This is a genomic window from Yokenella regensburgei ATCC 49455 (assembly GCF_000735455.1).
GTDB lineage: Bacteria > Pseudomonadota > Gammaproteobacteria > Enterobacterales > Enterobacteriaceae > Yokenella > Yokenella regensburgei.
Genome location: NZ_JMPS01000069.1, coordinates 115,344 through 170,295 on the forward strand (window position 1 = coordinate 115,344; position 54,952 = coordinate 170,295).

At 51.2% G+C, this 54,952-nt stretch carries 64 protein-coding genes (2 of these 64 only partly in view); 55 read left to right on the top strand and 9 right to left on the bottom strand.

The features are described from left to right. The 26 genes from sscA to GYRE_RS17415 form a co-directional block, all read left to right on the top strand. Window positions 1–363, top strand: the 3' portion of a protein-coding gene (gene sscA, locus GYRE_RS17290; RefSeq protein ID WP_038256943.1) for a CesD/SycD/LcrH family type III secretion system chaperone SscA. The gene continues 147 nt to the left of window position 1, outside the view; the window shows 363 of its 510 coding nt (coding positions 148–510); the start codon falls outside the window, past its left edge; it ends in the stop codon at window positions 361–363. Further along, window positions 344–1,804 carry a type III secretion system translocon subunit SseC family protein gene (gene sctE, locus GYRE_RS17295; RefSeq protein ID WP_038256946.1) on the top strand — a complete coding sequence of 487 codons (1,461 nt, stop codon included), beginning with the start codon at window positions 344–346 and terminating at the stop codon, window positions 1,802–1,804. The genes sscA and sctE (GYRE_RS17295) overlap by 20 nt, the downstream gene beginning before the upstream one ends. A gap of 9 nt (window positions 1,805–1,813) precedes the next feature. Further along, window positions 1,814–2,452 (top strand): type III secretion system translocon protein SseD, encoded by a 639-nt coding sequence (gene sseD / locus GYRE_RS17300; RefSeq protein WP_245939515.1) that lies wholly within the window; start codon window positions 1,814–1,816, stop codon window positions 2,450–2,452. 17 nt (window positions 2,453–2,469) lie between these two features. Further along, entirely contained in the window at window positions 2,470–2,901 is a 432-nt protein-coding gene (gene sseE, locus GYRE_RS17305; RefSeq protein ID WP_038256948.1) for a type III secretion system effector protein SseE, read from the top strand. 17 nt (window positions 2,902–2,918) lie between these two features. Then, window positions 2,919–3,353 carry a SycD/LcrH family type III secretion system chaperone gene (locus tag GYRE_RS17310; protein ID WP_006820330.1) on the top strand — a complete coding sequence of 145 codons (435 nt, stop codon included), beginning with the start codon at window positions 2,919–2,921 and terminating at the stop codon, window positions 3,351–3,353. Window positions 3,354–3,382: 29 nt separating this feature from the next. Then, complete coding sequence (locus GYRE_RS17315) at window positions 3,383–4,192, top strand: hypothetical protein (RefSeq protein ID WP_244922340.1); 810 nt, start codon at window positions 3,383–3,385, stop codon at window positions 4,190–4,192. After that, window positions 4,186–4,932 (top strand): pathogenicity island 2 effector protein SseG, encoded by a 747-nt coding sequence (locus GYRE_RS17320; protein WP_038256952.1) that lies wholly within the window; start codon window positions 4,186–4,188, stop codon window positions 4,930–4,932. The genes GYRE_RS17315 and GYRE_RS17320 overlap by 7 nt, the downstream gene beginning before the upstream one ends. A gap of 56 nt (window positions 4,933–4,988) precedes the next feature. Then, window positions 4,989–5,204 carry a type III secretion system needle filament subunit SctF gene (sctF, locus tag GYRE_RS17325; RefSeq protein WP_006820327.1) on the top strand — a complete coding sequence of 72 codons (216 nt, stop codon included), beginning with the start codon at window positions 4,989–4,991 and terminating at the stop codon, window positions 5,202–5,204. Between the two features lie 26 nt (window positions 5,205–5,230). Then, the gene (locus GYRE_RS17330; RefSeq protein ID WP_112471391.1) at window positions 5,231–5,446 is read left to right on the top strand and encodes an EscG/YscG/SsaH family type III secretion system needle protein co-chaperone; all 216 of its coding nucleotides are present in this window, start codon (window positions 5,231–5,233) and stop codon (window positions 5,444–5,446) included. A gap of 18 nt (window positions 5,447–5,464) precedes the next feature. Then, complete coding sequence (gene sctI / locus GYRE_RS17335; RefSeq protein ID WP_038256954.1) at window positions 5,465–5,740, top strand: type III secretion system inner rod subunit SctI; 276 nt, start codon at window positions 5,465–5,467, stop codon at window positions 5,738–5,740. Beyond that, on the top strand, window positions 5,737–6,456 hold the full coding sequence (gene ssaJ / locus GYRE_RS17340; protein ID WP_006820324.1) for an EscJ/YscJ/HrcJ family type III secretion inner membrane ring protein SsaJ: 720 nt from the start codon (window positions 5,737–5,739) through the stop codon (window positions 6,454–6,456). Before sctI (GYRE_RS17335) ends, ssaJ begins: the two co-directional genes overlap by 4 nt. 32 nt (window positions 6,457–6,488) lie before the next feature. Continuing rightward, window positions 6,489–7,043 (top strand): type III secretion system domain-containing protein, encoded by a 555-nt coding sequence (locus GYRE_RS23270; protein WP_072009085.1) that lies wholly within the window; start codon window positions 6,489–6,491, stop codon window positions 7,041–7,043. After that, window positions 7,025–7,699 (top strand): type III secretion system stator protein SctL, encoded by a 675-nt coding sequence (sctL, locus tag GYRE_RS17350; protein ID WP_038256957.1) that lies wholly within the window; start codon window positions 7,025–7,027, stop codon window positions 7,697–7,699. Before GYRE_RS23270 ends, sctL begins: the two co-directional genes overlap by 19 nt. Then, on the top strand, window positions 7,686–8,669 hold the full coding sequence (locus GYRE_RS17355) for a TyeA family type III secretion system gatekeeper subunit (protein WP_038256960.1): 984 nt from the start codon (window positions 7,686–7,688) through the stop codon (window positions 8,667–8,669). Before sctL ends, GYRE_RS17355 begins: the two co-directional genes overlap by 14 nt. A 55-nt stretch (window positions 8,670–8,724) precedes the next feature. Beyond that, a complete protein-coding gene (locus GYRE_RS17360) occupies window positions 8,725–9,093 on the top strand; it encodes a hypothetical protein (RefSeq protein WP_006820320.1) in 369 nt (122 codons plus the stop codon). Continuing rightward, the gene (locus GYRE_RS17365; protein ID WP_038257129.1) at window positions 9,093–11,138 is read left to right on the top strand and encodes an EscV/YscV/HrcV family type III secretion system export apparatus protein; all 2,046 of its coding nucleotides are present in this window, start codon (window positions 9,093–9,095) and stop codon (window positions 11,136–11,138) included. Before GYRE_RS17360 ends, GYRE_RS17365 begins: the two co-directional genes overlap by 1 nt. Next, window positions 11,134–12,447, top strand: coding sequence for an EscN/YscN/HrcN family type III secretion system ATPase (locus GYRE_RS17370; RefSeq protein ID WP_373896537.1), 1,314 nt, complete (start codon window positions 11,134–11,136; stop codon window positions 12,445–12,447). Before GYRE_RS17365 ends, GYRE_RS17370 begins: the two co-directional genes overlap by 5 nt. Beyond that, the gene (locus tag GYRE_RS17375) at window positions 12,447–12,818 is read left to right on the top strand and encodes a hypothetical protein (protein WP_006820317.1); all 372 of its coding nucleotides are present in this window, start codon (window positions 12,447–12,449) and stop codon (window positions 12,816–12,818) included. The genes GYRE_RS17370 and GYRE_RS17375 overlap by 1 nt, the downstream gene beginning before the upstream one ends. Then, on the top strand, window positions 12,808–13,173 hold the full coding sequence (locus GYRE_RS17380) for a Secretion system apparatus protein ssaP (protein ID WP_038256963.1): 366 nt from the start codon (window positions 12,808–12,810) through the stop codon (window positions 13,171–13,173). The genes GYRE_RS17375 and GYRE_RS17380 overlap by 11 nt, the downstream gene beginning before the upstream one ends. Then, window positions 13,154–14,158, top strand: a complete 1,005-nt coding sequence (locus GYRE_RS17385) for a YscQ/HrcQ family type III secretion apparatus protein (RefSeq protein ID WP_038256968.1) — start codon at window positions 13,154–13,156, stop codon at window positions 14,156–14,158. Before GYRE_RS17380 ends, GYRE_RS17385 begins: the two co-directional genes overlap by 20 nt. Window positions 14,159–14,217: 59 nt before the next feature. Continuing rightward, window positions 14,218–14,865 (top strand): type III secretion system export apparatus subunit SctR, encoded by a 648-nt coding sequence (sctR, locus tag GYRE_RS17390; protein WP_038256970.1) that lies wholly within the window; start codon window positions 14,218–14,220, stop codon window positions 14,863–14,865. Continuing rightward, window positions 14,862–15,128, top strand: coding sequence for an EscS/YscS/HrcS family type III secretion system export apparatus protein (locus GYRE_RS17395; RefSeq protein ID WP_006820313.1), 267 nt, complete (start codon window positions 14,862–14,864; stop codon window positions 15,126–15,128). The genes sctR and GYRE_RS17395 overlap by 4 nt, the downstream gene beginning before the upstream one ends. Continuing rightward, complete coding sequence (locus GYRE_RS17400; RefSeq protein WP_006820312.1) at window positions 15,125–15,898, top strand: EscT/YscT/HrcT family type III secretion system export apparatus protein; 774 nt, start codon at window positions 15,125–15,127, stop codon at window positions 15,896–15,898. Before GYRE_RS17395 ends, GYRE_RS17400 begins: the two co-directional genes overlap by 4 nt. Further along, window positions 15,891–16,940 (top strand): EscU/YscU/HrcU family type III secretion system export apparatus switch protein, encoded by a 1,050-nt coding sequence (locus GYRE_RS17405; RefSeq protein WP_006820311.1) that lies wholly within the window; start codon window positions 15,891–15,893, stop codon window positions 16,938–16,940. Before GYRE_RS17400 ends, GYRE_RS17405 begins: the two co-directional genes overlap by 8 nt. A gap of 105 nt (window positions 16,941–17,045) precedes the next feature. Next, window positions 17,046–17,873: a DUF1460 domain-containing protein gene (locus GYRE_RS17410; RefSeq protein ID WP_051860985.1), complete on the top strand. Its 828-nt coding sequence runs from the start codon at window positions 17,046–17,048 to the stop codon at window positions 17,871–17,873. A 74-nt stretch (window positions 17,874–17,947) separates the two neighbouring features. Then, entirely contained in the window at window positions 17,948–19,369 is a 1,422-nt protein-coding gene (locus GYRE_RS17415) for a protein kinase family protein (protein WP_038256975.1), read from the top strand. An 81-nt stretch (window positions 19,370–19,450) separates the two neighbouring features. Here GYRE_RS17415 and GYRE_RS17420 read toward each other — a convergent pair whose 3' ends face one another. Next, window positions 19,451–20,659, bottom strand: coding sequence for a coiled-coil domain-containing protein (locus GYRE_RS17420; protein WP_006820308.1), 1,209 nt, complete (start codon window positions 20,657–20,659; stop codon window positions 19,451–19,453). Window positions 20,660–20,901: 242 nt separating this feature from the next. Here GYRE_RS17420 and GYRE_RS17425 point away from each other — a divergent pair, with 242 nt between their 5' ends. From GYRE_RS17425 to GYRE_RS24295, 10 genes are all read left to right on the top strand, one after another. After that, complete coding sequence (locus GYRE_RS17425) at window positions 20,902–21,438, top strand: fimbrial protein (RefSeq protein ID WP_006820307.1); 537 nt, start codon at window positions 20,902–20,904, stop codon at window positions 21,436–21,438. A gap of 54 nt (window positions 21,439–21,492) precedes the next feature. After that, complete coding sequence (locus GYRE_RS17430; RefSeq protein WP_006820306.1) at window positions 21,493–22,050, top strand: fimbrial protein; 558 nt, start codon at window positions 21,493–21,495, stop codon at window positions 22,048–22,050. Next, the gene (locus tag GYRE_RS17435) at window positions 22,050–24,566 is read left to right on the top strand and encodes an outer membrane usher protein (protein WP_038256982.1); all 2,517 of its coding nucleotides are present in this window, start codon (window positions 22,050–22,052) and stop codon (window positions 24,564–24,566) included. Before GYRE_RS17430 ends, GYRE_RS17435 begins: the two co-directional genes overlap by 1 nt. An 88-nt stretch (window positions 24,567–24,654) precedes the next feature. After that, window positions 24,655–25,407 (top strand): fimbria/pilus periplasmic chaperone, encoded by a 753-nt coding sequence (locus GYRE_RS17440; RefSeq protein WP_006820304.1) that lies wholly within the window; start codon window positions 24,655–24,657, stop codon window positions 25,405–25,407. Between the two features lie 5 nt (window positions 25,408–25,412). Continuing rightward, window positions 25,413–26,033 carry a fimbrial protein gene (locus tag GYRE_RS17445; protein ID WP_038256986.1) on the top strand — a complete coding sequence of 207 codons (621 nt, stop codon included), beginning with the start codon at window positions 25,413–25,415 and terminating at the stop codon, window positions 26,031–26,033. Window positions 26,034–26,043: 10 nt separating this feature from the next. After that, window positions 26,044–26,550, top strand: a complete 507-nt coding sequence (locus GYRE_RS17450; protein WP_051860986.1) for a fimbrial protein — start codon at window positions 26,044–26,046, stop codon at window positions 26,548–26,550. A 10-nt stretch (window positions 26,551–26,560) separates the two neighbouring features. Next, window positions 26,561–27,085, top strand: coding sequence for a fimbrial protein (locus GYRE_RS17455; protein ID WP_006820301.1), 525 nt, complete (start codon window positions 26,561–26,563; stop codon window positions 27,083–27,085). 9 nt (window positions 27,086–27,094) lie between these two features. Beyond that, window positions 27,095–27,655 (top strand): fimbrial protein, encoded by a 561-nt coding sequence (locus GYRE_RS17460; protein ID WP_038256989.1) that lies wholly within the window; start codon window positions 27,095–27,097, stop codon window positions 27,653–27,655. A gap of 17 nt (window positions 27,656–27,672) precedes the next feature. After that, on the top strand, window positions 27,673–28,590 hold the full coding sequence (locus GYRE_RS17465; RefSeq protein WP_006820299.1) for a fimbrial protein: 918 nt from the start codon (window positions 27,673–27,675) through the stop codon (window positions 28,588–28,590). A 551-nt stretch (window positions 28,591–29,141) separates the two neighbouring features. Continuing rightward, window positions 29,142–29,717, top strand: coding sequence for a transcriptional regulator (locus GYRE_RS24295; RefSeq protein WP_006820298.1), 576 nt, complete (start codon window positions 29,142–29,144; stop codon window positions 29,715–29,717). 373 nt (window positions 29,718–30,090) lie between these two features. On the opposite strand, the gene GYRE_RS17470 is transcribed toward GYRE_RS24295, so the two are convergent. From GYRE_RS17470 to GYRE_RS17505, 8 genes are read right to left on the bottom strand one after another with little or no spacing between them, the layout of a single operon-like run. After that, complete coding sequence (locus GYRE_RS17470; protein WP_006820297.1) at window positions 30,091–30,594, bottom strand: lytic transglycosylase domain-containing protein; 504 nt, start codon at window positions 30,592–30,594, stop codon at window positions 30,091–30,093. A gap of 44 nt (window positions 30,595–30,638) precedes the next feature. Further along, the gene (locus tag GYRE_RS17475) at window positions 30,639–30,995 is read right to left on the bottom strand and encodes a hypothetical protein (RefSeq protein ID WP_006820296.1); all 357 of its coding nucleotides are present in this window, start codon (window positions 30,993–30,995) and stop codon (window positions 30,639–30,641) included. Further along, on the bottom strand, window positions 30,988–31,668 hold the full coding sequence (locus tag GYRE_RS17480) for a hypothetical protein (RefSeq protein WP_006820295.1): 681 nt from the start codon (window positions 31,666–31,668) through the stop codon (window positions 30,988–30,990). The genes GYRE_RS17475 and GYRE_RS17480 overlap by 8 nt, the downstream gene beginning before the upstream one ends. Next, window positions 31,649–32,176, bottom strand: a complete 528-nt coding sequence (locus GYRE_RS17485; RefSeq protein ID WP_112471454.1) for a type III secretion protein — start codon at window positions 32,174–32,176, stop codon at window positions 31,649–31,651. The genes GYRE_RS17480 and GYRE_RS17485 overlap by 20 nt, the downstream gene beginning before the upstream one ends. Before the next feature lie 20 nt (window positions 32,177–32,196). Further along, window positions 32,197–32,967 carry a type III secretion system inner membrane ring lipoprotein SctJ gene (sctJ, locus tag GYRE_RS17490; protein WP_038256993.1) on the bottom strand — a complete coding sequence of 257 codons (771 nt, stop codon included), beginning with the start codon at window positions 32,965–32,967 and terminating at the stop codon, window positions 32,197–32,199. Then, on the bottom strand, window positions 32,967–33,290 hold the full coding sequence (sctI, locus tag GYRE_RS17495) for a type III secretion system inner rod subunit SctI (RefSeq protein ID WP_006820292.1): 324 nt from the start codon (window positions 33,288–33,290) through the stop codon (window positions 32,967–32,969). The genes sctJ and sctI (GYRE_RS17495) overlap by 1 nt, the downstream gene beginning before the upstream one ends. A gap of 50 nt (window positions 33,291–33,340) precedes the next feature. Further along, a complete protein-coding gene (locus tag GYRE_RS17500; protein WP_006820291.1) occupies window positions 33,341–33,604 on the bottom strand; it encodes a type III secretion system needle complex protein in 264 nt (87 codons plus the stop codon). Continuing rightward, window positions 33,597–34,871 carry a PrgH/EprH family type III secretion apparatus protein gene (locus GYRE_RS17505; protein WP_038256997.1) on the bottom strand — a complete coding sequence of 425 codons (1,275 nt, stop codon included), beginning with the start codon at window positions 34,869–34,871 and terminating at the stop codon, window positions 33,597–33,599. The genes GYRE_RS17500 and GYRE_RS17505 overlap by 8 nt, the downstream gene beginning before the upstream one ends. A gap of 429 nt (window positions 34,872–35,300) precedes the next feature. Between GYRE_RS17505 and GYRE_RS17510 the strand changes: the two genes are divergently transcribed. The 19 genes from GYRE_RS17510 to GYRE_RS17595 all read left to right on the top strand — a co-directional run. Next, the gene (locus tag GYRE_RS17510) at window positions 35,301–36,170 is read left to right on the top strand and encodes a helix-turn-helix domain-containing protein (protein ID WP_006820288.1); all 870 of its coding nucleotides are present in this window, start codon (window positions 35,301–35,303) and stop codon (window positions 36,168–36,170) included. Next, window positions 36,163–37,944: a type III secretion system outer membrane ring subunit SctC gene (sctC, locus tag GYRE_RS17515; protein ID WP_038257000.1), complete on the top strand. Its 1,782-nt coding sequence runs from the start codon at window positions 36,163–36,165 to the stop codon at window positions 37,942–37,944. The genes GYRE_RS17510 and sctC overlap by 8 nt, the downstream gene beginning before the upstream one ends. Before the next feature lie 14 nt (window positions 37,945–37,958). Then, the gene (sctW, locus tag GYRE_RS17520) at window positions 37,959–39,080 is read left to right on the top strand and encodes a type III secretion system gatekeeper subunit SctW (protein WP_006820286.1); all 1,122 of its coding nucleotides are present in this window, start codon (window positions 37,959–37,961) and stop codon (window positions 39,078–39,080) included. Between the two features lie 47 nt (window positions 39,081–39,127). After that, the gene (locus GYRE_RS17525; RefSeq protein ID WP_006820285.1) at window positions 39,128–41,179 is read left to right on the top strand and encodes an EscV/YscV/HrcV family type III secretion system export apparatus protein; all 2,052 of its coding nucleotides are present in this window, start codon (window positions 39,128–39,130) and stop codon (window positions 41,177–41,179) included. Between the two features lie 12 nt (window positions 41,180–41,191). Then, window positions 41,192–41,599, top strand: coding sequence for an InvB/SpaK family type III secretion system chaperone (locus tag GYRE_RS17530; RefSeq protein ID WP_006820284.1), 408 nt, complete (start codon window positions 41,192–41,194; stop codon window positions 41,597–41,599). Window positions 41,600–41,616: 17 nt separating this feature from the next. After that, on the top strand, window positions 41,617–42,912 hold the full coding sequence (sctN, locus tag GYRE_RS17535) for a type III secretion system ATPase SctN (protein WP_006820283.1): 1,296 nt from the start codon (window positions 41,617–41,619) through the stop codon (window positions 42,910–42,912). Beyond that, window positions 42,896–43,357, top strand: coding sequence for a hypothetical protein (locus GYRE_RS17540; protein WP_006820282.1), 462 nt, complete (start codon window positions 42,896–42,898; stop codon window positions 43,355–43,357). Before sctN ends, GYRE_RS17540 begins: the two co-directional genes overlap by 17 nt. After that, window positions 43,338–44,369 carry a SpaN/EivJ family type III secretion system needle length determinant gene (locus GYRE_RS17545; protein ID WP_038257003.1) on the top strand — a complete coding sequence of 344 codons (1,032 nt, stop codon included), beginning with the start codon at window positions 43,338–43,340 and terminating at the stop codon, window positions 44,367–44,369. The genes GYRE_RS17540 and GYRE_RS17545 overlap by 20 nt, the downstream gene beginning before the upstream one ends. After that, window positions 44,366–45,289: a FliM/FliN family flagellar motor switch protein gene (locus GYRE_RS17550; RefSeq protein WP_038257004.1), complete on the top strand. Its 924-nt coding sequence runs from the start codon at window positions 44,366–44,368 to the stop codon at window positions 45,287–45,289. Before GYRE_RS17545 ends, GYRE_RS17550 begins: the two co-directional genes overlap by 4 nt. Continuing rightward, window positions 45,279–45,950 (top strand): EscR/YscR/HrcR family type III secretion system export apparatus protein, encoded by a 672-nt coding sequence (locus tag GYRE_RS17555; protein ID WP_038257006.1) that lies wholly within the window; start codon window positions 45,279–45,281, stop codon window positions 45,948–45,950. Before GYRE_RS17550 ends, GYRE_RS17555 begins: the two co-directional genes overlap by 11 nt. Continuing rightward, the gene (gene sctS, locus GYRE_RS17560) at window positions 45,947–46,201 is read left to right on the top strand and encodes a type III secretion system export apparatus subunit SctS (protein ID WP_006820278.1); all 255 of its coding nucleotides are present in this window, start codon (window positions 45,947–45,949) and stop codon (window positions 46,199–46,201) included. Before GYRE_RS17555 ends, sctS begins: the two co-directional genes overlap by 4 nt. A 12-nt stretch (window positions 46,202–46,213) precedes the next feature. Continuing rightward, on the top strand, window positions 46,214–46,978 hold the full coding sequence (gene sctT, locus GYRE_RS17565; RefSeq protein WP_038257008.1) for a type III secretion system export apparatus subunit SctT: 765 nt from the start codon (window positions 46,214–46,216) through the stop codon (window positions 46,976–46,978). Window positions 46,979–46,990: 12 nt separating this feature from the next. Next, entirely contained in the window at window positions 46,991–48,103 is a 1,113-nt protein-coding gene (locus tag GYRE_RS17570; protein ID WP_006820275.1) for an EscU/YscU/HrcU family type III secretion system export apparatus switch protein, read from the top strand. Window positions 48,104–48,235: 132 nt separating this feature from the next. Beyond that, the gene (sicA, locus tag GYRE_RS17575) at window positions 48,236–48,787 is read left to right on the top strand and encodes a type III secretion system translocator chaperone SicA (protein ID WP_038257011.1); all 552 of its coding nucleotides are present in this window, start codon (window positions 48,236–48,238) and stop codon (window positions 48,785–48,787) included. 2 nt (window positions 48,788–48,789) lie between these two features. Further along, a complete protein-coding gene (sctE, locus tag GYRE_RS17580) occupies window positions 48,790–50,841 on the top strand; it encodes a type III secretion system translocon subunit SseC family protein (RefSeq protein ID WP_006820273.1) in 2,052 nt (683 codons plus the stop codon). A gap of 49 nt (window positions 50,842–50,890) precedes the next feature. Further along, window positions 50,891–52,135 (top strand): hypothetical protein, encoded by a 1,245-nt coding sequence (locus tag GYRE_RS17585; protein WP_051860987.1) that lies wholly within the window; start codon window positions 50,891–50,893, stop codon window positions 52,133–52,135. A gap of 63 nt (window positions 52,136–52,198) precedes the next feature. Continuing rightward, on the top strand, window positions 52,199–53,305 hold the full coding sequence (locus GYRE_RS23275; protein ID WP_051860988.1) for an IpaD/SipD/SspD family type III secretion system needle tip protein: 1,107 nt from the start codon (window positions 52,199–52,201) through the stop codon (window positions 53,303–53,305). A gap of 20 nt (window positions 53,306–53,325) precedes the next feature. After that, complete coding sequence (locus GYRE_RS24595; RefSeq protein WP_146748719.1) at window positions 53,326–53,793, top strand: hypothetical protein; 468 nt, start codon at window positions 53,326–53,328, stop codon at window positions 53,791–53,793. A gap of 21 nt (window positions 53,794–53,814) precedes the next feature. After that, a protein-coding gene (locus GYRE_RS17595) for a hypothetical protein (protein WP_038257014.1) crosses the window boundary here: on the top strand, window positions 53,815–54,952 show its 5' portion. The gene runs 953 nt beyond the window's last position; the window shows 1,138 of its 2,091 coding nt (coding positions 1–1,138); the start codon lies at window positions 53,815–53,817; its stop codon lies off the right edge, out of view.

Sequence of the window (54,952 nt, forward strand, 5' to 3'; positions counted from 1 at the left end):
TACGGTGCAGCGGCCCGGATCTTTAAGGTACTGACTATCTACGATGCGTGGTCTTTTGAGTACTGGTTTGAACTGGGCGCCTGTTGCCAGGCTGACGCAGCCTGGAGTGATGCCATCTACGCCTATGGGCGTGCCGCGAAAATAAGAGTATCGGAGGCGCAGGTGCCCTGCGCCGCCGGGGAGTGTTATCTCGCCTGCGGTAATCTGCCGCTGGCGGCCAAAGCCTTTCGGGCAGCGTTGCTGGTATGCGGCGTGGAGCATCAGGGAGATAACCATGAGAACAAGGATGTGGCGGATATACGCCGACGTGCGCGCGCGGGCCTGAGCAAAACAGGAGAAGATCATGAGTCGGATGCAAATTAACGGTGCTCCAGCCGCCAGCGATGAGGCTTTCCATCGACCTCTCACCGCTCGGGTACAGACCCCCCACATCACCTGCGGGGCATTAGGCGAACACCTCCACGCGCTGGCGCTGTTTACTGACGAGGATAAGGGCGTGAAACGCCGGGGAAGCGTGAGCCTGCAGGAGGCAGATAACGCGCTACGCAGGCTTATGGGCGCTCAGTCTGACGGTGCGAAACGCCCCACGGTGCGCGATGTACTAGAAATGGACCCCATGATGTTATCCATGATGATGACGCAGCTAGTGTTGAAAGTTTCTGGTAACAACGCCAACGCTCTGTGCCAGCAGCTGGAACGTGCAACTGAGGTTCAGGCAGCACTGCGTAATAAGCAGGTTGCGGAATATCAGGAGCAAATCAATAAAGCGATTGAGCAGGCCGACCAGGCGCGGAAAGCCGGGATCTTCAGCGCGGTCTTTGACTGGATAATCAGCGGCGTTGAGGCCGTGGTCGGCGTACTGAAGATGGTTGAAGGCGTTTTGACGGCCGATCCATTGGCGATTGCCGATGGTGCGGCATATTTCTCGGCAGGGGTGGCCGGGATGGTTAAAGCGGGCGCTGAGACCGCGCTGCTGCTGGGGGCCGATAAGTCGGTTTGCAACGACATCATCAATGCGGCAGGGACGGTGCAAACCGCCTGTGAAGGCGTGGCGCTGGCGCTGGATATTATGCAGATCGGCCGCGGTATTAGCGCCGCTCGCGCTATCACCAAAGCCACAGAAGAGGTGCTGGACTCGGGGGTGGGTAAAGCGCTCATCGATGCCGTTGCCAAAGGTGCCGAAAATGAATTGAAAACTCTGGCGGAGAAAGCGGGGCAGGAAGTCAGCCGGGTGATGGGCAAAGACTTTGGCATGGCGCTTGAGCGCGAGATGGTTGAGGTTGGCGATATGGCGATAGAAGCCGCAGCTCATGAACTGGAGGCCGAATCGAACATGGTACGCGGCATCAGTAAAAGTTTTACCCGCGAAGGCGTTGCGAAGCTTGTGGAAACGGCTATCGAAGGTGCCGGTAAGGATCTGCTGAAAAAAAGCGAAGAGGTGGTGGCGAAGAAACTTCGCGACGCCATTTTGCAAAAGCTCCGCCGCAGCATTGTGAAAACCGTTATTAGCGATTGTACCCACAAAGCCCTGCTTATCACACGGGCTACGGCCGGCGGGGCAAATCGTATTTCGGCATCCATCGTGGCCGCCACCAGCGCAAAACTGCAAAGAGAGATTGAACGGCTGATTGTGCAGCAGGGCTATATCGATTTTATGCAGAACTGGACGGAAGACCGCAAGAAAACGCAGCAAAAGCGGCTCAATGCAGCGTATCAGGATGGCGCCAACGCGCTGAGAATTGCCTCAGAAATTATCGATAACAGCGGCACGGTGTTGGCAAATATTGCCGGACAACGAGCCTGAGGAGGAGAGATGTCCAGAGCAGTTATTTCTGAAAATTCAATGGTATTTCTGGATGTTAGCCCGACCATTGAGGAGACCGGGATCCCCGCAAATCGGACGTTATCCGTTAACGACAGCGTTAACGTTCAGGGCGGTGGTAAAGGAGCGCTCGATGCGAACGATTTTTTCGCTATGTTCGATGAGATCTGGAGCAAGCTGCTGATGCTTGCGAAGCAGCTGCGCGACACGATGCAGTTCTATAACCAAAAGAAACAGGAGCTGAGCTGGGGGCTTGAGATCAACACCCTGCAGCAAAGTGTTAAAGCCATCGACGATAGCTATGGTGCCGCTAAGGCCGGGGCGATTGGCGGAATGTTTGCCGGGGTGCTGACGGTCGGCGGAGCCTTTTTTGGCGAGGCCGGGATGACGGTAGGCAACGCCATGGGGCAGGTGGCCAACGGCATTGGTAGCTGGGCTTCGGGAAGTGAAACCCGCAAAGCGGATGCGGAAAAAGCCATTGCCGAGCTGCAGAACAAAGGGTCGCAGTCTTATGCCAAAACGCTGGACGACACGTTGATGAAGGCCCGCGAAATCATGCAGCAAATGATGGAGATGGGCCGCAATCTCGTCGAGGTGTTTAGTCAGGTCCTGCGCGCGATTTCGCGCTAAATGCCGGAGGATATCGTATGGACGAAATAGCGCGACTGCTGCGTAAGGAGGGACTGGTTCCGCGTTCTGCCTGTTTGCCCGGCTGCGGGTTGCTGCTTGGGCAGCAGGTGGAGCGGTATCCTTACCGTCTCGTCTACCGTATCGATGAAGATAACCTGATCCTGTGCAGTTTTCATCGCGTACCGGACAGTCAGCCCCGGCCTTCATCGCTGGTGGCGCTATGGAGGATCCTCCGCCGCCTGTTTCAACAAGTCTCATGGCTGCGTGCCGTCAGAATGCTGGTGATAACCGATGTGTGGGATCGCCTGCTGGCGATGCAGCGCCATCAACTGGTGCGGCTGTTGTACAAGCTGGGGGCGGTCATGGTGTTTCACAACGGCGAGAGTTGGCTGGAAATAACCGCCGATACGCTATGTAACCATAGAAAGCGACGTTCATCCCACTACTGAATGAGCTGGAGAAGAATATGGAACCGACATCTCTTGAGCAGACGCTGTGGCACGACCCGGTTATCAAAAAGGCGCTGGAGCTCTCCCCGGATGAGGTTTATGCCAGAGGTTATGCCGCCTGGCAGCAGCGGGATTACGATCGTGCGCTCGTGGATTTTTCCTGGATGGTGATGACTCAGCCCTGGAGCTGGCGCGCGCATATTGCACTTGCTGGCGTACTGATGATGCAAAAGGAATACGTGCTGGCGATGAACTACTACGGCTACGCGCTGATGCTGGACGCCTGCCATCCCGAGCCGGTGTATCAGATAGCGGTCTGTCTGAAAGCGATGGGTGAACTTTCTGAAGCCAGAGTCGCGCTGCAGACCGCGTTGACGATGAGCTACGAAGATCCTTCTTATAGCACGGTGCGCGCCAATGCAGAGCAGATGCTGAGTCAGCTTCTGGCATAGCGTACCCGGGTGAATCGATGGGGAACAACATGCTAAGAGTAGATAACTATTCCCGCTTGCCTTCACTGACAAGTGCTTACAGTGACGATCCTGAGGGCCATGATGCCGACGTTACCCGCCCTGTATTGCTTCCGCCAGGTGCTACGCGACCGATTCTCGCGACGCCGCTGAGTGAGGAAAGCCAGCTTAAGCGACAGGCTTATACCGGGTATTTTATCCAGCACCTGGTGCGTTTTACCATGTCCAGCGTCTCATTCGGGCTGTCGTTAGCGGCGGCGGTACTGTCCGGCGGCGCCGGGATCCCTCTTGCCGTCGTGACCGGTACCGCCATGATTATTGCGGCAGGGGATGCCTGTTGCGCGTTGTATAACCTGATTCAGGTGCGTAACGACCGCGAACCGCTGAAAACGGGAAATGATTCTATCGTGCTGGCGACGAAGACGTTGATGACGACCTGCGGTATGAGCGACTCACATGCGGAAACCGTCGGTGACGTCGCTTCCTGCGCATTCCGCATTGGCATTGCGCTCTCCTCTATCTTTTTACCCTCCGCGCATCTGCCGGGAAGCACCGCCCATACGCTTTCCAGTATTTCGTCGGGTATCACGGCGGTGCTCACCATCGCAGGCGGTGGGATTGACATGTACACCGCACGGGTTGAGCGCATGCAGGGCAGTATTACCCCATCAGCCACTCCTGCGCCCGCCGTGGTCGAGGCCGACGAAAAGAGCGCTACTCTCAGTCAGGAAGAGCTCCAGAGAATGGTTGATTCAGTGGTTGCCTGCTATGAGCGCTATCGGGCACAGCGGCACGCACCCACGGTCAGCCCGGCATGGTAGATATTGGCCGCACTGGTCATGGAGTGGCGGTCAGTGCAGAAGTGCAGCAGATGGTGCGGGAGATGGTCGAGGGGTTGACGGTTCCGGTTTTACCCGCACCGCAGCATGATGCCGCGAATAAGGAAGCTGAAGACGCCTGCAGGCAGGGGCAGAAGAGTATGCTCGCCAGACTGACTGAACGGGCGGCAAACATGATCCCCGCAGGCCTTTTCAGCTGGCAGAGCGTGGTGCTGGGAGGGCAGATTTTGTGCTGTGGTGCGGGGATCGTGCTGGCGGTATTCAGCGGTGGCTCGGCACCGCTGCTGCTGCTCGCCGGGTTTGGCCTGGCCATCGCCATTGCCGATATTGCCTGCCTGATTTATCACCGCAAGCATGGCTTGCCGATGGGGCACGACAGCATCGGCAACGCGGTGTACCTCATTGCGCACCGTTTTTATGACGCGAGCAAGAGCCAGAGTATCGCCGGAATGGTGTCTCTGGGATCACGTGCGTTACTTACGGCAGCGGTCGTCGGTCAGCCGTTTATGATGACCTCCGTCGGCCTGAGCCTCCCGATCTTCCGCCCGGTGAGCAATGCCGCCTGGGGAACGCTGGCATTTTTGCGCTTCGGGGCAGCAGGCTGTCCGGTAACCGGACAGCAGGTGAGCGTACCCTTTTTCCGCCTGCTGGCTCGTTTGTTTCCGCCAACGGACAACCCGTCAGAACCGGCCGTCACTTTCAGGCCATCACCTGATAGGTAACCGCGCCACGGCGGTCATAATTGAAAGCGTAACGGCTCGCGTAACCGGAGGTAGCAATGAACGTTGAGCAGCTTGTTGACAGCTTATCGCGCCTGGCGCATCAGGCCGGGCAGGCGATTGAGGACAAAATGAACGGCCAGGACATCTCAAATCCGGAGGCCATGCTCAAAGCCCAGTTTGCCGTACAGCAGTACTCCACTTTTATTAACTACGAGAGTGCGATGATCAAAACTATCAAAGATATGCTCAGTGGCATTATCACCAAAATATGATGCTGACGGAGAAGGAGAGGCGGCTGGTGGTCGAGGCGGCCTTTGCCGGAATAAACCACGGTCTGCAACGACAAGTCCGTGCCATTCTGCCAGCGCTACCTTTGCTGGTTGAGAACACCAGCCTGCAGGCGTTATGCCGCGCGGTGCTGCTGGCCGGTTTGAACGAATCCGCCCTGGCGCGCCAGGCGCTTGCAGACGTTGCCCTTCCAGAAGCTGAAACAGTGAAAACCTGGCTTAAATAAGCTTAACAGGAGTGACTGATGAGTGCGATTAACAGCGTAACCGCGATGGATGTTGCCTCCATGGCCGCAGCGCCATCGGCAACCGCCGTACCAGCGCCGGATGGCGAGCAAATTTCCGCCTTCAATAAATTACTCTTTGCCGGTACGCCGCAGGGGGATGTGGGCAGTCTGACCCCCTCTCAGATGCTTGTGCAGCAGGCCACGACGCTTGGGGCGACCGTAGGCGTGGACCTGGGCGCTAAGGTGGCCGGTGCAGTTTCCCAGTCGGTGAATAAACTGGCCAATATGACATGAAGTCTCTGCGTCTGGCTCTGATCCTCGGGCTGGCGTTACTGCTGACAGGCTGCCGCGTTGAGCTCTACAGCGCGTTGCCCGAGGACGATGCCAATCAGATGCTGGCGATCCTGATGCAGCACCATATCGATGCCGATAAGCAGCCCGAGGCCGGGGGCGTTACGCTGCGGGTGGAACAATCGCAGTTTATCAACGCCGTTGAACTGCTGCGCCTGAACGGTTTTCCACGGCGCAGTTACGTTTCGGCGGAAACCATGTTCCCCCCGAATCAACTGGTGGTATCGCCCGCTGAGGAGCAGCAAAAAATTGTTTTTCTCAACGAGCAGAGAATTGAGCGGATGCTGAGTCAGATGGACGGGGTGATCCACGCCGATGTGACCATTGCTTATGGCAGTGCCAACGACGACGGGTCAGTTGGACCGGCTTCCGTGGCGGTATTTATCAAGTATTCACCGCAGGTCAATCTTGAAGCTTTCCGGGTGCAGATAAGCAACCTGGTTGAAAAGTCTATCCCAGGCGTGCAGAAAGAGCATATCGGCATTCTGATGCAGCCAGCCGAGTTTCGTATGCAGAGCATGGCTAACGCGCCAACGGCCACCCCGTGGAGGGCAATCGCGTGGATAAATCTACATCGCTGGGCATTGATACCCCCGTTGCTGCTGGCAATGCTGCTGCTGATTTCTCTGATGCTGATAGTCTGGCGCAAAAGAGGCTAGCCGCCCGGATCCCCGATGAAGCCCTGTTACGGATGCATCGTTATCTGTGGACACCCGCGCGCTACGCCCACCCTCGTTGGCTGACACGGCTTGGCTTTGCCCCTGCGGCGAAGTGGTGCTACGGGGCCAACCCACCGCTCGACCGGTGTCTGAATCAGGCACTGCAGGTACGCAGAGGAACGCCGCGTCTTCCTGTCACGCTTAGCCTCCGGCAGCAGCGCATGGTTCAGCTTGCTCCTCGTCTTCAGGCCTTTGCGCTGGCCACGGGGCTGCTGGTACTCGGCTGCAACGACTATTTTCTGCTGCCGGACTACCGGCGGGCGCTATTACACCTGCTTGATGACGGGCTTATCTGGCAACTGTTCGGACTTTGCCAGGGAAACCACCGTGCCCTGTTTTCGCCGACACAGACGGTTGAAATTGCATTGCAGTTGGGCACTGCCGTACTGACCCGCGCCGCACAAAACGATCCTGTGCTGCATGCGCTGCTGATTACGCTTGCGCCCTGTGAACGTGCGTTATGGTTGCCGATACCGGCGCTGGCGATGAATTTACTGGAGCGAACGCTATGTGCCGACTTCCGCTGATTGAACTTGCCGCGCCACTGCCGGGCGGGCGCATTATCCCGGCAGTACAGTTAACGGCGCTGCTGCAACAGGCCGCCTGCATACGTCGTGCGGACCTTGAGGCAAAAGGGATAGTCAATGCGGCCCGGCGCAAAGCCGAGGGCCTCATTCAGCAAGCGAAGAAAAACTGCCGCGAGATGGAGGCCTCCAGGCAGCGTGAGTCCCGCGCATGGCAACGCGATACGCTCAGGCGCCTGGAAGTCCGCTGGCTGCGAAAGCACGTCATTCGCCTGTTGGGTGATGAAGCCCAGGAGCGGGCGCTGGTCAGCGCGGTATCGGGTCGCATTCATCACTGTATTGAGCAGGTATTAAGCGCCTGGTTTGAACAGCAACCCCCGGACAAAACGCTGTGCGCCCGGCTCGCGTTGCAGGCAGAACAGATGGCGAATGAGGGGGTGTTGACCCTGCAGTGCCATCCTGACCTTCAGCAGAGCATGCGGGAGGCGTTCGGCTCGCGCTTTGTGCTGCTTGCGGCCCCTGAGCTACCCCGGGACAGCGTGGTTTTAGCGTCGTCACAGCTGTCGGTGGCGTTCTCGCTCGAAGGCCATTTTCAGCAATTGTTGCAATGGCTGCGCCCGGGTTGCCCGGAGACAGGAGAGCAGGATGAGAGTTTCTGAGACGGCCGCGCTACAGAATCATGACGCCAGCCTGCGGGAACCGCAGGTGCCGGTAGAAGATGCACCATCACCGATGGCGCAGGCGCTTATTGAGCTTGAAGAAACCTCCGGCAGCGCGCTCATAGAAACGCTCGAAGACATGGGGATGGCGCTGAGCGGACGGCTCAAAGATTTACAGCAAGCAGATCTCAAAGAGCGGCTGGAGCAACGGCAGCAGGCCTTGTTGCGGATGGTGCAGCGGATGCAGGAGCAGGCGGGCGGGATCCCCGCTCAACTGACGCAACCACATTCCGGTTCGCCCCTTGGTCAACAACTGTTGGGCGTTGCGGCGCTACTACTCGCTGAAAAACCAAACAGCAAAAGACGTAAAGCGCTGAGCGAGAAGCTTGCTGAACTGATGAGCGAGCAGGGTTGGGAGATATCGCTGTTTGGCATGCTGGAGCTGGGACAGGTGAGCAAAGGCGCGCTGGCGCAAATCAATCGTTTATTCCAGCAGGCAATGGACGAGGAGGTTGCCTCATTAGCCGAGTGGTTTCAGCGCATCATGGACTGGCCGGACCGTCGCCAGCGGCTGAGGGTGCTGCTGCGCATGATGGCCTTTGAGCTTTCCGCCTGCGTTGTCGGCTCCCAACAGCAGCGGCTGGCGGGGGTGCTGGTACGCCTGCGCCGCTTATTGCTGTTTTTGGGGCTTGAGCAGGAGTGCTTGCGAACCGAATCCGCGTGCGAGATGGCTTCAGGAACGCTGCTTCCGTTGCTTATCGAGATGACCAATGAAAGCTGGCTGTTTGATGAATGGCTCGCGCCACGGCTGGCGCAGCGGACCGCGTCTGTGCGTTTATACAACCGACTTTTACAGCATCTGGATGCGCTGTTCTCGCTGATGCCCGAAGCCTGTTTTAACGATGAAGATCAGCGTGAACAAATTCTCGCCGTACTGCGCAGTATGAAGGGAGATCGGGCTATCACCTGATTACCTGTGCGCGCCTTATCTGGAACTCTGTAGCCCTACGCAAGCGGGAGGTCGTATGGCGTTAGACCGAGTGACAGAGCTTAATATTCTGCTGTTTATACAGCTAGCCGAACTGCCCGCGCGCCCAGCCGCCGCCGGGATGTACTGGCAGGGCGAGCGGTTTCAAACCTGGCTTAGCTGGCAGGATGGCCGACTCCACATGAGCCAGTGTATGCCGCTGGCTCCCTATGATGACAACCTGCTGTTACTGGCGCTTCAGCGCTGGAAGCCCGCTGACTTTGCCGGTATTCCACAGCGTATTTTTCAGCTGCGTGGTTCCCTTGCGATGAGCTGTTGTCCGGCAGTCGATAGCGCGGCGGAACTGTGGCTGCGGGTGCATCGCCGGCAGCAAGCTTTTCTGGAGTCGCTATGCAAATCTCAATGATGAAAAGCATGAGTATGCAAGGTCTGCAGAAGGGGCTCGCCGCCTGCGCCGGGCGTCAGGATATTATTCTGGCGGTGGTGCTGCTGATTGCTATCGTGATGATGATCCTGCCTTTACCGACGTTCATGGTGGATATCCTGATCGCTGTTAACATCGCGTTTTCGGTCATTTTGCTGCTGATTGCCATCTACATCAATGACCCGCTGGATCTGTCGGTTTTCCCTTCTTTGCTGCTGATTACCACACTGTACCGGCTGTCATTGACCATCAGCACCTCGCGGTTGGTTTTGCTGCAGCACGATGCGGGCAACATCGTGGATGCCTTCGGCCATTTTGTGGTGGGGGGAAACCTGACGGTGGGGCTGGTTATTTTTACGATAATCACCATCATCCAGTTTATCGTCATCACGAAAGGGACCGAGCGCGTAGCCGAAGTCAGCGCCCGCTTTTCGCTCGACGGTATGCCTGGAAAACAGATGAGCATTGATGGCGATCTGCGGGCTGGGGTGATTGACGCGGTTCAGGCGCGGCACCTTCGCCAGCAGGTTCAGCAGGAGAGCCGCTTTCTTGGCGCCATGGATGGGGCCATGAAGTTTGTAAAAGGCGATGCGATCGCCGGAATTATTGTGGTTCTGGTCAATATTATCGGTGGCATCATCATCGCCGTGGTGCAGTACGACATGCCGCTGGGTGATGCGGTACAAACTTACAGCGTGTTATCGATTGGCGATGGGCTGTGCGGGCAGATCCCTTCGCTGCTTATCTCACTGAGCGCCGGAATTATCGTCACCCGCGTGCCAGGGGAGAAGAAACAGAATCTTGCCAGCGAATTAACCACCCAGCTTGGTCGACAGCCGCAGGCGCTGATGCTGACGGCCGCGGTCCTGATTTTATTCGCCCTGATCCCCGGTTTTCCCTTCCTGGACTTTTTTGTCCTGGCGGCGTTCACCGCGCTGCCGTTCTTTTTATTCTGGCGTCGCTCCAGGCACACACAACACGATATACCGCAAACGGGAGAGATGATTGAAGACCGGATGCAGCCTGGAGCCAGGCCGTTAACGCTGCACGTGATGCCATCGCTCAATACCGGCACGCTGGCCCGGGATATTGATGCCTTACGTTGGATGCTTTTCGAAGAGTACGGTGTGCCGCTGCCGGAAATCACTATCAGGCCAGATAGCCGGGACTACGTGCAGGGGATGTCGGTGCTGATCTACCAGGAGCCGGTCTTTTCATTCGCCATCCCCGAGAGCGCATACCTGCTGCTGGAGCCTGATAAACAGCCGGGGTGCGAAGTACAACCGCTGCCGGACGGGATGGGAAGTATCGGCTGGTTGACAGCAGAGGCCGGAAAAAAAGCGCAGAGCATGGGGCTCGCGATTGCCGAGGGAAACCAACGCATCACGGCATTGCTCCGCCAGGTCCTGTTGCGTCACATGGCGGAGTTTATCGGCGTGCAGGAGGCACGATACCTGATGGATGCTATGGAGAAGCGCTATTCGGAGCTGGTTAAAGAGCTGCAGCGGCAGCTGCCGATAAGCAAGATTACGGAAACCCTTCAGAGGCTGGTGGCAGAAAGTATTTCGATCCGCGATTTACGCACGGTCTTTGGCACCCTGATTGAATGGGCGCCGCGTGAGAAAGATGTGCTGATGCTGACCGAATATGTGCGCATGGCGCTGCGTCGGCATATTTTGCACCGGCTGCAGCCGAACGGTGAGGCGCTGCGCGTCCTGCGCGTGGGGGAAGGAATCGAAAACCTGATCCGCGAGTCTATCCGTCAGACTTCGATGGGGACCTATGCGGCCCTGAGCCTTGGGCAAAGTTCGCGCATTCTGAGCTTAATTCAGGAGGCACTGGCAGAGCACGGTGAGTTGAACATTGTAACCTCGGTCGATGCTCGCCGCTTTCTGCGCAAAATAACGGAAACGGGGCTGTTTAATGTTCCCGTACTCTCCTGGCAGGAGCTGGGAGAAAACTGTGCGGTACAGGTTGTGCACAGTATCGATCTTACACCACAGGAGCTTGCCGGTGACGATGATTAAAGCCGAGGTGCTGGCCGCCATTGAAGAATCGCTGACGCCGCTGCGGGACGTACCACAAGGTTATCTGAAAACCGGGCGCTTATTGCACGTTGGTGCGACGCTGCTCAACGCGTATCTGCCAGGTGTTTTTATGGGTGAGGTGTGTTGCCTGTTGCCAGAAGGTGCGCTGGCGGAGGTCGTTGGTATCGACGGCGCGACGGCGCAGCTTTCACCTTTTGCCAGTACCGCAGGCCTGTATTGTGGACAGCAGGTGCGATCCCTGGGGCGGCGACATCGTGTTCCGGTGGGGGAAGATCTTTTAGGGCGAGTGCTGGACGGTATGGGATTACCTCTTGATGACGGCCCCGCCCCGCAGGGGCCCTGGCGAGATTACGATGCACCGCCACCTTCGCCGCTGCTGCGCCAGCTGATTGAGAAGCCGATGCTTACCGGGATCCGCGCCATCGACGGGCTTTTGACCTGTGGTGAAGGACAGCGCATGGGGATTTTTGCGGCGGCGGGGGTGGGGAAAAGCACCCTGATGTCGATGCTGTGCCGCAGCCCGGATAGCGACATCAACGTGCTGGTGCTTATCGGTGAGCGTGGTCGCGAAGTGCGTGAATTCATTGAGCAAACGCTGGGTGAAGAGACCCGACGGCGCTGCGTGATGGTGGTTTCAACGTCCGACCGGCCCGCGCTTGAACGCATGAGGGTGCTATGGGTGGCGACCACCATCGCCGAAGCGTTTCGCGATCGCGGCAAGCGAGTTCTGCTGTTTGCCGATTCCTTAACCCGCTACGCCCGCGCCGCCCGCGAGATAGCGCTCGCCGGTGGCGAAGTTGCAGTTTCCGGCAGCTATCCTCCCAGCGTTTTTGCGGCATTACCACGGCTGCTCGAACGGGCGGGTAAGGGCACCCTCGGCAGCATTACCGCGTTTTACACCGTACTGGTGGAAAGCGACGACATGAATGAACCGTTGGCCGATGAAGTGAGGTCGTTACTCGACGGCCACATCGTACTTTCGCGCCGCCTGGCAGAAGCGGCCCACTTTCCAGCCATTGACGTGTTAGCTAGCCTGAGCCGCCTGATGCCGATGGTGGCCAGCGGTGAACACCGGGCGTTGGCGAACGCGATCCGGCAGTTGCTGTCGGTGTATCGCGACGTGGAGCTTCTGGTGCGGATAGGTGAGTTTGTGCGCGGAGAAGATCCTCAGGCCGACCGGGCGGTAGACCGCTATTCCGATATTTGTCACTTCCTGCAACAACAGAGTAATGAACCATGCAATCTCGACGAACTGCTGGCGCAAATGCGTTATTTGACGGACATCTGATGCTGAATTGTTTACTCAGGATCAAGGACCGTCGCGAGGATCGCCTGCGACGGCAAATGACGGAGTTAACGCTGCAGCGTCAGCAAACGGAGCAGTTGGGTTTTCAGTGCCAGAGCCGTCGTAAAGACCTGGCGCAGGCGCTTAATCAGCTCCTTCTCTGGTCCGGTACGTTGTCCTCAGGCGAACTGATGGCGCAGAAACAGGCTATGAATAATTTATTTCATGAGGAATACGGCCTGGCGCAGCAGCAGCGCCTGCTTGCGGATGCACAAAAACGGCTACAGGGGCAGCTTAGTGAGCTGCAGCGGGAGCTGGTGAGCGTTCTGAAGAAAAAAGAAAAACTAAGGAGTCTGCTGAGCGATGAACGTTAACCGAACGGAAGGTTGCCTCTGGCACGCCAGACAGCCTGAACAGGACAAACGGCAGCCAACGGAAACTACCCGGTTTATTCAACTCATGGCGCAGGTGGCGCCCGTGCCCGACCGTAGAGCGGGAAAGTCTGCGCTGAGACAGCAAAAACAACGCTACCGGCTGGTGGGCGGCTCCGTGGCGGGGCTTATTTGCGAGATTGAAACGCGGGAAGGTAAAACCTTTCTGACGGTGCTGGTGCCTCAGCGCGATTTATGCCGCCAGCTGAAGCACTTTTCCACCTGGCTGAACGCTGGACTGCTGGCCGCCGGGCACAACGTTGCGCTGGAGGTGGTGTATGACGCGGATCTCTTCTGAAGAGAGCATTCTTGCCGGGATGTTGCAAACGGAAGGGAGGGATCTTGGAGCCCTTTATGTTACGGCACAGCGCTGGACCGACAGCCCGCAGGGGAGACTGTTTTCAGTCACTGCCGAAGATACGCCGTGCGGCGTCTGGTTAGCCGAAAGCGACTGGCAGCGGTGGTGTGAAGGGACCCTGGGGACCGCTTCAGAGCAAGACGTTGACGCCCAACTGCTGGCGGGCGTTGCGCTATGGGGTCTATCGCCGCTGTTGCAGGCAAGCGGCGCGACATTACACAACGGGCCGGGAGAACCGCGCCGTTGTAGCATGCTCAACCAGTACGTTGCGCTGGTATTTGCCTGGCAGATTGACGGCTACACGTTCCGCTGTGTGCTGTTTGGCTGGCCCACCACCTGGTTTCGCGCCATTGCCCGGCAGGTAGGCCCCGGCATCCGGCCAGTGCGTTTATTGCCGCCGGTGGCGTTCGCCTGTTACGCCGGCTGGTGTCAGGCCTCGGTGCACGAGATGGCAAGCATTGGCCCGGGAACAGGGTTGCGGATGAGTCCTTTCGGCCGTCCGCGCGAGGGTGAATTGGTTGTACTACTGGCGACGGGAAGTACAGCGCGTATCCGAATCGAAGAGGGGGGAGACGTGAAAATTGAAGCGTTGGTCAATGATATGGAAAGCCTGTTGGCCGAGGACAGCGATCGTGCAGGTCCTGCCTCGCCCTTGTCATATCATCTTGACGCCCTGCCGCAAAAGCTGCTGGTAGAGGTAGGACAAATTGATATCGCCCTTGGCACGTTGCGGACGCTACGCGAAGGGGACCTAATTGCGACCGAAGCCAGGCTCTCACCCGACGTGAAGCTCAGACTCAATGGCCGCGTGATAGGCGAGGGTGAACTGATCGCCTGCGGGGAGAGTTTTCTGGTGCGAGTCACCCAATGGTTTGTGCATCCGTCTGACGCTCAGAGCATTGGGGAGGATACGGTTAATACCTGATAGAGGGCGCGGCATGGCGCGGCTATAACTGATTTATCGCCGTATAAACAGGACAGATCATGCCTTTACCTGACTCTCCCTGGCAGCTGATAGCGCTGCTGTTTTTACTCTCTCTGCTACCGCTTGCCATCGTGATGGGGACCTCGTTCCTGAAGCTGGCGGTGGTGTTTTCGATTTTACGTAATGCGCTGGGTATTCAGCAGGTGCCGCCCAATATGGCGCTCTATGGCCTGGCGCTGGTACTCTCGCTCTTTATCATGGCGCCGACGGTGATGGCGGTAAAAGCCGAGTGGCATCCGGCGAAAGAAGAGGCGACTTTACCCTGGTTACAGGGCTGGGACAGCCACGCACTTAGCCCTTACCGTCAGTTTCTGCAAAAAAATTCCGATGAAAAAGAGGCGCATTATTTTCGTCATCTGATAGCCAGCACATGGCCGGAAGAAGCCCGGCGTCGCGTTAAGCCGGATTCACTGTTGATCCTGTTGCCCGCCTTTACCGTCAGCCAGCTGTCGCAGGCGTTTCGTATTGGTCTGCTTATCTATCTGCCGTTTCTGGCCATCGATCTGCTGGTATCCAACGTCCTGTTGGCGATGGGGATGATGATGGTGTCACCGATGACCATCTCTTTGCCGTTCAAATTATTGATTTTCCTGTTAGCTGGCGGCTGGGACCTGATCCTTTCTCAACTGGTGCAGAGCTTTAGATGACGGATGCCAACCTAACCCATTTCGTTACAGAGCTGCTGTGGCTGGTGCTCATGACCTCATTGCCGGTGGTGCTGGTCGCATCGGTCGTCGGGATTGCGGTGAGTCTCCTTCAGGCGCTGACCCAGATTCAGGATCAGACGCTGCAGTTTATGATCAAGCTGCTTGCCGTGGCCTTAGTTATTATGGCGACCTATCACTGGCTGGGGGGGCTACTTCTGGCCTATACCCGTCAGGTGTTTTTGCAGACGGGTATGCACGGGTGACGCTCTCACTCAGTGACGGGCTGGTCACCGTGGCGCTGGCGATGATGAGACCGCTTGGGCTAACGCTACTTTTCCCGTTGTTGCAGACCGGTAATCTCGGCTCGACGCTGATTCGCAACGGAGTGCTGCTGGCGATAGTGCTGCCGGTACTACCGGTTTTTTATACTCAACCGGTGATTCACCAGGGATGGTCATGGCTGAGGGTGATCCCAGGCGAACTGGTTATTGGTTTGATGCTGGGATTTTGCGCCGCGATCCCCTTCTGGGCTGTGGACATGGCGGGATTCCTGATTGACACCCTACGCGGTGCCACAATGGGAACCGTGTTCAACCCGGCGATGTCGGTACAGACGTCGATTTTCGGCCTGTTGTTTAGCCAGTTTCTGTGTGCGCTTTTCTTTATTACCGGGGGATTCAGTCAACTCCTGACGGCGTTGTACGGTTCTTACCACTATTTACCTCCCGGCAAGGCGCTGGCTTTCAACGTACCCTTTTTACACTTTTTGCTGGCGCAGTGGCGCGTGTTGTACCAGCTGTGTCTGAGCTTTTCTCTGCCTGCGGTGCTCTGCATGATGCTCGCGGACCTGGCGCTCGGATTGCTTAACCGGTCCGCTCAGCAGCTCAACGTGTTCTTCTTATCCATGCCGGTGAAAAGTGCGCTGGCGCTCTTGCTATTGCTGCTCTCCTTGCCGTACGCCTTCCACCACTATCAGCTTGAGAGTGAAACGCTTTACCGGCATGTGAGCCAGTGGTTAGCCAGCCATGAGTGAAAAAACCGAGCAGCCTACCGAGAAAAAGAAGCGTGATAGCCGCCAGGAGGGGCAGGTAATCAAAAGCCTGGAGATAACCTCCGGTGTCCAGCTGCTAACAATACTGGCTTTTTTTCATTTTTTTGCCGATGAAGTTGTGCACCAGATTGCTGAGCTGATGTTGCTGGCTTCACGACTCATCAATCAACCCTTTGACTATGCCTTCAGCCTGTTGACGCAGGCATTGCTGCGTGCAGGAGGCGAATTTTTTGCCCTGTTCGGCGGTATGCTGGCGGCGGCAACCATCGTAAGTCTGGTTGCGCAGGTCGGTTTTATGCTTGCCACGAAGGCGGTTGGCGTCAAAGGCGACAAAATTAACCCAGTCAATAATCTTAAACAGATTTTTTCCGTGCACAGTCTGGTGGAGCTGTTTAAATCCTGTCTGAAAGTCATTTTATTGTGTCTGATTTTCATCTCTCTTTTCCGCTATTTTTCGACAACGTTTCAGGCACTGCCGTACTGTGACGCGAGCTGCGCGATCCCACTTTTCACGATTATGATCCGCTGGATATGGTATGCATTGCTGACGTTTTACGTGGTTCTGGGCGTTGTTGATTATGCCTTCCAGACGCACAACACGATGAAACAACAGCGAATGAGTAAGGAGGATGTCAAACAGGAAACTAAAGATATTGAAGGTGACCCGCAGGTTAAAAAACGGCGGCGTGAAGTACAACGCGAAATGCAAAGCGGCAGTTTAGCGCAAAACGTGAAGCAGTCTGCGGTGGTTATTCGCAACCCTACGCATATCGCCATTTGCCTGGGCTACGATCCTGTCGACACGCCGATCCCTACGGTGCTCGAAAAAGGCGTAGAGGCGAGGGCAGCACATATTGTCGCTCTCGCCATCAGGGAGTCTGTTCCTGTGGTGGAGAATATTGCGTTGGCGCGCCAGCTATTTTTTAGCGTCAAAGCGGGTGAGGCGATCCCTGAATCCCTGTTTGAACCCGTTGCTGCTTTGCTGCGTATGGTACTGGAGCTTGATTACGACGCTCATGTGTAACGGAATATCACTGTGGCCTTCAGTCATCTTTATCAGGTTATACCCTGATATCTGCGGCTCAATGACCGGTTTACTATCGGCACGTGTTGAATAGATGAATCGGTAATGATGATGCGCAGTTTTTATCAGGAGAAAGTTATGTTGCGATACGGATTTTTATTGGCATCACTCTGTTTTACGTCATACGCAATGGCCGATGTGGCTAAATACAAAACCGTCATCGACGGGTATAGCGCGCGAAAAGTGGATGAAGTTATCCAGGGCGAAGTGTTGCCGAACGCCAAAGCAAAGCAGGGGGATTTAATAAGCCATGTTTCATCGACGTTCCTGCAGACTCCCTACCAGGGTGAAACGTTGATCGGTTCTCAAAGTACGCCGGAACAGTTGGTTGTCAATCTCAGGGGCGTCGACTGTTTTACCCTGGTGGACTATGTTCAGGCCCTGACGAAAAGCGATACGCGTAAAGCGTTTCTTCGGCAACTGGTAAAAACGCGCTATGTTGATGGCAAAGTGAGCTACCTGACCCGCCGTCATTTTCTGTCTGACTGGTTCGCCACGTCGCCACATAATGCGCGGGATGTTACACCGGAGATAAGTCCCCATTATCTTACGGCTGAAAAGCACCTCAATCTTAAACCGGGGGGAGGGGAATACATCCCGGGACTGGGTATTATTACCAGAAAGATAAACTATATACCGGGATACGCTATCGACCGCTCGGTACTTGAACGTCTGCACAATGGCGATTATGTCGGTGTTTATTCGCCCATGCAGGGGCTGGATGTCTCTCATACGGGGATTGTGATTCGTGCGGGCGATGCCGTCTGGTTCCGCAATGCTTCCTCGCTGTCTGCAAACCGCAAGGTTGTTGATACCCCCTTCCTTAATTATATGCGTTCAAAACCCGGCATCGTTGTGCTGCGGGCGAATTAGATATAGCTCAGAGATACCTCACCCGTTAATAACTTTATTACAGGCTAATTTGCAATCATGTACTGGAGGGAACTATGTCGGTTGCTATTCCATTTGTTAACGATGTTTGCCATATTTCCAGAGAGCGGATGTCAGACCTTTTACAGGGTAAAGACGTTTATCAGTTCAGTCGTTTTGAAAAATTTATCGATTACTTCAGGCATATATTTACGAGAAAGAGCGCTATTTCGGAATATTATCAGATACACCATTTATTATATCAACATCGGAACCACCCCGAAATATCGCGACCCATGTCATTAGAGATAATGCCACAGGGTAGTGACGTTACCCAGTGGAGGCCGATCATTGGTTTTGTCAAATTAATCGATAACTCAAAACCTGAAGCTGTCAGTCGATATTCAATCGAGGTGCAACAACGAGATGATGGGGTAGCCGTCATTGACATGAAATTTGATGGAATTGTACTGGCGCAGGCTGATTGCTCTGCAGATAATCTGGAGTTCTTAAAAACCTGTCTCTTCAACGATAACAATGGCGAAATCCGTAGCCGCACCGTAGACACTGGGTTCGAGGGGAGCGGCGAAGCGCATTTTTATTCAGCCTTTCAGCACCGGTTAGAAAAACATCTGTCAACGTATGTGGAAGATCTGACGCATTTCAATACGCGGGTTAGTGAGCTGGTCGCTATGCGAGATGAAGCGGATAGCTCAGCCCCGGCAGATATCGATCGGTTTATTGAGAAAATGGCTGCCGAAGGCAATATCACGAAAGAGAGCCTGGCAAAACTCAAGTTTATCGGCAGCGGTAGCTACGGGAGCGTCTATTTGTTTGAAGGAAAATACGCCGTAAAAATCCCGGTCAACAGTACAGGAAACATGATAGATACTCATTCTGCCGAGCACAGAAATGCGCATCCAGAACGCGTGAGCCATTATTTAAATCGTGCTAACCGCGACCCTGACTTTTCCCGGTATATGCAGATTTCTTTTGATAATAAAAAAATGGAGGTCCTGGTTTCAAAGTACATCAATGGCAAAGTATTTGATACTGGAACTGATGCCAATTATGAGCGCGCCGACAACCTGTTGTATGAGCGAGGGGTGTATATGCATGATTTGAATGTGCATGGCAACATCCTGATTAAAAATGATGAGCTTTTTTTTGTCGATGGAGACCAAATCGTCCTGTCGCAGGAAAAACGCCGGGAACGTCGGGTTTCAGTAGTTACTGACGCGCTTGAACAGCAGATTCGCATCAGCTATGAAGTGAAGCTTCATGCTGCGCAGAGGAGTAACAACCTCGAAGATATTGAATATTACTCCAACCTTCTCGACGAACATAATGATTTAATGAATACCACCGTTGAATCACCACGCCATGATAACAGCGAAGTTGCGATGGAATTTGTTTCCAGAGATAGCTTCAGGATGCCCGCGCGTGAGGATAGTTTTTTGGTCAAGAAGACAATAGAGTGGAGTGAAGCGAAAAGGTAGTTGAACTGGTATCAGCGGCTTACGTTGCAAACTAAAATCCACGCCATGGCGTGGATTTTAGCTTCTGAGAAATAGAATGATTTAGCTGTTTTGTTTTATATGGGACTTAAGTTCGTCCATTTTCGCTATGAGCGGGCTCTTCCTGGCTTCTAGCGCAGATATATAGTCATGGCATGATTTAATTTTGCGTGATGTAATTTCATTATTGTTTTCTAATGAGCGAATTGATTTTTGTTTAAAATCAATTCGCTGCTCAATCTCCTGTTTGGCAGAAAGATTGTTTTCAAGTTTAACCTGACTGATATCACTTTTATATTCATTCTTAAGTTGTGATATTTCCCTTTGCAGAGCCTTAATGTTTTTTGGAGCATCACCGAAGTTCTGCATCAGTTTCTGCCACTGCTTGCCCTCATGGTTAGGCACTTTAATGAGATCAGAATATTCACGGCGGCCTTCTTTTAAATCGTAGCCGAAGTTCTTGATGGCATATTTATCGCTGCCCAAATGATCACTCCAGCTGGTGGTGCCAAAACCAGTGTCACGCTTATCATAAATATAGCCAGCCTCAGCTTTTTTAAGATCCTGCTCGGCATTGCTTACACCGTGCCTCCTTGCAAAATCAAGTAGCACCGCGCGACTATTTTCATGCGCGGCAATTTTCTTATTTAATGTACTGATTTCAGCATTTTGTTCGGCCTCGAGCTTACTGATTTTTACTTCAGTATTTTTTAAACGTTCGGCATCTTTGGCCGCAAAGTCTTTCGGTGAGGTATCCTTTAGCGCATCGGCCAGAGGTTTAATCTCATTATGCAGTTTCTTAATTTGTGCATCAGTTTTATCGATACTTCCCTGAAGTTTGGCGATCTCGTTTTTTTCGTGAGAAATATTTTTAGAAATAAGCTGGAGACCATCGGAAAGGCCTTCGATTTCGGCGGCTATTTTTGCATTGTGAGCATTTATTTCATTTTTATGAATGTCCAGCACGACCGGGGCAAGCTTCTGTTGAATATTTTTAAGCTTCTCTTCTTTCTTATCATGCATTTTGGAGTTCTGCGCTTCAAGCTTGTCAAATAACTTACTAAAAGTATCTTTCAACCCGGCAGGATCTTTTGGGTATGATTCCATTTTTGTCATTAGCAGCTGGCCGACCTCAACTTTATCGCATTTATTGAGGATTCTGTTTAGCGTGTTGACATCACCTTTATGAATGCGTTTGTCACTGTCGTTAAGTAAGTTTTTATAGGCTGAAATGAAGCTGTTTTGGTCGCGTACGCTTAATGAGTTAGACATGATTTAGTTCCGGGTGTCGATTTAGTAGATAATTTAGCAATGTGCTAAATTGTATGACTCTCTCCAGAAAGTTTCTTCTAAAAAACGCTTTTTATATATTTCGCTCGTGGGCGAAATTGAGGCGATTTTTGATATAAGTGATTAGAGCACTAACGTAAATTAGAATATTCCCGTTGCGCAGTTGTGGTAACGAGACTTCTTGTGACGAACGCTAGTTAAGAAACTTATAAAGGAATGAGTAAATGCAATTAACCAAATTGGTTTGGGTCTTTGGTATGGGGGCTGCCGTACTGGCAGGCCAGGCACAGGCAAGCGATCAGGGCCACGGCACGGTTAAGTTTACCGGCAGTATTATTGATGCTCCATGTTCAATTACCCCTGAAACCATTGAGCAGACCGTCGATTTGGGCGAAATCTCCAATAAATCGCTGCTCAACGGCGGAAAGTCCAACCCACGTCCGTTTGATATCAAACTGGAAAGCTGCGATCTCTCGGGGCTTACGGATAAAACCGTCACCATTACCTTTACCGGACCGGAATCCAGCGCTCAGCCCGGCTATTTGGCTATTGTCGGCAGCAGCGCCAGCGGGGCTGCTATCGGTATTACCAACGATGAGGGCACCAACATTCCGCTTGGGACCGCCAGCTCCGCGACAAAAACACAGCAGGGTGATAACACGCTAACTTACTCCGCCTACCTCAAAGGAAATGGCGGGAGCACAACGGTCGTGCCGGGATCCTTCACCTCGGTTGCCAATTTTACTTTGGCCTATCAGTAAGCACGCAGCAGGCCTTCTGCGTTTTTCTATACGGTTTTCGTTTGTGAGATACCTATGAATAGCAGTGCTTCGTTTGTAGTGCCCTCTCTGCTGGTGTGGTTTGTGCTATCCCTGATCTCTTCAGGTGTGCTGGCGAAGAATGCGGCGGATCAGGGACATGGAAAGGTAAGCATGCAGGGTTCGATCATCGACACGCCCTGCGCGATCGCCGTGGCCAGTCGGGAACAGGTGATCGATCTGATGACTATCCCACTAGAACAAGTGATTCGTGACGGTGCTGGCCCTTCTAAGCCATTCAGTATTCATCTGGAAAATTGTGCCTTTGAGCAATTGATCCCTAACCAGCAGGACTGGTCGCATTTCATGGTGACCTTTGATGGCCCCGTTACTGACGGCGAGCTGTTTGCGCTCCACGGTGGCGCTCGAGGTATCGGGTTAGAGATTTCTGATGCAACAGGAAACCGTATGCATCCCGGCATTGCTTCGCAGGCGGGCCTGCTGCAGCCCGGCGCCATGCGCCTTGATTACTCACTACGTTTGGTGGGCAACCATCAAAAACTACGGGCCGGGGCTTACTCCACTACCGTGCGTTTTAAACTGGATTATTTTTGATGAGGCAGGTTTTATATCACGCCGGTGCAGGGCTGCGCCGTTGTCCTGTAGCGCTGATGGTAGCGCTGGCTTTTCAGGGGGCAAAGGGATACGCGGCAGAGGCAATAGAATTCAACACGGATGTCCTGGATATTAGTGACCGTTCACACATCGACCTTAGCCAGTTTTCTCAGGCAGGGTACATCATGCCGGGTAAGTATCAGATGGTTATCCGTCTGAACAAAGCCGAGCTGCCGGAGCAAACGTTAGCGTTTATTAAACCGGACAACGATCCTCAGGGCAGCCAGGTGTGCCTTACGCCACAGGTCATTGCCCAACTGGGATTAAAAGCTTCTGCTTTGCGCGATCTCATGTGGTGGCACAACGGGCAGTGTCTGGATACCGTGAGCCTGCCGGGGGTAACCGCGAGGGCCGATCTAGGCGAAAGCGCGCTCTACTTGAACGTTCCCCAGGCGTATCTGGAATATACCGCCGACAACTGGGATCCGCCCGCTCGCTGGGATGACGGTATTGCCGGGGGAATTTTTGATTACAACCTTAACGGACAGTCGTCGCGTTTTACCGGCGCGAGCCGAAGAGATGTCCAGTCGCTTAGCGGCAACGGAACCACGGGGTTTAACCTGGGGGCCTGGCGTTTTCGCGCCGACTGGCAAGGGCAGTACAACCATACCCGTGGCTCCATGAACAACACGCAGCGTGACTGGCAGTGGAGCCGGTACTACGCCTGGCGGGCAATCCCCTCGTTAAAATCGAAGCTGATGCTCGGTGAGAACTACCTCAACTCCGGCATGTTCGACAGTTTCCGCTACACCGGAACCAGTATGGAGTCTGATGACAATATGCTGCCACCAAATCTGCGCGGCTACGCGCCGGAGGTCGTCGGCGTGGCAAAAACCAACGCTAAAGTGACCGTTAGCCAGCAGGGCAGGGTTATCTATGAAACCACGGTCGCCGCCGGGCCGTTTCGGATTCAGGATTTGAACACCGCCGTTTCGGGTACGCTGGACGTGAAGGTTCAGGAACAGGATGGCACTTCGCATAGTTTCCAGGTGGATACGGCAAGCATTCCCTATCTTACGCGCCCGGGCAGCGTGCGTTACAAGCTCGCCTTCGGTAAACCTTCGGATTACCGGCACGATAGCCAGGGGCCGGGGTTTGCCACCGGCGAATTCTCCTGGGGCGTGAATAACGGTTGGTCATTGTACGGCGGGAGTTTGCTGGCCGACGACTATCACGCGCTGGCGGCAGGAATTGGCCGAGATTTGCTGGCGTTAGGGGCGCTCTCATTTGACGTTACCCAGTCCCATGCGGAACTGCCAAGGGACAACACCAAAACGGGCGGCTCGTGGCGTCTTAGCTATTCCAAACGTTTTGACGAATATGATAGCCAGGTCACCTTTGCAGGCTACCGCTTTTCTCAGCGCGATTTTATGAGCATGAGCGAATATCTGAACGTGCGCTATCACGGCATCGTTGGTAACAACAATAAAGAGTTGTACACCATCGCTTTCAATAAGCAATTCCGCAGTCTGGGCCTAAGCGCTTATGCAAACTATAGCCACCAAACCTACTGGAATCGCCCGGATAACGATAGTTACAACCTCTCCCTATCGCGCTATTTCGATGCCTGGCGTTTTAAAAACGTCAGCCTCAACCTGTCGGCCTATCGAACGCTTTATAACAACACCAGCGATGACGGCATGTATCTCAGTCTGTCATTGCCGTGGGGGAACAGTAGCACGTTGAGTTTCGACAGCCAGGCGGGCAGCACGGGTAATAGCACCGCGGTGGGGTATTTCGACCGCCTCGATAGCAATAACAGCTATCGTGTTAAGGCCGGTGCGGGCAGCAGAGGTAATGCCGTTGGCAGCGGTTACTTCACCCATCAGGGGAATAGCGCGGAAATGAGCGTCAACGCCAGCTACGAAGGTAGCCGCTATCACTCCGTCGGCCTTTCAGCTCAGGGCGGCATAACCGGCACCACGGAAGGCGTTGCGTTACACCGTGTTAGCACAATGGGGGGGACGCGGATGATGCTCGATACCTCAGGCGTCAGCGGCGTTCCGGTGCGGGGATACGGCGGTGTTACTGAGACAAACCGATTTGGCAAAGCCGTCGTCTCGGACATCAGCAGCTATTACCGAAGCAGCGTTAGCGTGGACGTTAACAAGCTGGCGGATGATGTTGAGGCTACGCGCTCGGTGGTGCAGGGCACCCTAACCGAAGGCGCGATCGGTCTGCGTCGCTTCGGCGTTATTGCCGGGGAAAAAGCGATGGTCACCGTCCGTCTTGCGGACGGTACTACGCCGCCGTTTGGTGCGGTAGTGATGGGGCTCGGCGGTCATCAGGCTGGGATCGTTAACGATGGCGGCCAGGTTTGGCTAACCGGGATGAACGCCGGAGAAGCGATGCGCGTGGTATGGGACGGGAAAACCCAGTGCGAGCTGAGTCTGCCGAAACCGTTGCCCACGGCTACCGATAATCTAATGCTGCTGTGCCAAAGCGTACGGGCTTAAGCCACCTGCAATCAGACAAAAGCCTGAATGACAATTCGGTTGCCGTGCATGACGGCACGGCGACATCTTGCAAAGCGAGTTTCAATAGATGAAAAACTATTCTTATTTGACGATGACCTCCACCGCCCTGATTGCCGTCCTGGTCAGCCAAAGCACGTCGGCGGCCATTGCTCTTGATCGCACCCGTGCCGTGTTTAACGGTGCAAATAAATCGATCAGTTTAAATATTACCAACCAGAATAAAATGTTGCCCTATCTGGCCCAGGCATGGGTAGAAGATGAGCAAGGTAACAAAATCACCCAGCCTCTGACCGCGCTTCCGCCGCTACAGCGAGTAGAGCCGTTGGCAAAAGGCCAGGTGAAACTGCAGCTGATGGGGGATCCCAGCACGCTGCCTCAGGATCGAGAGTCGCTGTTTTACTTTAATCTGCGTGAAATCCCGCCCAAAAGCACGAAAGCCAATACGTTGCAGATTGCCCTGCAGACGCGAATCAAGCTGTTCTATCGGCCTGAATCCATTGAAATCAATAGATCCGAAGGCGAAAGCGTGTGGCAGGAAAAAATCACGCTTAAGCGAGAAGGCGATAAATACCGCGTTATTAATCCTGGCCCCTATTACGTGACCCTGGCCGGGGCATACGAACGCTCGGATAGCCCCCCGATTGCCGGCTTCGATCCGGTGATGATTGCCCCTCGTTCAGATGCTTTGTTGAACATCAAGGCATCGACGCTGGGACAGAAACCGATGCTGGCATGGATTAACGACTACGGCGGGCGGCCGAAGCTTATCTTCAACTGCGCGGACAATGTTTGCCGGGTCATCGGGAGTAAAGCCGGGTGAGGCTGATGGAGAAGCAAAACAAGTGGAATTACCACGCTCTGGCAGGGTGCAACCGCGTTGCCAGCGCCCTGGCATTGGCGCTGGTGCTACCGACGACGGCTTGGGCTCTGCCCGACAACTGGAACGTTGAAGGCGTAAATGGGGCACTGCATATTACGGGTGATTTTGTTGAGGGGGCATGTCGCCTCGACATGACTTCTCAAGCTCAGGAAGTCAGTCTCGGCAACGCATCGACCCAGGCGCTTCGAAATCCGGGCGATCGCGGTGAGCCGGTAGCCTTTACGCTGAGGTTACGTGACTGCGTGCGCAGCGGGTCAGAGATGCTCAATACGCGGAGCGGGAACAGCAGCTGGGATCCGCTTCAGCCGGCTGTCAGCGTGACTTTTTTGGCCCCGGCGGATGCCGACAGCCCCGAGCTGGTGCAGGTGAACGGCCTCACCGGGCTGGGGTTGAGGATCGCCGACAGCGCCTGGCATGACGTGCGATTAGGCGAGCGTACGCTGCCGCAGTTTGTCACCCCGACCAATGATGCGCTGGTCTACTACGTGCAGCCCGAACGCACTTCTGCTCCGTTAACGGCGGGGACATGGCAGGCTACGGTCGGCTTCAGACTGAATTATGACTAAGGATCCAAAGATGATATTTGCCCGATGGGGAGCCATAGCCCTGTTCGCAATGACGGAAATGCTGCTGGCGGGTGATACGGCAGCCGCGGGCTCCAGTAATTTAGATGTTCGTATTACCGGCACGGTGGTGGCGACCGCATCATGTACTTTTAGCGGAACTGACCCGATTAAGGTGGAATTCGGGGACGTCTATATCAATGAGATTATCGGTGAGGCCTATAAACAGCCCGTTCCCTATCAGGTGTCCTGCAAAGGCGATCCGGACGGCAAAACGCTGCAAATGCAGATTGCCGGTAGTGCTGCCAGCTTTGATGGAAAACAGCTAAAAACCGATGCCAGCGGGCTTGGCATCAAATTGCTTAAAGGAAGCGAAACGCTGTCGGTAAACCAATGGTTCAACTTCGATAACGCTAGCCAGCCTTTGCTGTACGCCGTACTGGAAAAACAGACCGGCGCACGTTTTCAGGACGGACAGGCATTCAACGCCAGCGCCACGTTAAAAGTGGCTTATAACTGAGGCAATCAGGGTGAAGAACAAAGTTTATGGCGGCTGTGGAAGGAGCCTGGCGCTAGCGCTGCTGTTGTCCGGGCCAGGCGTTCAGCTCACTTCGGCGCATGCCGCAGCAACCGGAGACAGTAACGATATTTCCTTTCACGGCACGCTGAGGATCCATCCGTGCCACATCAATAACGATCGTGATGTAAACATCCACTTTGACAATGTTGGCATCCATAAGGTTGACGGGGTGCGTTACCAGCAGGCTATCGCCTGGCAGCTGATTTGCGACGACGTTGACCCCACGTGGCGTCTGACCCTTGCGGTAAACGGCAGCGCAACGTCCTTTGACCGCAGCGCGCTGGCAACCAATATTCGTGGGCTGGGGATCCAGATTAAACAGAACGGTCAGTTGATGGAGATTAACAAACCCCTCGACATTCTTTATCAGCATCCGCCCACGCTTGAGGCTGTGCCGGTAAAAGATCCCAGCATCGATGAGCTGGGCGATGGGGCATTTTCTGCTACGGCAACGCTGCTGGCCGAGTATTTATAAGGAGCAGGAATGGGGAGTAGAACGATAGCCGGACGCAGCGCGGGCATACTGTTGTTAATGATGGTTTTAGCCGGTCACGCAGCGGCAGGAAACGGTGGTGTGAAAGTCACCAGCGACAACCTGAAATTTGACGGGACGCTGGTGGCCGATCCCTGCGAGCTGGACCCGAATACGACAGATATTACTTTGGATTTCGGCACGGTAATCGATACCTATTTATACCTTAACACCCGTACCCACGCGCAGCCCTTCACCCTCAGGCTTCTGGAGTGCGATCTGAGCCTGGGTAATCAGGTAGAGGTCACGTTTAAAGGGACGCAGAGCAAGGAATTACCGGGTTTTCTGGCGCTTAGCAACTCGACCGCCAGCGGCATTGCGCTTGGCCTGGAGCAAAAGGACGGCACACCCTTGCCGCTCAATAAGACCGTGCCCGCTTTTACGCTCGCCGGTGGAACTAATGATCTTGTGCTGTACGGTTACGTTATTGGAGAACCTTCCGCGCTGGCCGCACATACCTTGCGCCGTGGAGCATTTGAGGCGCTGGCGACATTCGAGCTTAATTATCCCTAGGAGATTCACATTCAGATATGAAATTACCCCTATTTATTATGCTGCTGGCGGTGCATCAGGGCGCATGGGCCTACTCGTGTAACTCCATTGGCTGGAATGGCGGAGATGCTAATGTTAACGTAACCGTCAGTCCGGACGTCAATACCGGTAGAAACAAGATTGTCGATCTCCGTTCGCAGATCAGCTGTAAGAACGACTCTGTAGACGGCGGTTGGGTCGATTCGATGTGGCTTGCCAGTAACGGAATGAGCCTCAATTCCGCCATTTTCAAGGATCTTAAGGGCGGCGTTATCATTTCTGGAAAGGTTTATCCTGAACCTGTACCTGAAGTTGAGATTTTTAGTCTCAATGCCCAGGAAACTAAAAGCTTACCCGTAGAGCTTTATTTCGAGCTAACCAGCATGGGTAAGTCGTTGCAGATCAGGCGTGGAGACAGGCTTGCGCAAATTAAGTTTATCCAGAGAAATAACCACGGTGCGCAAAACTATTACATCTGGTATTTCATTGCGGCGAACGATGTTGATATAAACACGTCAACTTGCAAAATCCTCTCTGGAGAGACGTTGTTAGTTGAACTGGGAGAGCTTGAAAGAAGTGAGATTCAAAGCTCAGGAACTTCTACACAGACGGTGGAAAAAAGCCTCAACATAACCTGTGATGTCACCCATGAAGTTGATTTTGAAGTAAAGATGAACACAACTCCTACCTCTTGGAATAATAATGCCATCACTACCAGTAACAATAATCTCGGGGTCGTCATGCGTTGGAACGGGAATATTGTTACAAACGGTAACACGCAGCAGCTTAGTGTGGTAAATGGCAGTATTTCGGTACCACTGAGTTTTACGCCAGTCAAACCTACCTCGGTCAGTTATGAAGATATAAAAACAGGTGCTTTTAACGCCTCGGCGACATTGATCATCACCCAGCAGTAGGATTGCTTGAGGCGTTTTTTGATAGAGCGTCTTACCAGCGCGTGTTATGTTTCTGCCTACAAAAAAGAGGGTGTATTAAGTATTTCCTTCTCATAATACGTATTCATATTGTTAGTTATCATTCAGGAAAAGTAAATATTCATGTAGCGTGAAGACATTACTTTCAGTGGCGACAGGGACGTCCTTTTTCAATACTTCTTATAAGGGTGAACAGACTAAAAATGTGTTCCTAAAAATAAACTGAGTGATTTGTTTTGGCTATTGACTAATATGGATTGATCGCTGAAAGCAATTTCACACATTATGATTTGAATGGTAAAATATTATTTCATAAAACAGTAAATTCGCATCGAGATCAATTCTGTTGTCTATATCGTGATAAAGAAGGCATTACTCCCCGCTAATTTGTTAAATTAAAGTTACCAGTGAGTTGGGTTTTTGTTGTCTGAAGATTTGGCAGGATATATTTAAGATCATGGATTGATATATTCACTCATGCGTTTTCCTGAAGGTACCTTCACTCATAAAGCTAAACGCCAGAGGGATTTAAAATGAAAAAATGCGTAGTAAATACAGGAAAAATTTACTTTCTTAATTTCACATTTAATCCAAAATCCAGAACGCTGCAACAAGACGATACCGTTTTACAATTAAGGAAAAAACAGTCAGATGTGCTTGCATTACTTTGCGCACAATACCCTGAACCGGTTTCCCAGGCTGAATTTCTTGCTGAAGTATGGGGAGGCGGTTATGTGACTTCGCAAAGCATCGCACAGATGATCCGTTCTTTAAGAGTAAGCCTGGGAGATGATACGAAGAGTATTATTGTCACTATCCCAAAGTTGGGGTATCAACTCACAGCCGAGCCCTGCTGGGAAGAGCCTGAAGCGGAACCCGATAAACCTGGCTATGAGTCATCTTTTCCTGGAAACATCGAAGTAGATAACGTTTCCTTTTCAACCCAGTCGATGATTAACGTCATTCCCGTGAGTGCTAATTCGATGTCGGTTATCCCTTATTCTGCTCCCAGAACGGTGCCAGACAGAAAGAGGTTTTCGCCGCAGACGTTTTTTTTAAGTACAGTAGCTGCAATTTTTTTTTGTCTCTTTTCATTTTTTTTGCCATGACGGCAAGAAGTAACACCTTGGATTTTATTAAAAATCATAATGATATTGGCCAGATGCCATTAGCTAACCTCGTCCCGCCGGTTGGCAATAATTTTTTGTACTGTTGCAACGCGGCTGAAGGAGTAATCTGCCACCCTAAAGCGAATTTGTTGAGCGCTCAATGCGTCACGCTGCAAGATATACCTTAAAAAAATTAATAACGTTAGATATTATTGCTTTAGAATTTATTAGCAGACAACAATTAAACAGCGCAATGAACTTTTTTTGCCAATGATTTTTTAGTCGCTCACCTGTTGAAGCTTATCGACTTTGCGGCCTCGTCATTCTGATGCCAAAACGCAAGCAAGATGCTTGCGTTATTTCTTACTCCTCGTTATCGACAGACGAAACGCTCGCGGATGCCTTCTTGTCTGGCCACTTCTATTTTATCGATGACTGCTGTTTGATGTGCAATCAGGGAAATTATTTTTTTGACATACCTGTCATGATGCACCGGCGTCTTTGAATGATAGTTACCGATTCCATCCCACGTATAGCCATAGCGTTCAATACTTTGCTTGAGCACCCAGGCACCTGAAAAAACATTAGCGCAGCTATTCTCTCGTAACAAAGTTTCATCAATGCCCAGGGATTTCAAAGCCTTAAAATGCACCGTGTTAATTTGCATTATGCCAACATCTACGGTGCTATTCGTATTGTGATTCATTGCCTGCTGACGGTTTCTGGACTCTTGCCAGATAATAGCCTTGATTAGCAGAGGGTTAATCTGGAAGCACTGCGCGGCTTCGACAATGCAATCAACCTTTTGTGCTGTAACCAAAGGGGGGAACAAAAGGGATAAGGTTAAAGCAACGGGCGTAAATGATTTTATTTTCATGATTTGTATACCCGGCACTATGCCGGGATTAATAGCAGAGAAGGTTATAACGACGGATCGCTGTCGGTCTCGGTGAAACTTTTATACATCATATTATTAAAAAACATATTCACGCCGAGCAGTTGGAAGGTGCGTTTGTCCAGCACGTTGTTCGCATAATCTTTGTACTCATCGGTATTGCGCAAATAGGTATCTGAGTAGAGCAGCGCTTCGTTAAGTTGGTGCATCGATACGTTCTTATCGGGGGAAAGTGCCCGCATTTCATCCATCATATCGCTCAGCTTGTGTTCGGGCTTATTCTGCTGAAAATAGTGGAGCACTTTATCGTTAAAGCTCTCATCCGACGATTCACCGTCTTTAACGTACGGCGAGGAAGAGGCAATACTGTTGATGCTATTCATTGTTTTCATCCTTATCTGAGTTAACGGCTTCTGAAGGCATCCGGTGGCTCATAGCGATGAGTTTCCCTGCCAGATTGCGAAGCATGTCGGGCGTCAGGTTGTTGATGGTTTCATTAAAACAGGCGGTCTTTTCATCCGCCTGCTGTAGCCACGTGCAGCAAAGCGTTTCACTAGGAAAGCGCACCGCATCCATGTCATTTTGCACAGTGATGTGATTATCTTCGGTATACAGGTAGTTCGAAATGTCCGCGCCGTCCGGCAGCTTTACCGCTCGGGGAATAACGATGCGTAGCGCTTTCTGATGCCCACACTGTTCCTGAAGGTGATGGATAATGCGCTCAACGATCATTGGGTCGTGTAAGGACTGGTTGAGCGCTGTGGCGATCTGCTGGCGAAATACTTCCTGCCGCTTATGTTGCTGGCGCTGATACTCGTCAAGCAGCGTCACCAGCTGCGAGAAAAACAGCTCAAAGCCGGTCTGGAACGCTTGCCTCTCACAGTTTTCACGCAGCCTGACCGTCTGTAACTCATACTCGGCATGAATTTCACTGCAGCGATTTAGGGTACGTTCCAGCGCCACAGCCATCCGCTGATGGCGGGTTCGCTCAGAAGATTTAATCAACGTCAGGCGATGCAGATCTTCGGGTAACTCATCAATAGTAATGGTGCGCATAGGTGAAGGCCATTCGTAGCAAATTAATGTGGTTTAGCGTTTTGGGGGCCGTGAATTGCGCAAGCGCCATGCCGGAAGGAAAGTGCAGCATCAAACGCTGTCGCAGCGCGGCAGGTAACCCCGGGAACTGCCCCAGAAGGAACGTTGCGCCGCAAGAAGCGGTATCAAACGGGATATCGCCTTCAAGCGTTACCTCGTGAAGCAGCGGCAAAGAGATAAAGGCCTGCAGACGCGGGTCAGACATCAGCACAGCGCCCATTTCAGGCAGCCTGTTCCGCTGCAGATAGCCACCAATCAAATGTGCAGCAAGGGGAATCAGATGCCAGTGCGAAAGCAATAGCGAACACGTGGCTTCGTCGGGCTGCCAGCGAGCAGGTAGGTCAGAGAGTTTGCCGCACCTTAGCAGCCAGAAATTAAGTAGCCTGTCCTCTCGGATTTCACTCGCCCGGAATATCTCCGGCAGGTGGCTGCGATGCGTGTAGCTTGCCGGGGCGTATAAAATGGACATTATGCGCGAATCTCCGACTGTCATGGTTTCGCGGCCTCGTCCTCAATCAGTTCTGCAGCGTTATCCTGGGTTGAAGGCGGGCGGCGGCTAAGCTTATAGAGCATGAAGCCCGCCGTGCCGGTAGCGCACAAAGCCATAGCGGAAAAGAGGATAATCCACAAGGCAGGGATGCTGGCGGGTACTCTGATCGGCGCAACGTACTGGATAACCGGGGCGGGGAACAGAACCACCGAAATATTCTCGTAGCGCACGTCATCGAAACTATTTTTGATCAACGTTTTTATCTGCGAGATAAACAAATTATCGTCAATCTCGCCTTTATAGGAAATAAGCACGCCGACGTGGCCGGTGGCTTTTTTTCCGCTCGTATCGTTATTAAAGGGGGGATAGCTGACGTGAACGCGCGCGTTGACGACCTGAGCTATCATGCGTAGCGATTGCTCAAGCCGCTGCTCCTGTAATGAGAGGACGCGGGCCTGCTCGGCGTTAGGGGAAGCAACCAAAGAGCTTTCCGGAAAAGCCTGCCCGATCTGAACGTCAGCGGCCCACGGCAACTGGTACTGATTAATGATAGACAGTGCGGCGGTACTTTCAGACTCCCCGACCGAGACGGTATAGCCAGCCTTAAGATTGCCGTCCTTTTTCGCTGAAATATTATGCTGCTGCAGAATAGCGAGAACCTGGTTGGCCTGCTCCTGGGTAAGGTTGAAGAGTAGGTTCTCGTCATTACAGGCGCTAAGCATAAAAGTTAACAGCACGGCAGCGAGGACGCGTGAATATTTGTTCATCATTATTGCGATTTTTCCAGAGTTTCTATGGTGCTCACCGCCTTGCGTGCAAGAGTACTCACCAGAGAAACGTAGTTACTGTATTCACCGATATAGTTTTGCAGCATCTGTAGCTTCTCCGGATTGCTGGTGTAATGCGGAGACTGACTAAGGGTATTAATCACATTTTTAAACTGCGCATCGGTCTCGCTGACTTTAGTAAACGTGCTGGACACTAAATTATTAAAATTTCGATCGTGAACGCTTACGGATAGGTTATCTTCAGGGTTGATGGTTTTTGGCGAGAGCTTGGTTAATGCCGACAAGGCTTCATTAAATTGACTCATAATTACTCCAGAATAGAAAAGGGTACGAGAGCGACACGTACCCGTGTTAATTAACGGAAGTTTTGAATAATGGCTGCGCCAATATCCTTATAGGCTTTCACGGTACTGGTCTGCGCGTTACGAAACAGCGTGTATTGCTGTAGCTTCGACTGATAGTTGGCCAACACGGCTGGATCAGACGGGTCGGCTTTCAGCGCCTCCTCAGCTGTCTTTAATTCTTCCATCATTTTTTCAGCACCCGCTTCGAAGCCAGCGGATACTTCATCCAGATAATAGCCATTGTTATCTACAGTACGCGCGTTTGTATCAGCCATTTAAGTCTCCTTGTTTTAGGGGAAAGTACCAATGACGAGGGTTCAAAAACAGATAGCCATTAGAAGAGTCAACATATGACTTATCCTGTAACCAGTTTTCGTCGAGATTAATTGAAAAATTAATCACGCGGCTTCCCCATTGGTGATTGAACTGTTTAATGAAATGCTGCAAAGAACGTAGAGCGCTGTCGCTCAGGGCATCACGTACCACCAAAGCATAACCGCTAGTCGAATTAATTTGGCGGTAGTAAATGTGCAAACGATCCAGGCCCTGCCGAGCATCCTGTAATAACTGATCTTTTGTTTTTACCAGGATTTTGATATCGAGAGCAAACGGGATTTTTTGCAAAACAATAGCTTTGAAATTTTGCTCTTCCTGCAGGGTTAATCCTCTGTAAAGTGCAATTGCCGGCTGCTGAGGTTTAGAATAGTCAATTTGTAAAACGGGGTAGCCCGCATTCGCCAGCTGCGAAATGACTTCATTTCTTTGCTGTGTTAACCAAACAGGAACCACGCTGTCCCTGTCCTGCAATTTGAAGAGCGCTTCCCGCGTCCATTCCATTGCCTGAAAGTTCTGAGTAAGAACGTAGATAAGATTATTATCGCGGCCACGAATAATATCTACAGGCATCGGTGCGCCTGCTAACACCTCATTTAAGGTTAAAACCTGCCGATCGCTTTCCCGGTTTTTATACCAAATAACGCCCGTGGTAATCACAAGAAGTAAGAAAATGACTGAACCGAAAATCAGGGCATGATTTTTTTTTGCATTAAACTCTTGCAGCTTATCCTGTTCGCTAAATTCAGCATCGAGGGCCGGAGGAAGATTGAAGTTTTTAATCTCTGCTGGCCAGTCATCTTCGTTACGCTTGATGGCAAAGCGGATGTGCTCATGAACGAAAACTTCATTTTCTTTCAGCAGCGCCGGGTAGCTTCTATCTACCCCCTGTACTTCAAGACGATATCCTTCGTCTGACTCTTCATCCCGGAAAAGAGCCGACAAACGAAGGATAATGTTGGGTGACGGCATGTCACAGGGGAGATAAAGCGTATTCTGCGTATAGGCTGCGGCATGATCTCCAGGCGACATCGTTGCAGTAGCGTTATCCTGTAGTGCAAGCCCCGGGTTGATGATGAGAAAGTAATCGTCTGCTGGAAGGTGGAGTTCACAGCCAAACATGGGTCCAAACAGCACCTTCAGGGTGAATTTTTTCTGTGCCTCTGGTACAGGCATATCATCATGTAATTCGTTCATGTCGCTGTTCATAGAAAAGGCCATTAATAATGGAAAACAAGCAATCGTACGAGCATGGCTCTTGCGATTCTATTTTAATCTGCACTACAACTTCCTAATGCTAAGCCGTTCCATTTAATAGTAACGGTCTCAAAAGCAATGAAGTGCCTCGCGCATGAAAAACATTATTCCATTCGCGATGAATTTATTTGACGGTATGCGGGTAGTGCATCTTTAAGACGGCACACTGTAGCGCTACTGATTATTAAACTCAATGTTGTTTGTTGATTTTTTGTTGAATATTTTTTTATGATATTTATTCTTTTTTTATCTCTTTCAACTTGCATTGACGAGCAAGAATTTTCTGATAAATTCACCGGCACTTCGAGGTGTTGTATTAGATAGTTCTTAATCGAGTGCTTGAATATTACTTCTAAACACAAACTGAGGTAAGAGGAAATTATGCTGGTTAGTAATGCTCAATGCCATCAGAAAAACATAATTCGGCAACGCGCAAATGATAGCGCGCATGCGGGAATGCTGCTTTTCGTGAGTGATGAATGTATCGAATTAAATAACGGCATGTTGTTTGCTCGTCCGCTAAACAGTGAATCTGTTATGGCTGTGTCTGCCTCAGGTGAACTGCGGGAGAACTATGACGATCGCCTGAATAATATTCTTCACCCCATTGTGTTATCGACTCTGGATAACATGGAGATTGCTTTTGGGGGGGATTGGATGGTTGAAATACTGTCGATGTCACAGGCCACCACGCTGTTTTCATTCCTGGATTACCAGGCTAAATCTCGTAGCGTTATCGCCGAGCCGCGCGAGGGGGAGACAAATACTTCCTTACTGATGCATACCGAGCGGAATCTGGTAATTTTAGTAGACGATGAATGCAAATCGCTGATGGGGATGTTGATTTTTACATTATTAAAGCCCAAGGACCACCGTCTGGGAAATCTATTTTCGTTTGTCAGGAATGTCGAAAGCTATTGGATTGCCCATTTTCTTTTATCTCAGGTAATGAATGAAGATAAGGAGAGTGACAGTCATAAGATTGGTAATGCCAGTAAGATCTACGGCGTATCTGAATCCTATTTTAGGAAGCTTTGCCACCATGCTTTTACCAGGGGACCAAAAAAACAGTTACGCCTTTGGCGAGCGGCTCACAGTGCCCTGCAGTTGATTGAAAAAGATAATTCAATTTCGGCTATCGCAGGAAATAACGGCTATGCGTCGTCGTCTCATTTTTCTAGTGAAATCAAATCACTGTTCGGCATTACACCGAGGGAGTTTAAAAAATTGGAAGGCTTGCTTCATGAATAAGATGGTTGCGAAACTGCCGGTTCGCTACCTGCCGTATTTATTGCTGGGAGTATTGAGCTGTAATTCGGCGGTCGGCGCATTGTTGGATACTCAGGATTACTCGGGCGGCCCAGTCGATGTCCGTAACGGTTCGCGGGATGACGAAAATACTTATGTCGCCAGTAATAACAGCGTCCAACAGCTTTTCTTTGTGATCGGTGGCGCGCTGAATAAACCCTTTGTTGTCAGTACGGAGGCGGCCAAAAAACGGGTCTCAGGAAATTTCGATCTTAGTAAGCCGAAGGAGCTGTTAAATACCTTAGCTTCACGTACAGGGCTTATCTGGTATGACGATGGCAGCTCCGTGTATGTTTACGATGCCAGCGAAATCAAAAGCAGCATTGTGCGCTTGTCCTACGCGCCGTTTGACCGGCTGGTGGCCTTCATCAAGTCGTCAGGGCTGTACGACGCTCGTTTCCCGCTGCGTTCAGACGGGCGCTCTGGCTCTTTTTATGTCTCCGGGCCGCCGGTCTATGTCGAACTTATCGCGGCGGCTGCAAAGTATATTGATGCAACCTATGCCCGTCCCGGAACGGGTGAAAACACGATCCGCGTGATCAAGCTTAAAAACACTTTTGTGAACGATCGCACCTTTACCCAGCGTGACAGCCCTGTCACCGTGTCGGGCGTTGCGACGGTGCTGAACCAGTTGCTGAATAACTCTGTCGATAACCGTGGTGGACGTTCAGCACCGGCCGGGGCGAATATCACCGTAGATAATGATACGCGAGGCGCGCTTGAGGCCGCTTCGGCCACTCAGAAGGGAAATTTTCCGCCGTTGCCTTCATTTAATTCGGGGTCATCGGCGAAGCGGGAGTATGTGTCAGATTCCCTCGGCCAATCGTCCATCAATATTGTCGGCTACTCGGATACCAACAGCTTGCTCATTCAGGGTTCCGAAAGGCAGGTGAGTTTTGTTGAGGATTTAGTCAGCGCTATTGATGTCCCTAAACAGCAGATTCAGCTGTCGCTGTGGATCATTGATATTTCGAAGGATGATATTAACGAACTGGGGATTCGCTGGCAGGGTGCGGCAAAAATAGGCAATACCGGCGTTACTTTTAATACCAGTTCGCTGACTCCGGAAAACAGCATTCATTTTCTGGCGGACGTATCCGCGCTTGCGAAAAAAGGCAATGCGCAGGTGGTTTCACGTCCGGAGATCCTGACTCAGGAAAATGTTCCGGCACTATTTGATAATAACAGTAGCTTTTACGCCAAACTGATTGGAGAGCGTAACTCCTCACTCGAAAAGATTACCTACGGCACCATGATTAGCGTATTGCCGCGTCTGGCGCAGCGCCAGCAGGAGATTGAGATGATCCTGAATATTCAGGATGGAGGTCTGCCCCTCAACTCTGATGGTAAAACCGAAAATGTCGACAGCCTACCAATGGTGAATAACACCCAGATAAGTACGGAAGCGCGCGTGCCTGTGGGCTATAGCCTGCTGGTCGGTGGCTACAGCCGTGACCAGGATGAACATCACAGCGTGGGTATCCCGCTCCTGCGCGACATTCCTGTATTGGGCAAGCTGTTCGATTACAGCTATACCAGCCACAAGAAAATGGTTCGCTTATTCCTTATTCAGCCAAGTTTACTTGCAAGCGGCGAAACCTGGCAGGGTCGGGGAACGGGGGAAAATAATCCCGTGCTGGGCCGAACTTGGGTGGGGAACGAGGTAACGTTGAAATCGACGGTCTCCATGTTACGTGAAACGATGAAAAACAATTAAGAACCAGGTGAGTTATGGACATTCGTTCTGTTGCTAGCGTTGACTTTAATCGCATTGAATCGCAAATCCCGGAAAATCGTAATACTGCAGGCCAGCCCGTATTTGATGCGGGCGAAGACGCGCTGCCGATTAATTTGCAGGAAGAGATGAGTAATGCCGCTGAGGAAATGGCCGATCTCCTCAGCGCATTTGGTCGCTTTAGCAAAGCCGGGCGTAAAAACGACAGCGCAGATAACGATTTTGTCTCCTCTATGCTTGAGGATCTGGCTGATGAGAAACTGGACACATTAATTAAGCATGTGGCCAAACTGCGTGACCTCAATAACCTATTGAACTTTGCCCGCCAGCTTTTCCCGGATGACAGCGATTTAATGCTCGCGCTGCGTGAAATGCTGTTGAGCCGCCAGCTCTCTGAACTTCAAAAGAAGAAAATTAAAGAAGCGATCGCCGATTTAGAGAAATTTGGCGACACCAAAAAAATGCAGTCAGGAATGAATGTAGGTCGCCTGGCAAAACGGTTTAGCGACGGTAGCAGTGACAGGCCGCTGTCGGCAAAGGATCTGCGCAATAGCTATCTTAATTTTCTTGAACTCGAGATGCCCGCAGGATTTATCTACAAAGACTGGATTGATGTTTATGGTTATCAGAACAGAACGCGTTTATTGGCCTTCACGCTGTCGGCACTGATTGCTGATATGAAGGCCAATGAACCCGGTATTCACTCTTCTGAATTTGGCCCGCTCAGTGCAAAACTGTCAGATGCACGCTTGCTCCACACGCTGGACCAGCTGCTAAATGAAAGTTTTGCTAAATTCCCATTTCGGGGGCAGATGAGAAATAATCAGCAGTTGCTGGGCGAGGCGGATGTTGTAGGGCTTTATATGGCGGGTTTAGTGGATGCTGACGAATTCAAATTAACGTTAAAAGAGTTCAGTAAAAATTTTATGTCATTGCTGTTGCTCAAGCAGCGGTCGATGGTCATTCAAGAACTGCGCAATGTTTATAATATGACGCCTGAGTTTCTCTTCGTCGATACGCTTTATCGGGAAGTCATTGTTAATCATCTGGCTGCGTTGCTGCGTAAAATGCTCGAAAAAGAGAAAAATACCGGAATCTGGAATGAATATTACAAATAGTCGCAGACAAACTAGTTTGTCTGCCATGGATTGATGTGCAACTACTCATGCTTAGAAGATTTATTCTTGAAATTCGTAACAGGCCAGAGCTTATTATCTTAACGATAATGGTTATGGTCGTGGTGATGTTGATTATCCCGTTGCCAACATACCTGGTTGATTTCCTTATTGGACTCAACCTGACGATGGCACTGCTGATTTTTTTGGGTTCTTTTTATATTACAAGGATTTTGGATTTTTCGACTTTTCCATCAATTCTGCTCATTAGTACGATATTCCGTCTGGCAATCTCAATCAGTACCAGTCGTCTGGTGCTGGCAGATGCCGACGCCGGGGAAATTATTGCCAGCTTCGGGGAGTTTGTCATTGCGGATAACCTGGTGGTGGGTTTTGTAATCTTCTTTATCGTTACTATCGTACAGTTTATCGTCATCACCAAAGGGTCGGAGCGCATCGCGGAAGTGGCCGCACGATTCTCGTTAGATGCCATGCCGGGTAAGCAGATGAGCATCGATGCTGACCTCAAGGCAGGGGTTATCGATGAAAAAGAAGTCAAGCGTCGCCGCAGCGATCTTGAAGCTGAAAGCCAGTTATACGGCGCGCTTGATGGTGCGATGAAGTTTATTAAGGGCGACGCCATCGCGGGGATCATTATTATCTTCGTGAACTTACTGGGTGGGATTGCTGTGGGCACATTACAGCACGGCATGGATTTATCCCATGCGATGTCTGTGTTTACTTTATTGACCATTGGCGACGCTCTGGTTGCACAAATCCCGGCGCTGTTAATCTCCATCAGCGGCGGCCTGATTGTCACCCGCGTAAATAACAGTGAGAATACGAACCTCGGTTCGAAAATCTTGCAGGATATGTTTCATAATAAATTCATCCTGCTTGTTACGGCCGTATTGGCTATTGCTCTGGGGCTATTGCCGGGCTTTCCTCTGCCGGTCTTCGCTCTGCTGGCCGCTTTACTATTAGGTATATTCATCAAGGATAAGCTTGATGCTAAAAAGGGTAAAAAGCCGACAGTTAATTCTGTAGAAGAAGATGAAGAACCGGTACTGAAAAGCAAACCGGTGATGATCGACGGTGAATATATCCCAGAAACGATTCCGCTCATCATTACCGCCTGGAAAGGCTACGAGAACTATTTCCAGGAGCATAATTTGTGCTCGCTGCTCAAGCGTAACTTCTTTGTTGAGTACGGCGTTCGTCTGCCGGAAGTAGTGATGAACTACGACCAGCAAATGGTGCGCGGCAAGCTGTCGGTTGCAATCAATGAAATTCAGGTTGCGACGTATGATATTTTACCGGGCATGTGCAAAGTGCTGATGCGTGGCGACGAGCTGCAGGTTATTGACTCGACCGTGCAGGCGGTAGAAACGGCTCAGGGTATCGCCTATTGGATCCCGGAAGAACGGAGTGAAACAGCCTTACAGCTTGGCTTTTATTCAAGAACGGCGATCGATGAATTCTATGCCTGCGTCTCCACTTTGCTGGTGCACAATATTTCCGAGTTCTTCGGCATTCAGGAGGCCAAAACGCTGCTTGATGATTTGGAGAAAAAATATCCCGAGCTACTCAAAGAGTGTTATCGAAATAATACCGTGCAGCGTATTACCGAGGTTTTCCAACGGCTATTACAGGAGCGTATTTCTATCCGCAATATGCGACTGATTCTTGAGGCCTTAGTCCAATGGGCGCCTAAGGAAAAGGACCCCATTATGCTGGTGGAGCACGTTCGCAGTGTGTTATCACGTTATATCTCAAACCGCTTTGCGGCCAACGGGCAGATACGTACTCTGGTTATGTCGCACGAGATGGAGAGCCTGGTTCGTGGTGGAATTCGCCAAACTTCTGGCGGGACATTTATCAATCTGCCGCCACCGGAAACTGAAAGTATTATCAGAAGCCTCGAGCAATGCATTAGCAGCAACGGTGCTAACGCTCGCGATATTATTTTGATGGTATCACTGGATATTCGTCGCTTTGTGAAAAAGATCATTGAAGGAAGCTACCCGGAAATGGAAGTGCTTTCTTATGGCGATGTTGCATCCGGTGTGGATGTTGATGTCATTGGTTCGTTAGAAAATTAATTGAGGTAATAAATGAAATACGACGTTGTTGCACTGCTCTCCACCATGCTTAACGATGCCGGAATGGCTGATATCCTGGATAGCGATCTGAGCAACCACTCAACCATCTCTCTGAATATGAAAGATGATATTCCAACTATTCACGTCAGAAGTGAAGATGATGAAGTATGGGTGTGGGCAAAAATTGTTGAGCAGGCTCCAGCCTCTTTAAGCTATTGCAGCACGAGTCTATTGCCGCTGATGCTGAATCATAACGAAGAATATTTTTACACCGGACAGCCGTGTCTATACCCCGTTGACGGCAATATTGAACTGCGTGCTCAGGTGAAAGAAAAATATCTGCAGGCGCCGGATGATTTTTTATCAATGCTGGATAACTACCTGAGTATTTTGCAGGAATACCGTACCGTACTGGTTTAATTACTGAGGTTCACACAATGGTAGCCCAATGCCTGGTTCATCTGGCACACCCGTTACGTATTCAGGGAAATGTGATTGAAGCACATTTGCCGGGGACGCGCATCGGTGAGATATGCGAGATTCAGAAATCATTACTTGAACCCGAAGTGCTGGGGACGGCCCAGGTGATTGGGTTCAATAAGGAACATACGTTACTGAGCTTGCTTAACGATAATCAGGGCTTTTCACGCAGCAATGTCCTGCTGCCGACCGGCAAGCCTTTTCGTATCGATGTTCATAAAAATATCGCCGGGGCAATCATTGACGCAACCGGTACTGTTCGCGGTCGCCTGGACAACGCCGTGCAGCAGAGTTTGACCGGTGCGCAAAGCCTGGAGGCCTGCGGGGCGCCTAAAGATTTTACCCAGCGCAAGCCTATCGCTAAATCTCTGGCGACCGGCGTCAGGGCAATTGATGGTCTGCTGACCTGCGGCAAGGGACAGCGTATGGGGATTTTTGCTGCGGCGGGCTGCGGTAAAACCTCTTTGATGAGCATGATCGTTGAACATTCCGAAGCGGATATCTACGTCATCGGGCTTATTGGCGAGCGTGGACGTGAAGTCACCGAGTTTGTTGAAGAGTTGAAGCGTTCGTCGCGCTGTTCACAGATCGTGCTGGTTTACGCAACGTCAGACCGTTCCTGCGTTGAGCGCTGCAACGCGGCGCAGATTGCCACGACGATAGCCGAGTTCTTTAGCGAGCAGGGTAAAAACGTACTTCTGTTTATAGACTCGATAACCCGCTATGCGCGAGCGCTGCGTGATGTGGCGCTAAGCATGGGAGAACTGCCCGCCCGAAGGGGCTACCCGGCATCCGTATTTGAGGCTTTGCCGAAATTACTGGAGCGGCCTGGACGCTTTTTAACCGGTTCTATCACTGCCTTTTATACGGTGCTGATTGAAAATGAGGAGGAGTCGGATGTCATTGGCGATGAGGTCCGCTCGATTCTTGACGGGCATATTTATCTTAGCAAAAAACTGGCCGCGAAGGGACACTATCCGGCGATTGATATTATGCAGAGCATTAGCCGCGTATTTTTACAGGTAACCGACCCGGAACACCGTCAGCTAGCAAAACGCTTTCGTGAATATCTGGTACGTCAAAAAGAGATGCAGCTCTATCTGGATCTCGGCGAATATCGGCGCGGCGAGAATCCGGAGAACGATGCCGCTTTTGATCGCAAAAACCAGATGGAAGCTTTTCTCCAACAAAGCATGGACGAAAAAACCGGCATGCAGGCCTGTCTGGAGAGCTTACATGGAAGCGTGGCGTAAAGGGTGTGAGTTTGTCTCCCTGCTGGAGCGCAAACAACAGATTTTGCAGGGCGATATCGTAAAAACGGAAAACCGATTAGCGAAAATAAGGCTGACAATTGCTGAGTATCAGCAGGAGTGTGCGGATATTAACCAGCAGATAAGAATGTTAACCCCTTCCGGTTTACACAGCCGTGCGGATATTTATAAGGGAATAAGGCAACAGGGAGCTTTATTGACTCACCAGCAGTTGGTTCTTCATAAAATAAATCAGCTGGAAAATGAAAAATATAATCTGGAGAACAAACTTGAGCAGCATCGCGCCGCAATGATTCTGTTGGATAAAAAGCACTACAAACTTTCTTATTATTTACAGCCGCTGCGCCGCGAATATATACGCCGCTGCGACAATGATGCAGAAAACGAAATTCAGGAGATTGCGGGTTATGGTAGAAAAAGTTTCTGAAGTCAGTATGAGCGTTGCGTTGAAGGGGGATTCAACGCCGGATGACAACGCGCTGCTAAAACATATAGCGAAAAAGAAAAAACAGAATGAGGGCGGCGAGAATATTTCGCTGGCCGCCATGCTACCGCCTGGCGCTCTGGTTCGGTTAACGACTCCCTTAGCACAGGCGGGAGGCCTGCATAAAACCGAGAAGCAGGCGGCTAAAGAAGTCGCTAGCGCCTCTTTGAGCCTTGCCGCAGATCCACGCCAGACGAAGAAGGGCGATGGCCTGCGCCGGCAGGTGGCGTTGGCCTTTACTGGCCAGATGGCTACAGCGAATACAGGCAAAAACTCCGTCATCGTCCAAAAAGGCGGGGTCACCGACCCGTTAAGCAACAAGGCTGCGGCAAGTGCATCCAGGTCCGAGGGACCATCCACCACTCCTGTAGCCGTAAACGTTGCAACAAATACGTTCATAGACGCGGTTACAAAACTTCATCAATCCGCAACGGCTCAGCACTCTCAGGCTGCCGCCCTGGTAAACCCGGTCATCGTCACTGTATCTCCCCCGGCGGCTGAAGCGGGCCGCCAGGAAAAGCCGTTACGGATAAAGGAAGACTCTGGCGAAGTAAGACCGTTTTGGCAGGGGGAGAAGCAGCTGGATAGCGTGGTGCCAAAGCAGGGCGAAGCAGCGGCACAAAGCAGAAATAGCCCCGCAACGCTCCAGCAGTTGAAAACTCAGGCCGGTTTGGGAAGCGGGGTGAAAGGCGGAAACGAAGGCCAGATGCTCGAAGTGAACTACCAGTTTCAACGCTGGTCTGGCGACCATTCGGTCAGAATTTCGGTGCCAACCGAAGCACGCCGGGAAGGGAATGTCACTTTGCTTCCTTCTGATGCTCGTGCAGCGGATGTGCTGCTCCGTAATATGGGCCATTTGACAGGTCTCAGCCCCGATCTTCTGCGCCCACAGCAGGAGCGAGATGAACAGCAGCAGCGCCGGCAGCAGCAACAGCAGGATGAGGATCAGGAATGAGTTTGAGAGGTCATTTACGCAAGCTTGACGGCCGCCAACTGGCGCTTGAACTGCTGCGTAACCATCACCCCGGTAGCGAGATCGTTGGGTTTAGCAGGCAAGAGTGCTATCTGCAGGTGCAGCTTGAGGATAAGCAGGGTAACCGGGCGCAGGCTTGGCTTAGCGTTGACGCCTGGCTCGGCTACATGGATGTCCACCTGCCCGACATCCCATGGTCGGAGGTTCCCCTCAACTATCTGGCGCGCTGGTTAAACCATCTCGAACTGAGCTTTTTGATCGAGGAGCAGGTGTGGGATGCGGCACAAATTACGTTACCCGCAGGTGCCCTGCCGGAAAAGGCGCTTGCGATCCCCGCAGAGCCTTGCCAGTTGCTGTGCCTTGACTGGCCACCGAGCGGGGAGCGCGCATTGCATGTGCCGGCCATCTCCGCCAATCAGGTGCCTTTCCAGCTGAACTACGTGCTGGGATACAGCCAGCTTTCTCTTGCCCAGTTAGCAGACGTGGCAGTAGGGGATTTGCTGCTGATAAAACAGAACTTGTCCCATCTGGCGGTAGGCGAACGACGACTTTTTAAACTGAGTTATTACCCTAATCAGGAGGTTATTGTGGAAGAGCAGTTAAAAGAGCATTACCAGGAATATTATGAAGATGAGGTTTTGCACGACTGGACCAGCCTGCCCGTCAATATTGAATTTGTGCTGGATGGCCGGACGGTGACCCTGGCGGAATTAGATGCAATAACGCCGGGCACGTCATTGGAGCTGACCCCACAGGCGGAACAAAATATTAAAATTTACCTCAACAAAAAGCTATTTGCCCGCGGTGAGCTGGTGGCTCTGGAGAATGGATCACTGGCGGTTGAGGTTAATCACGTGAACCCCACTCTGCCAGGTAACAGGGTGCAGCCTGATGTTGAGTAATGATATTTCTTTAATTGCGCTATTGTCGTTTTTTACCTTATTGCCTTTTATTATTGCCGGGGGGACTTGCTTTATTAAGTTCTCCATCGTGCTGGTGATGGTGCGCAATGCTCTGGGGATCCAACAGGTACCGTCGACCTTAACCTTAAATGGTGTTGCGCTTATTCTAAGCGCTTTTGTCATGATGCCTGTGTGTCAGAAAATTTCCGGCTATATAGAAGAAAATCATATTGACTTCAATGACAGCAGTTCGGTAACTCAACTTATGGATCAGGGATTGGGAAGTTACCGGGCTTATCTGGTGAATTATTCCGATCATGACTTAATCCGGTTTTTTAATAGAGTACAGCAGCAAAGAACCGGTGAGCCGGAGCCTGAAGTGGAGGACCATGAATTAACGGACCTGCCGCTCATGACACTGATGCCAGCCTATGCGCTAAGCGAAATTCAGAGCGCATTTAAAATTGCGTTTTATCTTTACGTCCCGTTTGTGGTCATCGATATGGTGGTTTCTAGCATCCTACTGGCGTTGGGGATGATGATGATGAGCCCGGTGACCATCTCGATTCCTATTAAGCTCATTCTGTTCGTCTCAATGAACGGTTGGAGTATGTTAACTAAAGGACTGATCGCCCAGTATGCCGATCTGATGACATCATGAGTAATGTATTATTTATTGGCAATTCCGCGCTGCTAGTTGTACTAAAGCTAACGGCGGTGCCTATCGCCTTTGCTACCATCGTTGGCATTATCGTTGGCCTGTTTCAGACAATCATGCAAATTCAGGAACAAACGCTGCCTTTTGGGCTGAAAATGCTGGCGGTATTTGCCAGCATTTTTATGCTAATGGAGTGGTTTTCGGCCGAAATGATGAATTTCGCCACTCAGGCTTTTTATATGGCTTTTCGTTAAAACGGAAAATATATGCTGTTTGTGGCGTTCTATCTTAATTTTCAGCACAGCGTGCTGACTTTTGTCATCGTTTACGCGCGGTTGGCGATCGTCTTTTATATGCTGCCGGTGCTGGGCGAACGGGTTCTATCAAATCTGATTATTAAAAACACGCTTATCTCTCTGGCGATCATCGGTCTTTGGCCCTGTTTTGAAACGATATTATATCCGGAGCAGGGCTGGCTTATCATTATAATTAAAGAATGTATTGTCGGGTTAATTTTAGCGTTTACGCTGTGTATACCTTTCTGGGTAATCATTGGCCTTGGTGAAATTCTTGATAACCAACGCGGCGCGACAATCAGTGACAGTATCGACCCGGTTAACGGGGTGCAAAGTTCGATATTATCGGGTTTTCTAAACTTTGCCTTCGGCGCTATTTTTTTTGCCAGCGGAGGAATGCGGCTGCTTCTGGAAGTGATGGCGCAAAGCTATCAAATGCTTCCACGAGGGAGTTCCTTAGACGGTGTTCACTGGGAACAGGCCGGACATCTGCTGGTGGTATTAATGCAAAACAGTATTCTCCTTGCTGCGCCGGTAATGTTAGTGATGATGATCGCCGAAATTTTGCTCGGCGTGTTTGCGCGTTATTGCCCACAGCTAAACCCTTTTTCATTGTCTCTAACCATTAAGAGCTTTATCGCCTTCGCAGTTTTCCTTTTCTACGGCTTTCACTCGCTGTCTGAGAAGCCGCTGCACATGTTCTCGCTTTCAGGTTTTCAGCAATTCCTTCCCTGAGGAAATATTTCTATGGCAGAAAAAACAGAACAGCCTACCAATAAAAAGCGCAGGGACTCGTCTAAAAAGGGCCAGACTTTTAAAAGTAAGGATCTTATTACCACGGTGATACTGCTGGCCGGGATTTTTTACCTGGCCTATGGCATGAGTTTCAGTGATTTTACCCATTTTTACTCCATGACCCTGCTGTACAGCACGCAGATTGGAATAAATGATTTCCTCATGGGCTTAATGCGAATTTTCTTTCTGCTTAGCCTGCCATTTATTGCGCTCTGTGCGCTGGTTGGTATGGCCGCAACCTTACTGCAGACTGGTTTTTCTATTGCAACTGAAGCCATCAAGCTAAATTTCAAGGCGCTAAACCCGGTGGAAGGGGTAAAAAAGATCTTCAGTATGCGTACGGTAAAAGAGCTGGTGAAATCAGTTTGCTATCTCATTGTATTTGCGGCGACCTGTTACAGTCTGATTCACAACGACCTTCGCCAGGCATTGACGCTTTATCGGACCGATATTGCCGGGCTTATTGCTTGTTGGGTTTCGCTGACGCTGAAGGCCGTGCTGGTGTTTATCGGCTGGTCTGTTTTTGTGCTGATTGCAGATTTTATCGTTGAATATTTTCTCCATTTCAAAGATCTCAAAATGGATAAACATGAGGTCAAACAGGAGCGTAAAGAGAGCGACGGCAATCCACAGATTAAAAGTGCCAGGCGGCGAGCGCACCAGGAGATACTTTCCGGGGAGGAAATGGCGGCGGTCAGAAATTCCGAGGTGGTGATGGCAAACCCAACACATATCGCGATGGCTATCTATTTTAACCCGGAAGTGGCATCGCTACCCTTTATTGCCCTGCGTTGTACCAATATGAAGGCCAAAGCAGCGATTGCCTATGCGGAAAAAATTGGCGTGCCGGTAGTACGCAATATTCCGCTGACCCGCAGGCTGTATCGCACCTATAGCCAGTACAGTTTCATTTCGCTAAATGACGACGTGCTGATTGACGTTATGGACATTCTTATCTGGCTGCGTCAGGTTGAAACCGCGGGCATGACTCAGATGGCGACGGCTGACGAGGAGGCCGAATCTACATTGCTGGAAAATCAGCAACCGCCAACGGGCCAATCGTAGCGGACACCTGTGCGGTTTTTTTGTATTAACTATCGGGGCGCAACAGTATGATGATTATATCTTCTTCACTGTTCGCCTTTGGCTTAATTGGCTGTTTTTAGATGTTAACAATTAATAAGGAAAGAGGTTGCAATGGCTAATAAAAATATGTTGGATTTACTCAACGATGAAGAAGAATTTAAAAGTGATGAGCAACTCGATGCTTATGCTGAAAGCCTGCTGGATGCTATTCAGAACGGAGCGACGCTTAAGGACGTTTATGCCGTTCATAATGACACTATGCAGGACGTTTATAAGCTAGCGTATGATTTTTATCATCATGGAAAGTTGGACGATGCCGAGTCTCTGTTCCGCTTTCTGTGTATTTATGATTTTTATAATCCTGAATATGCAATGGGCCTTGCGGCGGTCTATCAGCTTAAAAAGAATTATGCTAAAGCCATCGAATTTTATGCGCTTGCTTATTCCTTATCGAAAGAGGACTACCGGCCGATGTTTTATGCGGGGCAATGTAACCTGATGCTGCGACAGGGTGTGCAGGCTCGAAAATGCTTCGATATTGTTATTAGCAGGTGTAAAGACGAGTTATTAAGTGAAAAGGCGAAAGCCTACATTTCCGCACTTAATAAAATAAATAATGACAAGACCGATACTCCTGAAGAGGAGAAACTTAATGAGGAATAATTATGGAGATAATCAGGCAGGTGGCGCAGCCAGTCATTCTGGAGCAAGCGACCAAAGAGCCGGTAGATCAACATCAAGCGGGGATGGAAGCGGGCGATGTTGAGTTAAAAAAACAAACCGTACAGGCAAAACGCCTTGGCAATGCGGAGCTAAAAGATCATCCACAGCTGAATTCAGTTAAGGGCGCGCTGCAAACCCTGCAGCCCAACCAACTGCTCAAGCTTTTGAAATCGACTATCAATACCGTCAACGGGAATACCCCAAGAACGAACTTAGATAACCAGGACATTCCTCAACTTAAGTCTCCGGCGAGCCGCGAGCACGCTGCGGTAAAAAGCGGCAGCGAAGCGAAGCTTTCTGCTTCGGCCTGGGCGACGGCATTGCTCGGGAAAGTCATGCAGCTCACGAATGAAACGTCGATAAGTAACCTGCTCTCCCAGCTGCAGGGCATCAACGCCATGATGGATGGCGCCGCGAATGCCTATTCCGAGATGGCCGCCCAGTTAGAGCAGCAGGGGAAGGAGTGGGCAAGCGATGCGGACGCCCTTAAGGCTGCGCAACAGCAGGCGGATGCGCTTTCAGAGGATGTCGGAAAGGCCCAATCTGCGCTTGATGACGCGCAAAGAAAATTAGCGGCACTTGAGGCTGAAGCCGCTAAACAAGACCCGGTTTCTGAAGAACTGCAGGGCAAGATTGATGCTGCTAAAACGGCGGTGAACGCTGCGCAGGCTAACCTCACCCAGGCCACAACCGCCTATAACCACTTTGCTAATAATACGTTGAATCCTGCAATAGCTGCGGAGAAAAGCTCCCGATCGGCATTAGAAGCGACGCAGGCTAAGTCGCAGAAGATGGTTGATTCGTTCAACCCACAGCAGCAAAGCACCATTGAACAGCGGCGTAAGGAGGCAGATGCAGAGTCTAAAACCTTGACGTTCCTCATGGCCCTGATGGCGCAGTTGATTAACAAAAGTTCCAGCGACGACCTTCAGGCGTCGGCGGAGCTGAAGCAAAAATTGGCAGAAGCAGCGGCCAAGGACGCGGAGAAAAAGGCCAAGGAATACGAAGAAGAAGTGCGTAAAGCTGAAGAAATGCAGAAGACGATGGGCTGCATCGGCAAGATTTTGGGCTGGATTGTTACGGCGGTCAGTTTTGCCGCTGCGGCATTCACTGGCGGCGCTTCTTTGGCACTGGCGGCCGTTGGGCTGGCGCTGGCGATTGGTGATGAGATAAGCCAGGCCGTGACCGGTCGTTCATTTATGGCCGACGCGATGCAGCCGCTGATGGATGCAGTCGTGAAACCGCTGATGGAGATGATGGGCAAAATATTCTCAGCCATTCTTCAATCTTTCGGCGTCGATAAAGACACGGCAGACATGGTAGGACAAATCCTCGGGGCGATCGCGGCGGCGGCGGTACTCGTCGCCGGCGTAATGGTGGCGGGTAGCGTGATGAGCAAAGTTTTTGGCACGGTGATGAAAAAGATTGGTGTCGACGTGGCAGAAGAAGCCGGTAAGACCATGGCCAAAAATGTTGCTGTTGAAGTGGAAAAAGAGGTCGTTAAGGACGTCACCAAAAACGTTGTGCGCACCGCGGTGAAGGAAGTTGCGGAAGAGGTAGCGCAAGAAGTGGCTGAAAAGGCGACAAAATCTACCATGCAAAAATTGATGGACAGTGCTATCGGCCAGGTCATTAAGCGGCTAAGTAAAGGTTTTGGCCGTTCATTGGGTGCAGACGAGCTGCAAATGGCCAAAGTTTCTAACTACAGCCAGAAGGCGGTGGTGGGCCTGAGCGTGGTCAATACCTCAAGCCAGGCGGCTGTCGGGATTGTTACGGCCAGTATGTTGCTGGAAGCGTCGAAGATCAGAGCTGAAATGATGAAGGACGCAGCACTTCAGGATTTGCTTAACGAAATGATGAATCGCGCCATCGATAGCTTTACCCATCGAATGGAATCGGTCAGTGAGATTGTGCGCAATATCTCAACGGTTGCGGAAAACCAGGCGCAGGCTGGTAAATATATTACTAAACAAATGAGTGCAGTTGCCGGATAAACGGCGGGACTACTTTTACCCGCAATAATATAAAGGAGTTTTATCAATTATGTCCGATCTAATTATTGGCGCTGGTTCGTCAGAACGTTATTTACGAGTGCAGGACGTTCAGGTCGAAACAAAAAATGTTGTCATTCAGGAAGAGAAAAGAAATGTCCAGGACATGTCCGATCTCGCAAAAAAAGAGGGCATGCTGTCGTTGATGATGGAAAAGCAGAGTCTGCGTACCGATACAACCCATGCGTCATCTACAGCACAGAAACGCAAAGGGGGAGATATTGAAACTGATACCCCGGCTAAAGCTGTGAAATTATCCGTCGCAGGGGAAGGGGATGCAAATAAAGCAGAGCGCCTGGCAGCCTCCGTGCCTGGAATATTAACGTCACAGATCAATATTACGCAGCCAAATAATAAATCTGCAGATATTGGTAAGAGTGACAGTCAGTCAACCGTGAGCACTGCTTCGTCTTCCGCTGTTCAAGCTCGTTCACAGCCCGCTGTTGAAGGCGGCACTGATATCACTGCTGCAGATGCAGCAGGCCCACGGTTCATCAACATTGTGGGTTCTATGAAGCAGCTCGAGGTGAGCAATACCATCACCACCGTAATGCTAAATGCTGAACGAGATGCCAACAAAGCGGCGGCGGCGGCAACAAACCGTAGCGTAGATGCGGCGGCTCGTGCAGGTAATAAAACCATTGAGGCTGCTCGACAGAATCTCAACGGGGCAATCACCTCCGGCGCGCTGGGTATTGCAGGCCAGGGAGCAACGACCGCGACCCAGATGAAGGCGCTAAATAAAGAAGGCACTTCCATCACCAAGAATCTGAAGCCGGCCCGCAACCTTGAGCTTGGCGTTCGCGAGCATCAGACCGCGATTAAGAGTGGTAAAGACACCATGGTTCATCAGAACAAAAAGCTGTCCGGCGATGTTGAGGCTACCATGGCACATCCGCAGGCCGCTGATATGCACGCCAGCGCGCTTAAGCGTGATACCCACAATTCGGTGCAGCTTGCGACGCAGAAGAGCCGTATTACTGCCGAGTACGCCAACCAGGGCATTCGTTCCGGGCAGGGAGCTGTTGAAGGGGCATTTGGCGTATCAGCTGCTGAGAAGCAGAAAGAGGCAGAGCTGGCCCGTGCCGACCGTGATGTTAACAACGAACTGGCCAATACCCAAAGTCAAACGGCCAAGAAGGCCGCTGAGACCAATGCGGCCATCAGAAGCATGACCGACACCATACTCAACGCTAATAACAGCGCGGTATCTTCCATCGCGGAACGTACACGCTAAATCTGAAGAATAAGCAACGTATGCAGGGATACCCGGCATACGTTGCTCAAAAGGAATTACGCAATGCTGAACGTAAATAATGTTGTACCCAACACCGTTAGTTATTATCCCGCTGTTACCAACGCTACCCAGTCTGCGCCGATGGCTGAAACCCACACAGGTTCAACTTCGGAACTGAATACGAAACTAATAAAAGAGCTTATTGCCCAGTTGGATACCCCTAATAAGGCGGATAAGCTTGATGAAATTAGGGCACTACTTGGTCAGTATGGTTTGGATACCAGCGGCGAAGATTTTAATAACAGCAAACTGCTTGCCGCATTAGAGCACCTCAAAACGGCCAGTGACGGCGCGCAACCGTCGGATGACGTTGCTGAGATGGTCGCCAATCAGGAACAGCGTGTAAAGAGTAGCGCTCAGGCGTTATCGGATATCCAGCGTGAGATCGTAGCAAATCGTACTAAGGCCAACTATTCGTTAAGCCAGTTTTTGGCTGAGAAACAAAGAGCGGTGCAGGAACCTGCACCGGAGCCGAAGAGCAGTGATGACGAAATTTCCACCCATACTAGCTATGCCGAGCTGTGGGCAAGAATGGCCCTCGCCATTAAAGAAATCAAAGGCGATTACGTAGATTTCTATGCCGATTTGATGCAGAAGTATACGGAAATGTACGAAGCTTATAATACGCACGTACAGGGGGCGGCATCCAAAGCCGTTTCCACAGGTGATGACGGTAATAATGTTAAATTCGATACGTCCGTCATGAAAAAAGGGTATGAAGACTTCATGAATGAAGTTAACGGTATCGATCTGGGTAGCGTAAAAAACTGGGATAAAATGACGCCGGAAGAGCGTAAAAGTATGGAAACCACGCTTGCGCCTGCCTTTAAAGTAAACGATAGCGGTAAAATCGAATTCAACCTCGATCAGTACAGCGCCGCACCTGATTATCCATCAGGTATTAGCGGTGGCAAAGTTTCTACTGCCAGCTACCAGGCCTGGCTTGCCTCCTTTAATGCAGGCGGCAGTGCCCTGCAAAGTAATATGCAGGCTTTTGCCCAACGTTATAGCCAGGCAAATAGTACCTTCGATAATTTAAATAAAGTATTGAGTGGTGCGATCGCCTCCCTGGCGGAAAGTGCAAAAGACGTTCTTAAAGCCTTAGGTTAAAAATTTGCTGAGTGGGTTATATGGACAGCATCTACAGGTTCGCATCGCAAGAAAGTTTAAGACAAGATATTTATCTGACTCAGGGAGTAAATGAAACCTATGGTGCATTTGCCTGCCGCGTTTCGGGCTTGCAGGTTAGATTTGCGGAGCCAGACACTTTTTTAAGACGTACGAACAGTGGTTCGTCTAACAGCTCGCAGGGCAGTTTTAAAGACCATTTTGGCTATGCTTCATCATTAGAAGAACATCATTCATTGCCCGGTGAGGGGGTTTGTGCCGCACAACGTTATTATTTTCATATGCGAGCTGATGCCCTAAAACAAACTTCTTCGCACAATAATGACCGTGCCGAACAAGTTTTAATCGAGCAGCCTGAAATACAAGGTCGCTATCGGGAAACGAGTGATAAGCCAAAAAAAACGGTCTTTCAGCGGCTGTTAAATTTCCTTACCCGGTGCTTTATGCCCTGCATCAAAGTAAAAACATAGGACAGTAGAGGAGTTATTATTATGCCTGGATCTATTAATGGTGCAGTCAGACAGGATATTCAATCCATCAATGCCAGAGGCATGGATAGCTCTGCATGCGCGACCGAGAGGCCCGCTTTTATCAATCTGGTTACAGAAGGTAGAAACGATCCAATAGCCCTCTTTAAACAACAGCCGCATCAGACCGCTAATGCAAAAGAGCTTGTTTTGCATGAGGCGCAAAAAAATCTTCCCGCTGACTTCCTTCAAAAGGATTTAAGCCCAGAAGGAAATAAGATCAGGACGCTTATCGGTGTTATCTATAAGGATGTACAGGACAGCGATGATGCAGGAGATCGAGCCAAGCTTGATAAAGTTTGTAAGAAACTTGCCGAAGCTAATGGCAATGAAAATAAAGAACGGAAGGTAGCAAAAGAACTCTCAGGCTTGGTTTCAAAATACGGTGCGGGCGCTTTTGAGAAGGTGATCAACAAGTGTATTGAACACTGCATGGAAGCCTGGGAAGATCATCACCAGGCGAAGTCAGTGGATACTCACGACAAGGCCATCTTCAAGCAATGTCTGGATGTTTGCAAATCTACGCTAAAGCACGACGTGGAAGGTTTGACACAGCCCGATCAGCCATGGGAAACGATGGCCCAGAAGCTGAACTTTTTCGTCAATGACTGTGCCGCTATTTCGAAAACGCTGACGAATTACGATGCGGAGCCGGTGATGCCTGCGCCAAAAGGCCCGGAGACGCTGAATCCTAACCACGACGGTGGTGCAGATAACCAACGAGTATTTATTCCAACCGGGCCAGGGCAGGGAGGCATTACCCTCAATATCACCAGCCAGGGGGGAAGTGTTGGCGATATTAGCCACTCAGTTGGTGCGTCGAATACCACGCCTGCAGACTCCAACTCTACGATTGTTAAGCACATTCTCGATTCCGGACTTACCAATGTTGAAAAGGTGGGGCTAATTAAAGACCTGTTTAATGCCGGCATTGGAGGCGGTAGCAACTTCCTTGGAAATCTGGCTGGCGTACAGGGCTACAAGGCAGAGCAGGCTGTGGATACTCCGCAGCACAACGTTGCCAGGCGGGAAATTGAAACCCAGACACTAAAGCCTGCATTAAAGAGCATCGCTACTCAAACTGAGGGTGCGCCTGACACGG

Bases quoted from the DNA above. Each gene is read 5' to 3' on its own strand.
- sctE (WP_038256946.1), top strand. From the start codon at position 344: ATGAGTCGGATGCAAATTAACGGTGCTCCAGCCGCCAGCGATGAGGCT.
- sseD (WP_245939515.1), top strand. From the start codon at position 1,814: ATGTCCAGAGCAGTTATTTCTGAAAATTCAATGGTATTTCTGGATGTT.
- sseE (WP_038256948.1), top strand. From the start codon at position 2,470: ATGGACGAAATAGCGCGACTGCTGCGTAAGGAGGGACTGGTTCCGCGT.
- GYRE_RS17310 (WP_006820330.1), top strand. From the start codon at position 2,919: ATGGAACCGACATCTCTTGAGCAGACGCTGTGGCACGACCCGGTTATC.
- GYRE_RS17315 (WP_244922340.1), top strand. From the start codon at position 3,383: ATGCTAAGAGTAGATAACTATTCCCGCTTGCCTTCACTGACAAGTGCT.
- GYRE_RS17320 (WP_038256952.1), top strand. From the start codon at position 4,186: ATGGTAGATATTGGCCGCACTGGTCATGGAGTGGCGGTCAGTGCAGAA.
- sctF (WP_006820327.1), top strand. From the start codon at position 4,989: ATGAACGTTGAGCAGCTTGTTGACAGCTTATCGCGCCTGGCGCATCAG.
- sctI (WP_038256954.1), top strand. From the start codon at position 5,465: ATGAGTGCGATTAACAGCGTAACCGCGATGGATGTTGCCTCCATGGCC.
- ssaJ (WP_006820324.1), top strand. From the start codon at position 5,737: ATGAAGTCTCTGCGTCTGGCTCTGATCCTCGGGCTGGCGTTACTGCTG.
- GYRE_RS23270 (WP_072009085.1), top strand. From the start codon at position 6,489: ATGCATCGTTATCTGTGGACACCCGCGCGCTACGCCCACCCTCGTTGG.
- sctL (WP_038256957.1), top strand. From the start codon at position 7,025: ATGTGCCGACTTCCGCTGATTGAACTTGCCGCGCCACTGCCGGGCGGG.
- GYRE_RS17355 (WP_038256960.1), top strand. From the start codon at position 7,686: ATGAGAGTTTCTGAGACGGCCGCGCTACAGAATCATGACGCCAGCCTG.
- GYRE_RS17360 (WP_006820320.1), top strand. From the start codon at position 8,725: ATGGCGTTAGACCGAGTGACAGAGCTTAATATTCTGCTGTTTATACAG.
- GYRE_RS17365 (WP_038257129.1), top strand. From the start codon at position 9,093: ATGAAAAGCATGAGTATGCAAGGTCTGCAGAAGGGGCTCGCCGCCTGC.
- GYRE_RS17375 (WP_006820317.1), top strand. From the start codon at position 12,447: ATGCTGAATTGTTTACTCAGGATCAAGGACCGTCGCGAGGATCGCCTG.
- GYRE_RS17380 (WP_038256963.1), top strand. From the start codon at position 12,808: ATGAACGTTAACCGAACGGAAGGTTGCCTCTGGCACGCCAGACAGCCT.
- GYRE_RS17385 (WP_038256968.1), top strand. From the start codon at position 13,154: ATGACGCGGATCTCTTCTGAAGAGAGCATTCTTGCCGGGATGTTGCAA.
- sctR (WP_038256970.1), top strand. From the start codon at position 14,218: ATGCCTTTACCTGACTCTCCCTGGCAGCTGATAGCGCTGCTGTTTTTA.
- GYRE_RS17395 (WP_006820313.1), top strand. From the start codon at position 14,862: ATGACGGATGCCAACCTAACCCATTTCGTTACAGAGCTGCTGTGGCTG.
- GYRE_RS17405 (WP_006820311.1), top strand. From the start codon at position 15,891: ATGAGTGAAAAAACCGAGCAGCCTACCGAGAAAAAGAAGCGTGATAGC.
- GYRE_RS17410 (WP_051860985.1), top strand. From the start codon at position 17,046: ATGATGATGCGCAGTTTTTATCAGGAGAAAGTTATGTTGCGATACGGA.
- GYRE_RS17415 (WP_038256975.1), top strand. From the start codon at position 17,948: ATGTCGGTTGCTATTCCATTTGTTAACGATGTTTGCCATATTTCCAGA.
- GYRE_RS17420 (WP_006820308.1), bottom strand. From the start codon at position 20,659: ATGTCTAACTCATTAAGCGTACGCGACCAAAACAGCTTCATTTCAGCC.
- GYRE_RS17425 (WP_006820307.1), top strand. From the start codon at position 20,902: ATGCAATTAACCAAATTGGTTTGGGTCTTTGGTATGGGGGCTGCCGTA.
- GYRE_RS17430 (WP_006820306.1), top strand. From the start codon at position 21,493: ATGAATAGCAGTGCTTCGTTTGTAGTGCCCTCTCTGCTGGTGTGGTTT.
- GYRE_RS17435 (WP_038256982.1), top strand. From the start codon at position 22,050: ATGAGGCAGGTTTTATATCACGCCGGTGCAGGGCTGCGCCGTTGTCCT.
- GYRE_RS17440 (WP_006820304.1), top strand. From the start codon at position 24,655: ATGAAAAACTATTCTTATTTGACGATGACCTCCACCGCCCTGATTGCC.
- GYRE_RS17445 (WP_038256986.1), top strand. From the start codon at position 25,413: ATGGAGAAGCAAAACAAGTGGAATTACCACGCTCTGGCAGGGTGCAAC.
- GYRE_RS17450 (WP_051860986.1), top strand. From the start codon at position 26,044: ATGATATTTGCCCGATGGGGAGCCATAGCCCTGTTCGCAATGACGGAA.
- GYRE_RS17460 (WP_038256989.1), top strand. From the start codon at position 27,095: ATGGGGAGTAGAACGATAGCCGGACGCAGCGCGGGCATACTGTTGTTA.
- GYRE_RS17465 (WP_006820299.1), top strand. From the start codon at position 27,673: ATGAAATTACCCCTATTTATTATGCTGCTGGCGGTGCATCAGGGCGCA.
- GYRE_RS24295 (WP_006820298.1), top strand. From the start codon at position 29,142: ATGAAAAAATGCGTAGTAAATACAGGAAAAATTTACTTTCTTAATTTC.
- GYRE_RS17470 (WP_006820297.1), bottom strand. From the start codon at position 30,594: ATGAAAATAAAATCATTTACGCCCGTTGCTTTAACCTTATCCCTTTTG.
- GYRE_RS17475 (WP_006820296.1), bottom strand. From the start codon at position 30,995: ATGAATAGCATCAACAGTATTGCCTCTTCCTCGCCGTACGTTAAAGAC.
- GYRE_RS17480 (WP_006820295.1), bottom strand. From the start codon at position 31,668: ATGCGCACCATTACTATTGATGAGTTACCCGAAGATCTGCATCGCCTG.
- GYRE_RS17485 (WP_112471454.1), bottom strand. From the start codon at position 32,176: ATGTCCATTTTATACGCCCCGGCAAGCTACACGCATCGCAGCCACCTG.
- sctJ (WP_038256993.1), bottom strand. From the start codon at position 32,967: ATGATGAACAAATATTCACGCGTCCTCGCTGCCGTGCTGTTAACTTTT.
- sctI (WP_006820292.1), bottom strand. From the start codon at position 33,290: ATGAGTCAATTTAATGAAGCCTTGTCGGCATTAACCAAGCTCTCGCCA.
- GYRE_RS17500 (WP_006820291.1), bottom strand. From the start codon at position 33,604: ATGGCTGATACAAACGCGCGTACTGTAGATAACAATGGCTATTATCTG.
- GYRE_RS17505 (WP_038256997.1), bottom strand. From the start codon at position 34,871: ATGAACAGCGACATGAACGAATTACATGATGATATGCCTGTACCAGAG.
- GYRE_RS17510 (WP_006820288.1), top strand. From the start codon at position 35,301: ATGCTGGTTAGTAATGCTCAATGCCATCAGAAAAACATAATTCGGCAA.
- sctC (WP_038257000.1), top strand. From the start codon at position 36,163: ATGAATAAGATGGTTGCGAAACTGCCGGTTCGCTACCTGCCGTATTTA.
- sctW (WP_006820286.1), top strand. From the start codon at position 37,959: ATGGACATTCGTTCTGTTGCTAGCGTTGACTTTAATCGCATTGAATCG.
- GYRE_RS17525 (WP_006820285.1), top strand. From the start codon at position 39,128: ATGCTTAGAAGATTTATTCTTGAAATTCGTAACAGGCCAGAGCTTATT.
- GYRE_RS17530 (WP_006820284.1), top strand. From the start codon at position 41,192: ATGAAATACGACGTTGTTGCACTGCTCTCCACCATGCTTAACGATGCC.
- sctN (WP_006820283.1), top strand. From the start codon at position 41,617: ATGGTAGCCCAATGCCTGGTTCATCTGGCACACCCGTTACGTATTCAG.
- GYRE_RS17540 (WP_006820282.1), top strand. From the start codon at position 42,896: ATGGAAGCGTGGCGTAAAGGGTGTGAGTTTGTCTCCCTGCTGGAGCGC.
- GYRE_RS17545 (WP_038257003.1), top strand. From the start codon at position 43,338: ATGGTAGAAAAAGTTTCTGAAGTCAGTATGAGCGTTGCGTTGAAGGGG.
- GYRE_RS17550 (WP_038257004.1), top strand. From the start codon at position 44,366: ATGAGTTTGAGAGGTCATTTACGCAAGCTTGACGGCCGCCAACTGGCG.
- GYRE_RS17555 (WP_038257006.1), top strand. From the start codon at position 45,279: ATGTTGAGTAATGATATTTCTTTAATTGCGCTATTGTCGTTTTTTACC.
- sctS (WP_006820278.1), top strand. From the start codon at position 45,947: ATGAGTAATGTATTATTTATTGGCAATTCCGCGCTGCTAGTTGTACTA.
- sctT (WP_038257008.1), top strand. From the start codon at position 46,214: ATGCTGTTTGTGGCGTTCTATCTTAATTTTCAGCACAGCGTGCTGACT.
- GYRE_RS17570 (WP_006820275.1), top strand. From the start codon at position 46,991: ATGGCAGAAAAAACAGAACAGCCTACCAATAAAAAGCGCAGGGACTCG.
- sicA (WP_038257011.1), top strand. From the start codon at position 48,236: ATGGCTAATAAAAATATGTTGGATTTACTCAACGATGAAGAAGAATTT.
- sctE (WP_006820273.1), top strand. From the start codon at position 48,790: ATGGAGATAATCAGGCAGGTGGCGCAGCCAGTCATTCTGGAGCAAGCG.
- GYRE_RS17585 (WP_051860987.1), top strand. From the start codon at position 50,891: ATGTCCGATCTAATTATTGGCGCTGGTTCGTCAGAACGTTATTTACGA.
- GYRE_RS23275 (WP_051860988.1), top strand. From the start codon at position 52,199: ATGCTGAACGTAAATAATGTTGTACCCAACACCGTTAGTTATTATCCC.
- GYRE_RS24595 (WP_146748719.1), top strand. From the start codon at position 53,326: ATGGACAGCATCTACAGGTTCGCATCGCAAGAAAGTTTAAGACAAGAT.